General features: G+C 40.7%; 55 protein-coding genes, 3 pseudogenes and 1 riboswitch (1 of these 59 running past the window's edge). Of the genes and pseudogenes, 56 read left to right on the top strand and 2 right to left on the bottom strand.

All coding sequences use genetic code 11. The features are described from left to right. The 13 genes from ACWJAF_RS09130 to spoVAE form a co-directional block, all read left to right on the top strand. On the top strand, window positions 1-1061 hold the end of the coding sequence (locus tag ACWJAF_RS09130) for an LTA synthase family protein (protein ID WP_296093999.1). It extends 1159 nt beyond the left edge of the window; 1061 of the gene's 2220 nt are visible here — the last part of the coding sequence; its start codon lies beyond the left edge, outside the window; it ends in the stop codon at window positions 1059-1061. Further along, window positions 1048-2388, top strand: a complete 1341-nt coding sequence (locus ACWJAF_RS09125) for a bifunctional folylpolyglutamate synthase/dihydrofolate synthase (protein WP_448863406.1) — start codon at window positions 1048-1050, stop codon at window positions 2386-2388. Before ACWJAF_RS09130 ends, ACWJAF_RS09125 begins: the two co-directional genes overlap by 14 nt. Next, window positions 2381-2530 (top strand): hypothetical protein, encoded by a 150-nt coding sequence (locus ACWJAF_RS09120; protein ID WP_296032554.1) that lies wholly within the window; start codon window positions 2381-2383, stop codon window positions 2528-2530. Before ACWJAF_RS09125 ends, ACWJAF_RS09120 begins: the two co-directional genes overlap by 8 nt. A 31-nt stretch (window positions 2531-2561) precedes the next feature. Further along, entirely contained in the window at window positions 2562-3932 is a 1371-nt protein-coding gene (locus ACWJAF_RS09115) for a tetratricopeptide repeat protein (RefSeq protein WP_296032552.1), read from the top strand. A gap of 86 nt (window positions 3933-4018) precedes the next feature. Next, window positions 4019-4330, top strand: a complete 312-nt coding sequence (locus tag ACWJAF_RS09110; protein ID WP_178681636.1) for an STAS domain-containing protein — start codon at window positions 4019-4021, stop codon at window positions 4328-4330. Beyond that, window positions 4331-4789, top strand: coding sequence for an anti-sigma F factor (gene spoIIAB / locus ACWJAF_RS09105; protein WP_178681635.1), 459 nt, complete (start codon window positions 4331-4333; stop codon window positions 4787-4789). Continuing rightward, the gene (locus ACWJAF_RS09100) at window positions 4768-5493 is read left to right on the top strand and encodes a SigF/SigG family RNA polymerase sporulation sigma factor (RefSeq protein ID WP_296032547.1); all 726 of its coding nucleotides are present in this window, start codon (window positions 4768-4770) and stop codon (window positions 5491-5493) included. The genes spoIIAB and ACWJAF_RS09100 overlap by 22 nt, the downstream gene beginning before the upstream one ends. Before the next feature lie 78 nt (window positions 5494-5571). Beyond that, window positions 5572-5742, top strand: coding sequence for a hypothetical protein (locus ACWJAF_RS09095; RefSeq protein ID WP_296032546.1), 171 nt, complete (start codon window positions 5572-5574; stop codon window positions 5740-5742). Between the two features lie 20 nt (window positions 5743-5762). After that, window positions 5763-6437 carry a stage V sporulation protein AA gene (locus ACWJAF_RS09090; protein WP_448863402.1) on the top strand — a complete coding sequence of 225 codons (675 nt, stop codon included), beginning with the start codon at window positions 5763-5765 and terminating at the stop codon, window positions 6435-6437. Further along, a complete protein-coding gene (locus tag ACWJAF_RS09085; RefSeq protein ID WP_448863400.1) occupies window positions 6397-6819 on the top strand; it encodes a stage V sporulation protein AB in 423 nt (140 codons plus the stop codon). Before ACWJAF_RS09090 ends, ACWJAF_RS09085 begins: the two co-directional genes overlap by 41 nt. 127 nt (window positions 6820-6946) lie before the next feature. After that, on the top strand, window positions 6947-7405 hold the full coding sequence (locus ACWJAF_RS09080) for a SpoVA/SpoVAEb family sporulation membrane protein (protein ID WP_296032543.1): 459 nt from the start codon (window positions 6947-6949) through the stop codon (window positions 7403-7405). An 84-nt stretch (window positions 7406-7489) separates the two neighbouring features. Continuing rightward, window positions 7490-8494: a stage V sporulation protein AD gene (locus ACWJAF_RS09075; protein WP_448863398.1), complete on the top strand. Its 1005-nt coding sequence runs from the start codon at window positions 7490-7492 to the stop codon at window positions 8492-8494. 15 nt (window positions 8495-8509) lie between these two features. Further along, window positions 8510-8866, top strand: a complete 357-nt coding sequence (spoVAE, locus tag ACWJAF_RS09070; protein WP_296032538.1) for a stage V sporulation protein AE — start codon at window positions 8510-8512, stop codon at window positions 8864-8866. A 499-nt stretch (window positions 8867-9365) separates the two neighbouring features. On the opposite strand, the gene ACWJAF_RS09065 is transcribed toward spoVAE, so the two are convergent. After that, the gene (locus tag ACWJAF_RS09065) at window positions 9366-10229 is read right to left on the bottom strand and encodes a phosphoribosylaminoimidazolesuccinocarboxamide synthase (protein ID WP_296093994.1); all 864 of its coding nucleotides are present in this window, start codon (window positions 10227-10229) and stop codon (window positions 9366-9368) included. Window positions 10230-10467: 238 nt separating this feature from the next. Here ACWJAF_RS09065 and ACWJAF_RS09060 point away from each other — a divergent pair, with 238 nt between their 5' ends. The 21 genes from ACWJAF_RS09060 to ACWJAF_RS08960 all read left to right on the top strand — a co-directional run bounded on the left by ACWJAF_RS09060 (window position 10468) and on the right by ACWJAF_RS08960 (window position 35812). Further along, window positions 10468-13320: an NYN domain-containing protein gene (locus ACWJAF_RS09060; protein WP_448863396.1), complete on the top strand. Its 2853-nt coding sequence runs from the start codon at window positions 10468-10470 to the stop codon at window positions 13318-13320. Between the two features lie 155 nt (window positions 13321-13475). Further along, complete coding sequence (locus tag ACWJAF_RS09055; protein WP_448863394.1) at window positions 13476-14171, top strand: TVP38/TMEM64 family protein; 696 nt, start codon at window positions 13476-13478, stop codon at window positions 14169-14171. Window positions 14172-14257: 86 nt separating this feature from the next. Continuing rightward, the gene (locus ACWJAF_RS09050; RefSeq protein WP_195256304.1) at window positions 14258-14590 is read left to right on the top strand and encodes an arsenosugar biosynthesis-associated peroxidase-like protein; all 333 of its coding nucleotides are present in this window, start codon (window positions 14258-14260) and stop codon (window positions 14588-14590) included. A gap of 96 nt (window positions 14591-14686) precedes the next feature. Further along, a complete protein-coding gene (locus ACWJAF_RS09045) occupies window positions 14687-15556 on the top strand; it encodes a rhodanese-like domain-containing protein (RefSeq protein WP_448863392.1) in 870 nt (289 codons plus the stop codon). Between the two features lie 73 nt (window positions 15557-15629). Next, a complete protein-coding gene (locus tag ACWJAF_RS09040; protein WP_296032527.1) occupies window positions 15630-16739 on the top strand; it encodes a sulfurtransferase in 1110 nt (369 codons plus the stop codon). Between the two features lie 107 nt (window positions 16740-16846). Continuing rightward, window positions 16847-17272, top strand: coding sequence for a hypothetical protein (locus ACWJAF_RS09035; protein WP_448863390.1), 426 nt, complete (start codon window positions 16847-16849; stop codon window positions 17270-17272). Next, window positions 17262-17942 (top strand): TVP38/TMEM64 family protein, encoded by a 681-nt coding sequence (locus tag ACWJAF_RS09030; protein WP_448863388.1) that lies wholly within the window; start codon window positions 17262-17264, stop codon window positions 17940-17942. Before ACWJAF_RS09035 ends, ACWJAF_RS09030 begins: the two co-directional genes overlap by 11 nt. After that, complete coding sequence (locus tag ACWJAF_RS09025) at window positions 17932-18918, top strand: heterodisulfide reductase-related iron-sulfur binding cluster (protein ID WP_448863386.1); 987 nt, start codon at window positions 17932-17934, stop codon at window positions 18916-18918. The genes ACWJAF_RS09030 and ACWJAF_RS09025 overlap by 11 nt, the downstream gene beginning before the upstream one ends. A 104-nt stretch (window positions 18919-19022) precedes the next feature. Beyond that, the gene (locus ACWJAF_RS09020) at window positions 19023-20354 is read left to right on the top strand and encodes a TIGR04283 family arsenosugar biosynthesis glycosyltransferase (protein WP_448863415.1); all 1332 of its coding nucleotides are present in this window, start codon (window positions 19023-19025) and stop codon (window positions 20352-20354) included. A gap of 154 nt (window positions 20355-20508) precedes the next feature. Continuing rightward, window positions 20509-21531: a phosphotransferase family protein gene (locus ACWJAF_RS09015; protein WP_448863384.1), complete on the top strand. Its 1023-nt coding sequence runs from the start codon at window positions 20509-20511 to the stop codon at window positions 21529-21531. Between the two features lie 79 nt (window positions 21532-21610). Next, complete coding sequence (locus ACWJAF_RS09010) at window positions 21611-22045, top strand: C-GCAxxG-C-C family protein (protein ID WP_296093989.1); 435 nt, start codon at window positions 21611-21613, stop codon at window positions 22043-22045. Then, complete coding sequence (gene arsS / locus ACWJAF_RS09005; RefSeq protein WP_448863382.1) at window positions 22038-23003, top strand: arsenosugar biosynthesis radical SAM (seleno)protein ArsS; 966 nt, start codon at window positions 22038-22040, stop codon at window positions 23001-23003. Before ACWJAF_RS09010 ends, arsS begins: the two co-directional genes overlap by 8 nt. A 132-nt stretch (window positions 23004-23135) precedes the next feature. Beyond that, window positions 23136-24620 carry an AAA family ATPase gene (locus ACWJAF_RS09000; RefSeq protein WP_448863380.1) on the top strand — a complete coding sequence of 495 codons (1485 nt, stop codon included), beginning with the start codon at window positions 23136-23138 and terminating at the stop codon, window positions 24618-24620. After that, window positions 24620-25990, top strand: coding sequence for an MATE family efflux transporter (locus ACWJAF_RS08995; RefSeq protein WP_448863378.1), 1371 nt, complete (start codon window positions 24620-24622; stop codon window positions 25988-25990). The genes ACWJAF_RS09000 and ACWJAF_RS08995 overlap by 1 nt, the downstream gene beginning before the upstream one ends. Window positions 25991-26448: 458 nt before the next feature. After that, entirely contained in the window at window positions 26449-28503 is a 2055-nt protein-coding gene (locus ACWJAF_RS08990; RefSeq protein ID WP_448863376.1) for an ATP-binding protein, read from the top strand. Beyond that, on the top strand, window positions 28503-30695 hold the full coding sequence (locus tag ACWJAF_RS08985) for an ATP-dependent helicase (RefSeq protein WP_448863374.1): 2193 nt from the start codon (window positions 28503-28505) through the stop codon (window positions 30693-30695). The genes ACWJAF_RS08990 and ACWJAF_RS08985 overlap by 1 nt, the downstream gene beginning before the upstream one ends. A 121-nt stretch (window positions 30696-30816) precedes the next feature. Continuing rightward, entirely contained in the window at window positions 30817-32883 is a 2067-nt protein-coding gene (locus tag ACWJAF_RS08980; RefSeq protein ID WP_448863413.1) for an efflux RND transporter permease subunit, read from the top strand. Window positions 32884-33048: 165 nt separating this feature from the next. Further along, a riboswitch (PreQ1 riboswitch) is annotated at window positions 33049-33093 on the top strand. A 135-nt stretch (window positions 33094-33228) separates the two neighbouring features. Then, window positions 33229-34203, top strand: coding sequence for a nucleoside hydrolase (locus ACWJAF_RS08975; RefSeq protein WP_448863372.1), 975 nt, complete (start codon window positions 33229-33231; stop codon window positions 34201-34203). Window positions 34204-34217: 14 nt separating this feature from the next. Then, on the top strand, window positions 34218-34781 hold the full coding sequence (locus ACWJAF_RS08970; RefSeq protein ID WP_296033748.1) for an ECF transporter S component: 564 nt from the start codon (window positions 34218-34220) through the stop codon (window positions 34779-34781). Window positions 34782-34796: 15 nt separating this feature from the next. Continuing rightward, complete coding sequence (locus ACWJAF_RS08965; protein ID WP_296033746.1) at window positions 34797-35450, top strand: SDR family NAD(P)-dependent oxidoreductase; 654 nt, start codon at window positions 34797-34799, stop codon at window positions 35448-35450. A gap of 32 nt (window positions 35451-35482) precedes the next feature. Then, window positions 35483-35812, top strand: a complete 330-nt coding sequence (locus tag ACWJAF_RS08960) for a cytochrome C biogenesis protein (RefSeq protein ID WP_296033745.1) — start codon at window positions 35483-35485, stop codon at window positions 35810-35812. Window positions 35813-35866: 54 nt separating this feature from the next. Here ACWJAF_RS08960 and ACWJAF_RS08955 read toward each other — a convergent pair whose 3' ends face one another. Further along, a complete protein-coding gene (locus ACWJAF_RS08955; protein WP_448863369.1) occupies window positions 35867-36007 on the bottom strand; it encodes a helix-turn-helix domain-containing protein in 141 nt (46 codons plus the stop codon). A 13-nt stretch (window positions 36008-36020) separates the two neighbouring features. Here ACWJAF_RS08955 and ACWJAF_RS08950 point away from each other — a divergent pair. From ACWJAF_RS08950 to ACWJAF_RS08845, 22 genes and pseudogenes are all read left to right on the top strand, one after another. After that, window positions 36021-36587: pseudogene (locus tag ACWJAF_RS08950) on the top strand (MFS transporter); the annotation flags it as partial. Between the two features lie 14 nt (window positions 36588-36601). Continuing rightward, window positions 36602-36925 carry a hypothetical protein gene (locus ACWJAF_RS08945; protein WP_448863368.1) on the top strand — a complete coding sequence of 108 codons (324 nt, stop codon included), beginning with the start codon at window positions 36602-36604 and terminating at the stop codon, window positions 36923-36925. A 9-nt stretch (window positions 36926-36934) separates the two neighbouring features. Continuing rightward, window positions 36935-38110: a DUF2804 domain-containing protein gene (locus ACWJAF_RS08940; protein ID WP_448863366.1), complete on the top strand. Its 1176-nt coding sequence runs from the start codon at window positions 36935-36937 to the stop codon at window positions 38108-38110. 759 nt (window positions 38111-38869) lie between these two features. Further along, complete coding sequence (locus tag ACWJAF_RS08935) at window positions 38870-39829, top strand: hypothetical protein (RefSeq protein ID WP_448863364.1); 960 nt, start codon at window positions 38870-38872, stop codon at window positions 39827-39829. After that, window positions 39814-40047 (top strand): hypothetical protein, encoded by a 234-nt coding sequence (locus tag ACWJAF_RS08930; protein ID WP_448863362.1) that lies wholly within the window; start codon window positions 39814-39816, stop codon window positions 40045-40047. The genes ACWJAF_RS08935 and ACWJAF_RS08930 overlap by 16 nt, the downstream gene beginning before the upstream one ends. 307 nt (window positions 40048-40354) lie before the next feature. Then, a complete protein-coding gene (locus ACWJAF_RS08925; RefSeq protein ID WP_448863360.1) occupies window positions 40355-41608 on the top strand; it encodes an RNA-binding domain-containing protein in 1254 nt (417 codons plus the stop codon). 223 nt (window positions 41609-41831) lie between these two features. Continuing rightward, window positions 41832-42281, top strand: a pseudogene (locus ACWJAF_RS08920) (ATP-binding protein); the annotation flags it as partial. A gap of 45 nt (window positions 42282-42326) precedes the next feature. Then, on the top strand, window positions 42327-42794 hold the full coding sequence (locus tag ACWJAF_RS08915) for a low molecular weight protein-tyrosine-phosphatase (RefSeq protein ID WP_448863412.1): 468 nt from the start codon (window positions 42327-42329) through the stop codon (window positions 42792-42794). 389 nt (window positions 42795-43183) lie between these two features. Continuing rightward, the gene (locus ACWJAF_RS08910) at window positions 43184-44869 is read left to right on the top strand and encodes a Na/Pi cotransporter family protein (RefSeq protein WP_296094750.1); all 1686 of its coding nucleotides are present in this window, start codon (window positions 43184-43186) and stop codon (window positions 44867-44869) included. A 209-nt stretch (window positions 44870-45078) separates the two neighbouring features. Then, complete coding sequence (locus ACWJAF_RS08905; RefSeq protein ID WP_296094753.1) at window positions 45079-45510, top strand: hypothetical protein; 432 nt, start codon at window positions 45079-45081, stop codon at window positions 45508-45510. Between the two features lie 198 nt (window positions 45511-45708). Continuing rightward, window positions 45709-46314: a GntR family transcriptional regulator gene (locus ACWJAF_RS08900; RefSeq protein ID WP_448863358.1), complete on the top strand. Its 606-nt coding sequence runs from the start codon at window positions 45709-45711 to the stop codon at window positions 46312-46314. Continuing rightward, entirely contained in the window at window positions 46314-46958 is a 645-nt protein-coding gene (locus ACWJAF_RS08895) for a GntR family transcriptional regulator (RefSeq protein ID WP_448863356.1), read from the top strand. The genes ACWJAF_RS08900 and ACWJAF_RS08895 overlap by 1 nt, the downstream gene beginning before the upstream one ends. A gap of 347 nt (window positions 46959-47305) precedes the next feature. Further along, window positions 47306-49531, top strand: a complete 2226-nt coding sequence (locus tag ACWJAF_RS08890; RefSeq protein WP_448863354.1) for a DUF7604 domain-containing protein — start codon at window positions 47306-47308, stop codon at window positions 49529-49531. 19 nt (window positions 49532-49550) lie between these two features. After that, complete coding sequence (gene lepB, locus ACWJAF_RS08885) at window positions 49551-50045, top strand: signal peptidase I (RefSeq protein ID WP_296033536.1); 495 nt, start codon at window positions 49551-49553, stop codon at window positions 50043-50045. Window positions 50046-50076: 31 nt separating this feature from the next. Beyond that, window positions 50077-51171: a DUF7601 domain-containing protein gene (locus ACWJAF_RS08880; RefSeq protein WP_448863352.1), complete on the top strand. Its 1095-nt coding sequence runs from the start codon at window positions 50077-50079 to the stop codon at window positions 51169-51171. Between the two features lie 60 nt (window positions 51172-51231). Next, window positions 51232-51969, top strand: coding sequence for a class B sortase (gene srtB, locus ACWJAF_RS08875; RefSeq protein ID WP_296033534.1), 738 nt, complete (start codon window positions 51232-51234; stop codon window positions 51967-51969). A 103-nt stretch (window positions 51970-52072) separates the two neighbouring features. Next, a complete protein-coding gene (locus tag ACWJAF_RS08870) occupies window positions 52073-52744 on the top strand; it encodes a Spy0128 family protein (protein ID WP_448863350.1) in 672 nt (223 codons plus the stop codon). Between the two features lie 323 nt (window positions 52745-53067). Then, on the top strand, window positions 53068-54336 hold the full coding sequence (locus ACWJAF_RS08865) for an SLC13 family permease (RefSeq protein ID WP_448863348.1): 1269 nt from the start codon (window positions 53068-53070) through the stop codon (window positions 54334-54336). Window positions 54337-54507: 171 nt separating this feature from the next. Continuing rightward, on the top strand, window positions 54508-55407 hold the full coding sequence (gene ttdA, locus ACWJAF_RS08860; RefSeq protein WP_022416354.1) for a L(+)-tartrate dehydratase subunit alpha: 900 nt from the start codon (window positions 54508-54510) through the stop codon (window positions 55405-55407). Then, entirely contained in the window at window positions 55407-56033 is a 627-nt protein-coding gene (gene ttdB / locus ACWJAF_RS08855) for a L(+)-tartrate dehydratase subunit beta (protein WP_055282987.1), read from the top strand. Before ttdA ends, ttdB begins: the two co-directional genes overlap by 1 nt. A gap of 243 nt (window positions 56034-56276) precedes the next feature. Continuing rightward, window positions 56277-57479, top strand: coding sequence for a flagellin lysine-N-methylase (gene fliB / locus ACWJAF_RS08850; protein ID WP_448863345.1), 1203 nt, complete (start codon window positions 56277-56279; stop codon window positions 57477-57479). 122 nt (window positions 57480-57601) lie between these two features. Continuing rightward, window positions 57602-57671: pseudogene (locus ACWJAF_RS08845) on the top strand (IS200/IS605 family transposase); the annotation flags it as partial.

Here is a 57671-nt window from a genome sequence, read left to right as displayed (position 1 = left end):
TTGCATCTCTTGGATATGGAACACATGCATTACATGACAATACAGGTAATTTCTATAGCCGTGCAAATGTATTTAACAATATGGGATTTGATACATTTACCAGTAAGGAATTCATGAATGTGCTTCAGACGACGGAAAACGGATGGGCAAAGGATGAGATCCTGACACAGCATATTATGGAAGCGATGGATACGACAAAGCAGGAAGACTTTGTATTTACCGTCAGTGTACAGGGACATGGTAACTATCCGGAGACACAGCTGATCGAGAATCCGAAGATCAAAGTCGAGGGAATCGAAGATGAAGCACTGAAGAATAAGTGGGAATATTATGTCAACCAGGTCTATGAGATGGATCAGTTCGTAGGAGATCTGATTAAAGCCGTGGAAGAAAGAAATGAACCATCCGTAGTCGTATTCTACGGAGACCATCTTCCAACCATGGGACTGAAAGCGGAGGACTTAAAGAGTCGTTACTTATACAATACGAACTACGTAATGTGGGATAACATCGGACTTGAAAAACAGGATAAGAATATCCCGGCGTACCAGTTGATGTCAGAGGTACTGAACAGACTGGATATTCATTCTGGTACAGTATTCAATTATCATCAACAGAGAAAGGGAAGCAAGAATTACCTTTCAGATCTGGAACTTTTACAGTACGATATCCTGTATGGAAAACAGTATGTATACAACGGAAAACCACCGATCACAGAAGGACATATGGTGATGGGAATCAGGGATGTATCACTGAGCAGTATCGTTCCACAGCTTTCGAGCGGTTACAGTCTGTATGGTGAGAACTTTACGAAGTACAGCAGGGTGTATGTCAACGGCGAGAAGCAAAAGAGCAGTTTCCTTAATAATACCCGTATCAATCTGTCTGAGACAGAATTACAGGACGGAGATGTAATACAGGTAGGACAGGTAGGATCCAGTGATACGATCTTCCGTATGTCGGATAAATACATTTATCAGAATGGACAGCTTGTCAAACAGGAAGGTACAGCAACCGATAAGACGAAGTCTTGGGTAGGTCAGGAGTATGATGTTAATTAAAAAAGAACCAGAAGCGTTCACATATGAAGAAGCGGCAGCGTATATTGAAGAACTTCCAAAGTTCACAAGAAAACATACGCTGGAGCACACAAAATTATTTTTAAAACGATTAGGTAATCCGGCCGTGGACAGAAAAGTTGTCCACGTAGCCGGTACAAATGGAAAAGGGTCTGTATGTGCATACTTACAGGCCATTCTTATGGCAGAGGGGAAGAGAACGGGGTTCTTTACATCCCCTCATCTTGTATCTGTAAATGAGCGGATACGGGTAGATAATGTACAGATTGATAATGAGACATTTCTGGAAGTATTCCGGGAAGTACTGAAAACTGTATATGAGATGGTGGAAGACGGAATCGAGCATCCTTCGTATTTTGAGTTCTTGTTCGGGATGGGAATGAAAGCTTTTGAAAAGACGGATGTAGAATACATTGTCTTAGAGACCGGACTTGGCGGAAGACTGGATGCGACGAATGCACTTGAGAAGCCTTCGGTATCGGTGATCACATCGATCAGTCTGGATCATACCGCAATTCTAGGAGATACGATTGAAAAAATTGCCGGAGAAAAAGCAGGGATCATCAAGCCTGAAGTACCGGTATTTTTTGACGGAAGTAATGAAAAAGCTTCGGAAGTGATCCGGAAGAAAGCAAAAGAACAGGGCGCATCCTGTAGAGAAGTTACGAAAAATGCGTATGAAATTAAGGAAGTTCACCGCAAATATATTGCATTTTCCAGAAGGAGTGCGTATGATAAAGATGTTATCTTCAAGGTGCCAATCTGTGGATGCTATCAGGCGATGAATGCAGAGCTTGCACTGGAGACGGCAGAATATCTGTTGTCAGGGGAAGAGATACATATAGAAAAATGGAAAAAAGCACTGGAAGGCTTAAGATGGGAAGGCAGGATGGAGCGTGTCGCAGAACATATTACTGTGGATGGAGCGCATAATCCGGGAGCCATGGAAGCCTTTGTAGAGAGTGTGAAAGCACTGGATGAGAGTGAACGCGGAGAGATTGTATTATTATTTTCGGCGGTGTCGGATAAGAAGTATGATCAGATGATAGAATATCTGTGTAAGAATCTTGAGATAAAGGCCTGTGTCGTTACGCAGATACAGGATGAAAGAGGCGTTCCGGCAGAAGAACTTGCGGAGATATTCCGTAAATATACAGAGAAACCAGTGTACTGTAAAGAAGAATTAGAAGAAGCTGTCAAGACAGCGAAAAAGGAACGGGGAGAATCCGGGGAAATCTATTGCCTGGGATCGTTATACCTCGTTGGAATGATAAAGAAGTTACTGGCGGGAGGTGCCACAGATGCTTAATTTTGAAGAGGAATTAAAGAAATTCCAGCCAAGTCTGGAAGTAGAGGAACTGGGAGATGCAATCTATCAGGATGATCTGACAGACATGACAGATCTTTTAAGAGAAGTACTCGAACAGACAAAACAGGATGATCTACAGTAAGCTGCGGTAAAGGAAAAATAGAGGGTAGTATATGGATTATACAACAAAACTGGCGTACCAGTCGAACTACTGGTATAATGATGGACTTAAGAAAGCAAACATCCGGGATCTGACCGGAGCAATCAACTCATTGAAGAAGAGTTTGCAATATAACAGAGATAATATTGCTTCCAGAAATCTTCTGGGACTGGTCTATTACGGAAGAGGGGACGTGGTAGAAGCACTTACTGAGTGGGTACTTAGTAAGAACCTTCAGCCGAAAGAGAATATTGCCAACTATTACATTAAAAAAGTAAAAGAAAAACAAGAAGATCTTGACCGGATCAATCAGGCAATTAAAAGATACAACCAGGCATTGGATTACTGTTACCAGAAAAATGAAGACCTTGCCATGATCCAGTTAAAGAAGGCCATTGAGCTTCATCCGGCATATGTAAAGGCATACCAGCTTCTGACACTGCTTTATATTCATGGTGAACAGTATGCAGAAGCAAGAAAGAATATCCGGATCGCACACAAACTGGACAAGACAGATGATATAACCATGCGCTATATGCATGAATTGAATCAGGTACGTAAGGCAAGAAATATCAAACTGATCACGGACGACAGTGCGAATAAGAATAAAAAGAAAAAAGCAAAACAGACAGTCACATACAACATAGGAAACGAGACGATCATCCAGCCGGTAACGACCGGACTGAAAGATAATGTAGGACTTCACAGTATGATCAACATTGTACTGGGAGTAATTGTAGGAGTAGCAGTGATGGCATTTCTCATTATGCCGGCAGTATCTGCTTCCAAGGAAAGTAAGACCAATCAGCAGACAACCAAATTCAGTGACCAGATTGCAACACAGAAGTCACAGATCAGCGCATTGAAAAAAGAACTGGAGACATATAGAAATAATGCTAAGGCGGCCGAAAGTGCACAACAGTCGGCAGAAAGCGCCAAGAACAGCTATGAAGCATTGATGTCTGTAGTGAATCATTATTCAAACGGTGATATGACCAATGCGGAGATGGCAGAGCAGCTGCTTCAGATCAATGCAGATACACTGGGAGATTCTGGAAAGACAGAGTATGAATATCTGAAAGGACAGATATACCCAAGAGTATGCTCCAGCTTATATGCAACTGCAAAGAAGAATTACCAGTATGGCAATTACGATACTTCCATTACGAATCTTGAGGAAGTTCTTAAGATGGATGAAAGCTATCAGGACGGAGCAGCACTGCTCCTTCTTGCACAGTCCTATGAAAAACAGGGAGATCAGGATAAAGCCAACAGTTATTATCAGAAGATCATAGATTCATACGGTGGAACGGTATCAGCAACTGCGGCCCAGCAGGCACTGGATAATCAGAGCAGTAAAAAGAGCAAGAAGAGCAACGAGTAAAAGATTATAACAGATACAGAAGAGAAGGATATACATGAAGAAGGTGTATGTCCTTTTTTTGTTAATGAAACGGGGGAACTTATATTATGAAATATCAGGTACAGGAAAACTGTCTGACCATATTTTTACCGGGAGAGCTGGATCATCATAATGCAGAAGAGATCCGCCGGGAATCGGATCATCTGATCGAGCATAACCATATACGATATGTCATATTTGATTTTGCAGATACAAAGTTCTGTGACAGCTCCGGGATCGGGGTGATCATGGGAAGATACCGGAGGGTCTATATGTTAGGTGGAGAAGTGTGCGCAGTACATACAAGTGACAGAATCCGGAAGATTCTGACGATGTCAGGAGTTACTAAAATTATGCAGATATATGAGGAGGACAAGTAGATGGAAAATACGAATGAAATGATGCTAAGTTTTGACAGTTATTCAACGAATGAATCATTTGCAAGAGTAGCGGTAGCGGCGTTCATGACATCGCTGAATCCAACTGTAGAAGAAGTCGCAGATGTAAAGACAGCGGTGTCAGAAGCAGTGACCAATGCGATCATCCATGGATATGACAATGAAGTGGATAAAATCCGGATACACTGTAAGACCAGGGGAAATGTTCTCTATATTGAGATCATAGATCATGGAAAAGGAATGGAAGATGTAGAAAAAGCCATGGAACCATTATTCACCACAAGACCGGAGCTTGACCGTTCCGGAATGGGATTTTCATTTATGGAAGCTTTCATGGATAAGGTGGAAGTCGTATCAGGAATTGGAAAGGGAACGATTGTTAAGATGGAAAAAACAATCGGAAAAGGACGAAAGGCAGTATGGACCACACAATCGCTTTGATTCAGAGATCTCACGAAGGGGATGAAGAAGCAAGAGCACAGATTGTAGAGGAAAATGCGGGACTGGTCTGGTGTGTGGTACGCAGATTTAGCGGAAGAGGAATCGAGATGGAAGATCTCTTCCAGATAGGGAATATCGGCCTTCTAAAAGCCATTGATAAGTTCAACCTGGATTATGATGTCAGATTTTCAACATATGCAGTGCCAATGATCAGCGGAGAGATCAAAAGATTTCTAAGAGATGACGGGATGATAAAGGTCAGCAGGTCGTTAAAAGAACTGGCATATAAAGCCTGGCAGGGGCAGGAAGTGTTAAGTAAAAGACTGGGAAGAGATGCAACCGTTCAGGAACTGGCAGAGTATCTGGATGTACAGGCGGAAGAACTGACGATGGCAATGGATGCCTGTACCGATGTGGAGTCGCTGCACCGGCCAATCTATCAGAAAGAAGGACAGGAGATGGAACTTCTGGACAAACTGTCAAAAGAAAATGCAGGAGGCAATCAGGAAGAAGACCGGATTGAAAATCAGATTCTGCTAAAAGAGCTGTTAAAAAGTCTGGATAAAGAAGAGAGGCGTCTGATCTATCTGCGGTATTTTGCAGAAAAGACACAGGCGCAGATTGGAAAGGAACTTGGAATATCACAGGTACAGGTATCCAGGATGGAAAAGAGGATATTAAAAAATTTAAGATCGAATATTTAAAAAGGCGCGTCATGTATAGTCTTCTTGGGAATCAGACATACTAATTCACAAAGCTTAGCTGAAAAAGAGGGTGAAGAAGTGGAAGAAGGAAGAAGAAAAATCAGGGCGTGCCTGATTTTTGTAGTTGCAGTGGCTGTGATCATCGGCACAATCTATTATGTACATGATGTAAAGGGGAGCCGCAAGGTAAATGAAGGAACACTGATAGAAAATACAATGGAGAAGATAGTTTTAACAGGCACATCGTAATAGAAAAAGAGGTGAAAGATTTGGCAGGAACAAGTGGAACCATATATATCAAAGCAGACAGAAATACAGAGGTAAATAAAAAGTCAGTCACACTAGGAGATGTACTTAAAACAGAGTGCACCAATCCGGCGATGCTGGCGAAGATACGGACCATGCATCTTCTGACATTTCATCATACAGATAACAAAAAAAGCAACCGTACAGTAGTGTCCGTTCTGAAAGTAATCCAGAAGATCCATGAGACTTATCCGGATGTGACAGTGGAGAATCTGGGAGAAGCAGACTTTATCGTGACATATGAAGAAAAGGATGGAAAAGGTGGAATATGGCACATATTGAAGATCACAGCAGTTGTACTGACGAGTTTCTTTGGGGCTGCGTTTTCTACGATGGCATTTAACAATGATGTAGGTGTTACGAAAATGTTCGGACAGATCTATGAGCTTCTGACGGGAAAGGAATCCAATGGATTTACGGTACTGGAACTTACTTACTGTATTGGAATTGTGATAGGGATTATCGTATTTTTTAATCATTTTGGAAAGAAGCGGATATCGGTAGATCCGACTCCGATGGAGGTAGAGATGCGGTTATATGAAAATGATATTCAGACAACACTTGTAGAAACCTATGCAAGAAAGGAGAAAGAACTGGATGTGGATAAAGGATGTCATGCTGGCAATACTGGGATTTAGTGCCGGTATTACAGCGGCGGGTGGACTTTTTTCATTTATCATTGGTCTGGGAGTGGTATCGGATTTTGCGGACCGGACGCATACGGGAGAGCATGTGATGCTGTATGAAGATACAATTGCTGTGGGTGGAAGCATAGGAGCAGTAATATCCATCTATCCTATTACGATGCCGCAGGAGCTTGTAAAGTATCTGATACCGGTAGTAGGGCTTTTCAGTGGCATATTTGTAGGATGCTGGGCCATGGCACTGACGGAGATGCTGGATTTGTTCCCTATCTTTATACGAAGGATCCGGATGGTAAGAGGAACGGCTGCGGTTATTATAGGAATTGCACTTGGAAAAGGCCTGGGAGATTTATTATTCTTTTGGAAACGGTGGTAGAAGGGAGGGCGGATAAGGAAGACGGATAAAAGAAGAGAAATAAAAAGATGGATAAAGAAAGACAGATAAAAGAAGAAAAATAGAAAGATGGATAAAAAAGACAGATAAAAGAAAAGGAATAAAAAAGATGGATAAGGAAAGACAACAGAAAGCATATAAGAACTATGTCAAACAAAAGACACCCGTACACAGTCTTCCGGCCAATATGGTGAAAGCATTCGTGACGGGTGGGCTTATCTGTGTGATTGGACAGGTGATATTGAATCTGTGTGAGAACGCGGGAATGGATAAAGATATCAGTGGGGGCTGGTGTTCCATGATACTGGTACTGGCAAGTGTCCTTCTTACAGGAGCAGGAATCTATCCACAGATTGCAAAATGGGGCGGAGCCGGTGCACTGGTACCAATCACGGGATTTGCCAACTCGGTGGCGGCTCCTGCAATTGAATATAAAAAAGAAGGACAGGTGATGGGAATCGGCTGCAAGATATTCACAATAGCAGGACCGGTGATCCTGTATGGGATATTTACAAGCTGGGTGTTAGGTTTTATATATTGGATTCTTAGAATGGCTAAGATTGTATAAAAGAAGATAAATGATAAATTGCAGGAAGAAAAGAAACAGACGACATAACAGAAAGCAGGAGAAAATGGAAAGAGGACAACGGTAATGGTAAAAGGAAAACAAAGTATTGCATTTGAAACACCTCCTTATATTGAAGAAAGTGCATCTATAGTAGGAAAGAAGGAAGGCGAAGGGCCGCTTGGTACACTGTTTGACATGGTGGAGGAGGACAATCTGTTCGGGGAAAAGACATGGGAAGAAGCCGAAAGCACCATGCAAAAAGAAGCGTGTCTTCTGGCACTTGGCAAAGCACATCTGGAACCGGAAAAGATCAGATATCTGTTCGGCGGGGATCTTTTAAGACAGGGAGTTGCAACGTCTCTTGGTGTAGAAGATCTGCAGATCCCGATGTTCGGGTTATACGGGGCATGTTCCACTTCAGGCGAAGCACTGGCTCTGGCATCTATGAGTGTGGCAGCAGGATACGGAGAACGGATGCTTGCAGTAACATCGAGTCATTTTGGAAGTGCCGAAAAAGAATTCCGTTTTCCACTTGGTTATGCGAATCAGAGACCTTTGTCGGCGCACTGGACAGTAACCGGAAGTGGAGCATTTATTGTGGGAAAATCTAAGAGCCATGTGCGGATAAGTGGAGTAACAGTTGGGAAAATTGTGGATTACGGACTGAAGGATTCCCAGAACATGGGGGCATGTATGGCACCGGCGGCATGCGATACAATCATACAGAATCTGGAAGATTTTGCAAGAAAAGAAGAAGACTATGCAAGGATTATAACCGGAGATCTCGGGTATGTCGGTCAGAGTATTCTATTCGATCTGATGCGTGGCAAGGGATATGATATTAAGAAGAATCACATGGACTGTGGGATGACGATTTTCGATCAGAATCTGCAAGATACACACGCGGGTGGGAGTGGCTGTGGCTGTGCGGCTGCGACGCTTTCGGCATATATCCTTCCAAAGATCAGCAGAGGTGAATGGAAGAAAGTTTTGTTCGTTCCAACCGGAGCACTGATGTCCACCGTCAGCTATAACGAAGGGGCAAGTGTCCCGGGGATTGCACATGGAATTGTGCTGGAACATTGTTAGAGGGAGGTGGAGGATATGGATTATATGAACGCATTCTGGGTAGGCGGACTGATCTGTGCACTTGTACAGATCTTATTGGACAGGACCAAACTGATGCCTGGAAGAATCATGGTATTACTGGTGTGCAGCGGGGTGGTTCTTGGTGCACTTAAGATCTATCCGGTAATTCAGGATTATGCAGGAGCAGGGGCAAGTGTGCCGCTTCTTGGATTTGGTAATTTATTATGGAAAGGCGTTAAAGAAGCAGTAGAAAAAGAAGGATTCATCGGAATCTTCATGGGAGGGTTCAAAGCAAGTGCGGTAGGAATATCGGCAGCTCTCATCTTTGGCTATCTGGCATCACTTGTCTTCGAGCCAAAGATGAAAAAATAAAGCATTTGAATATCTTTCTCAAAGTGTGAGATGTATCTTGTAGAAAGCATTTTCAGACACACGTTAGAGCTGTGCGTCCATACCTGCAAGAGAAGCCATTGGTTTTTTGAAGAAATGATTGAATGCAGCAATCGCACGCCCTACTCCGATGACAAAGTCCCCGGTAAAAATAAGAGTGTTTCATGTAAATGTCACTTCTTTCTAAATAGAATTTCCAGAATGTCTCTGAAAGAATCAGTCATTATAGAAAATATTTTTTCAGAATCATTCTAATTAAGTATAACTAGATAAATGTAATCTGACAACCTAAAAACACCCGGCAGAGACTATCAGGAAGACAGTCCCCGCCGGGTATTATATATCGCTATCGGATTAGATTCTAAAGTATATAGACAGAGTCAATAGCAATCCTCTGCCTGGTGTACCTGCCATATATTGGCATTATCGTACACAAACTATGAGAGAACCGCAAGGAGTTGGTTCTCTGAAAACAGGAAAATTAAGCAAGTTCTTCACCTGTAATCATCTTGTAGCACTGAAGATATTTGTCGATTGTTTTCTGAACAACGTCATCTGGAAGAGTCCAGTCATTGTCTGGATTGGAAGTCAGCCAGTCACGTGCAAACTGTTTGTCAAAGGATGGCTGTCCGTGTCCTGGTTCATAACCTTCTACAGGCCAGAAACGGGAGCTGTCAGGTGTCAGCATCTCATCACCGATTACCATGTTACCATCTTCATCAAGACCGAATTCGAATTTTGTATCGGCGATGATGATACCACGGCTTAATGCATAGTCTGCACATTTTTTATAGAGTGCGATTGTACAGTCACGAAGTTTGGCTGCGTATTCTTCACCTTTTCCAGGGAAATATTTCTCAAGGTGTGCAATACTCTGCTCATAAGAAATATTTTCGTCATGATCTCCAATCTCAGCCTTTGTAGAAGGTGTATAGATTGGTTCTGGAAGCTTGTCAGATTCTTTTAAGCCTTCTGGAAGTTTGATGCCGCATACGGTACCATTTTCCTGATAACTCTTCCAGCCGCTTCCTGTGATGTAACCACGTACGATACACTCGATCGGAAGCATCTCAAGCTTTTTGCACATCATGCTGTTACCGTCGTATTCTGGTTTCTGGAAGAATTCAGGCATATCTTTTACATCAGTAGAAATCATATGGTTAGGAAGAATGTCTTTTGTCAGGTCGAACCAGAATTTAGACATCTGTGTCAGAACTGTTCCCTTTTTAGAAACAATGTTCTTAAGAATTACATCAAAACAACTGATACGATCAGTGGCAACCATAATCAGGCTGTCTCCGTTATCATAGATTTCACGGACTTTACCTTCTTTTATTGGTTTCATAACAATACCTCGCTTATTTATTATTTTTTTTAATATGTCCTCACTAATAGTCAAACAGATTTTGCAAGAAAAAACAATAGTAAATTGCAAAATTTTGAAAAAAAGTACAAAATATAAATTATGTTGTATAATAAGAATATCGTAAAAAAGAATACTGATAAGTAATGATAATAAAGACTGATAACAACAGATAATAAGCAAGAAAAAGAGTGAAATTCTGAAGAAAAGGAAAGAGATTATGAAACATATAACAATAGGAATCCTGGCACATGTGGATGCCGGGAAAACGACATTATCCGAATGCATGTTATATCTTAGCGGCAGGATCAGAAAACTTGGACGAGTGGATCATAAGGATACATTTTTTGATACATATGAACTGGAAAGAGAGAGAGGAATCACGATCTTTTCCAAACAGGCAGAACTAGAGATGGGAAATCTGGGGATAACACTTCTGGATACACCGGGGCATGTGGATTTTTCGGCAGAAATGGAACGTACCTTACAGGTGCTGGATTATGCGATCCTTGTAATTAATGGTGCAGACGGAGTGCAGGGACATACCCGTACACTCTGGGGCCTGTTGAAACGCTACCAGATACCGACGTTCTTATTCATCAATAAGATGGATCAGGTTGGAACGGATAAGGAAAAAGTACTGGATGATTTGCAGAACAGGCTGGATGAAGCATGTATTGACTTTACAGAACGATCAGAAGAATTCTTTGACAGTCTGGCCATGTGTGATGAAGAGGCGATGGAAGAATATCTGGAATCAGAGAAAGTAGAAGAAGATACGATTGCAGAGATGATCGGAAAGCGTAAGGTATATCCGTGTTATTTCGGTTCGGCATTGAAAATTGAAGGCGTGCAGGAATTCATGGATGGAATGGCCGATTATATAGAAAAGAATGAGCAGTGGACAGAAAAAGGAGAACATGGTAAGACAGAAGCTTATAGAAAGTCTGATCAGAAAACGGGAAGAAAAGATTCCGGTGCATTAAATGAAAAAGATATATCTGAGTTTGGAGCGAAAGTATATAAGATTTCAAGAGATCCTTCCGGAAGCCGTCTGACACATCTGAAAGTGACATCCGGAGTTCTGAAGGTAAAAGATATCTTAAACGGATATGCAGGAAAGAAAAGCTCTATGAATGAATCAGATATGTCAGAAGTATCAGAAAAAAGTACATTGGGGAAAGAAGCGGACAGATGGGAAGAAAAAGTCAATCAGATCCGCATCTATTCCGGTGAGAAGTACGAGATGGTACAGGAAGCAGAAGCAGGTATGATCTGTGCAGTAACAGGTCTTAATTACACTTATCCGGGTGAAGGACTTGGCATAGAAGCAGACTCAGAAGCACCGGCACTGGAGCCTGTCTTGAGTTATAAAATTGAACTCCCGGAAGGCTGTGATGTTCACAAGATGCTTGGAAACTTACGTATACTCGAAGAAGAAGATCCGATGCTGAAGATCGTATGGAATGAAGAACTTGGCGAGATTCATGCAAAACTTATGGGAGCTGTCCAGATCGAGATATTAAAGAGCCTGATCAAAGACCGGTTTGGAGTGGAAGTAGAATTTGACACTGGAAATATCGTATATAAAGAGACAATTCAGAATACGGTAGAAGGTGTGGGACATTTTGAACCACTCAGACATTATGCAGAAGTACATCTTAAGATGGAACCGGGAGAAAGAGGCAGTGGAATTGTCATCGGAACAGACTGCAGTGAAGACATACTGGATAAGAACTGGCAGCGTCTGATTCTGACACATTTATTAGAAAAAGAACACAGAGGCGTGCTGACGGGATCAGTGATTACTGATATGAAGATTACGCTGACAGCAGGAAGGGCACATCTGAAGCATACAGAAGGCGGGGATTTTCGTCAGGCAACCTACCGCGCAGTCCGTCAGGGGCTGATGCAGGCAGAAAGTCTGCTGCTGGAGCCATACTATGATTTCCAGCTGGAAGTTCCATCAGGAATGATCGGAAGGGCGCTTACGGATATCCAGAGAATGAACGGAGAAGCAGGTACACCACAGACAGAAGGGGAGATGACAACGATCGAAGGATACGCTCCGGTTGCAGCCATGCGTGATTATCAGATGGAAGTCAATGCCTACACAAGAGGACAGGGACATCTGACATGCACCTTCCGGGGATATGAACCATGCCGGAATGCAGAAGAAGTTATAGAAAATATTGCCTATGATCCGGAACGCGATACCGAGAATCCGACCGGTTCGGTATTCTGCTCACACGGCGCGGGATTCAATGTTTCCTGGGATAAAGTACCAGAATATATGCATCTGGAAAACCAGTTGGAAAAAGAGCGTGCATTAGAAGAGGCAAAAAGACAGTCCAGACAGATAGAGAGACAGGCACCAAGAGCCGCCAGAACACCGAAAGTCTATTCAAAGGCGGAAGAAAAAGAACTGGAAGAGATCTTTATCCGTACTTATGGAAAGGTAGAGAGAAAAGGCGGGCTGACACCACAGACTTATGAAAGTGAGTATGCGAAAAAACAGCGGAAAAAAGAAGAAGCCGTGCAGGAATATTTACTCGTGGACGGATATAACGTTATATTTGCGTGGGAGGAATTAAAAGAGCTGGCAAAAGTCAGTATCGAAGCAGCGAGAGATAAGCTGATGGATATCCTGTGTAATTATCAGGGATATAAGAAATGTGTCCTGATCCTGGTATTTGATGCATACAAGGTAGAAGGCTACACACTTGAAATTCAGAAATATCACAATATCCATGTTGTATATACAAAAGAAGCAGAGACTGCCGATCAGTATATTGAAAAGGTCGTGCACCACATCGGAAGAAAATACCACGTAACGGTTGTAACTTCGGATGGCGTAGAACAGGTGATCACGATGGGACAGGGCGGCACACGCATTTCCTCAAGAGATTTTCTGGAGGAGATTGAATATACGAAGAAGCTGATCGCAGAAGATAATGAGAAGCAAAGAGTTAGCGACAGGAATTACCTGTTTGATCATGCGGATGAGGAATTTGTACGGAAAATGGAAGATATACGTTTGGGACGGAAAAGTAAGCAGGTAGGGGAGCCATAAATCAGTAGAAAATTTCTGTGTTTTTTGAATAGGATATATAGAAAAAATACATAAGTGTCATTACATATCGATAAATATGATTGGACATAAAGCTTATCTATTGATAAAATAATACTAAATAATAGAAAACATTGTGAAGTGTTGAGAGGGGATATATGAAAAAAAGAAAAGAATGGGTAAAAAAGGGCATTTTGATTGTACTATTACTTCTGTGTATAGCTGCTTATCTGTGGATACCGGGAGTGCATAGTGTGATGAACCGGGTGTTTAAGATGTTTGCAAGCGGTGATTTTACCATTGTGAGAGATTTTGTTGCATCATATGGAGTATATGCAGCACTGATATCTTTCTTATTGATGATATTTCAGTCAATTGCAGCACCGCTTCCGGCATTTTTGATAACATTTGCGAATGCAAATCTATTTGGCTGGTGGAAGGGGGCAATCCTTTCATGGAGCAGTGCGATGGCTGGAGCAGCAGTATGCTTTTATATTGCAAAGATATTAGGACGTGATGTGGCAGAAAAGTTAACCAGTAAAGCAGGACTTGAGCAGATAGATACATTTTTTGAGAGATATGGAAAGAATACGATACTGATCTGCCGTCTGCTTCCGTTTGTGTCATTTGATATTGTAAGCTATGCAGCCGGACTTACATCGATGTCATTTGCTTCATTTTTTATAGCCACAGGAATCGGACAGTTACCGGCAACCATTGTCTATTCTTATGTAGGAGGTATGCTGACTGGTGGAGCGAAGTTACTGGTAACAGCTTTATTGCTTATATTTGCTCTTTCGGCATTTATCTTTATGTTGAGAAAGATATATATGGACAGACAGTCCAGAAAATAGGATATGTGCCTGGAAAACCTGCCACAGAACCGAGTGGTGAAAAATTCCGGGAATATATATAAAATTAAAAACAGGAGGATATGAACATGGAAACATATTACAATCCAGAAGACCTTGCAAAATTCGGTACAATTGGGGAAAAGGCACCAGAGTTAGCGGAAAAGTTCTTTGCATATTATAATGCAGTATTCGAAGAAGGCGCGCTGACAGCAAGAGAAAAATCACTGATCGCACTTGCAGTTGCACATACCGTACAGTGCCCATATTGTATCGATGCATATACGAATGACTGCCTGGATAAAGGTGTCAGTGAAGAACAGATGACAGAAGCCGTACATGTAGCAGCAGCAATCCGTGGTGGAGCAAGTCTTGTACATGGAGTGCAGATGAAAAATATCGTGAAAAAACTGGAGTTTTAAAAGATTTGGGAAATACAAAGACGAACAAATTTGTATAAGAAACGACAGTGTATGTATGAAAAAGATTAAAAAGAAAGATAATGAGGAAATTAAAACATGAAAAAGAAAATTGTGACATTATTACTGGTAGCTGCAATGACAGGAATAATGGTTGTCGGATGTGGATCAAAAGGGGATGATAAGACGTCCGATACTAAGACAGAGCAGACAGAAGACAAGAAAGATACTGACGAGAAAAAAGAACTGGCAGATGATGAATACCAGTATGTATCAGCCGCAGATACAGTAAAAGCAGATGGCGTTCATGTATTAGATGTCAGAGAGTGGGATAACTATGTGAAGGGAAGAGTTGCAAATTCTGAATGGTGTCCAATCTTTCCTCTGGAAGATGATTCCTTAGTAGATGAGATGACAACTTATGCAAAAGATCATCTGAATGATGGAAAAGACATCTACGTGATTTGTAACAGCGGAAAACGAGGAGCTGAAAAAGCAACAGGTGTATTAAGAGATGCGGGAATCGAATCAACTTCTATCTATACAGTAGAAGGTGGAGCAGAGGCACTCAGTAAAGAAAGTGGAGCTTTGATCACAGACCGTACGGAAGAAAATATCGATTGGAAATATGTATCAGGTAAAGATGCTGTTGACAAAATTGGAGATAAAGATGTACAATTTTTAGATGTTCGTGATGATGATACATATAAAGCTGGTCATTTAAAAGGAACACTTCAGTGCAGTCTGAAAGATTTTGATACAGAGGCTGCTCAGACAGCAATGTATAAACTGGCAACAGAGGAGATGGACAAAGACGAACCTGTATACATCCTTTGTTATAGCGGTAATAAATGCGCAAAGACAGCAATTTCAGTAATGAAAGATGCAGGATTTGATACAGACAATCTGTTCATCATTGAAAATGGTGCAAAAGATGGAGATGTATCCGGAGCATTTGTAACAGAATAAAACGAAGAAAAAGGGAGTAGGAATACCGCTCCCTTTTAGATATATTATGAAATCAAACAGGAGGACAAAAAACATGAAAAAGAAAGTACTGGCTGTATTATTAAGTACAGCAATGGTTGCATCCCTTGCAATTGGATGCGGATCAAATTCAAAATCAGATGACAGCAAATCTGATACAAAGACAGAGGCAAAAGCCGACACAAAAGAAGAGACAAAAGACGTTGAGCCGGTAGAGCAGAGGACGGTTTATGTAACGCCAGAATGGTTAAAGAGTGCACAGGATGGTAATCAGGAAGGCTACGAAGATGTAGTTGTTGCAGAAGTTGCTTATGGTGATGATGCAAAAGACTGTGATTCTTACCAGAAAGGTCATATTCCTGGAGCAATCTATGTTGGTGATGTTGAGGTAGAAGATGCTACAGGATCAGAGGAAGGAGCATATAATCTTCTTTCTGCTGATGAAATTGAGAAAAACCTTCTTTCACATGGTATTACAAAAGATACAAAGGTTGTTCTTTACGGAGGAGATATCTCTGGAACAGCACGTGTTGCTTACGCTTACATCTGGGCAGGTGTTGAAGATGTTAAAATTGTAAATGGTGGAATTGATGCATGGAAAAATGCCGGATATGAGACCGAGAAAAAGACAAATGAAGGAACAGAAGCAAAAGACTTCGGAACAACTGTACCGGCACATCCAGAATACTGGACATCTATTGAAGATGCAAAAGACAAACTTGCAAACGATGATAACTTCAAATTAGTAAGTATCAGAAGTGAAGAAGAATGGCTTGGTGAGACAAGTGGTTATAACTATATGGACAAAGCCGGCGAGCCGGACGGTGCTGTATGGGGAAAAGGTGCTAAGACAGCAGCAGACGTTGCAGATTTTACAAACGATGACGGAACAGTAAAAGATCTGGACGGATTCAAAGAAGTATGGAAAGACTGCGATTTCACATTAGATAATGATCTTGCATTCTATTGTGGAACAGGATGGAGAGCAACCGTACCATTCCTTGTACTTTATGAAAATGGATACGATAATATCTCTGTATACGATGGTGGATGGTATGAGTGGTTAATGCATGATGACTATCCGGTACAGGTTGGAGATCCTGCAAGTGCTGATTGTGTACATACAACAGTCGGAGAACTCCCTACAGGAAAAGCAGCAAAATAAAGTCGAATAAGAGTCAAAAAAAGAAATTTTTGAATGATAATAATTAAAATTACAAGCGCTGTCACTGAATACCGGTGACAGCGTTTGGCAGTTGTTAAGGAGTGACTATGAAAAAATTAGTATATATTTTACTTGATTTATTAACTGTTGTATTTATGATTGGGGCGTATGCGGTACAGTACTTTACCAGAAAAAAATTAGGTATGCTCCGATGGGTGAATTATCAGAATATGCAGATACAGAAAAATGCAGTTTATGGTATACTGAAATATATCACAGTTGTAGTTACGATTATATTTATTGTGATGATTATAGCGGGATATAAGAAGAAAAAAGCAATGATGAGAAAGCTTGATCTTGTGATGATTGTGATTATGTCACTACTAGGAATCTTTTATCTTGGAATTACAGTATTAAAGTCAATTGAAGTACTTCCAGCATATTACTTTTTAATGCCGCTTGTTGGGGCAGCGGTTCTGATGCAGATTATAAGAAATGGTATTGCAGTGGGGACAAAAAAGAATGAAAAATAAAAAAATGTGGATATTTATCGGGATTATCATCCTGATATTGATCTGTAATCATATTTTCGGATGGTCATCATACCTTGGAAATACAGAAAACCTGAAATTTTTAGAGCAGATGGTGAAGGACAATCTGATACTGGCCATTTTTATCTATACAGTGCTTACGATTATAAGTTGTGTAGTACTGGCTTTACCGGGTGTAACATTTGCAATAATTGCGGGACTGGTGTTCGGGCCGGTGCTTGGAACAATCTGCTGTTCTGTTGCTACCACACTTGGGGCGATGGTGGCATTTATTGTGGGAAGATTTTTTCTACAGGACAGTATCAGACCGGTGGCAATGAAGAATAAATATCTGAAAAAATGGCTGTTTGACGAGTCTGGAAATAACGAAATATTCATACTGATGATTACGAGGCTGGTTCCGCTGTTTCCGTATAATCTTCAGAACTTTGCATATGGAGTAACGGATATTAAGTTTTCGACATATTCTATCTGTTCTTTGATCTTTATGCTTCCGGGAACAGCCATGTATACAGTTGGAACGGCAGGACTTGCGGATAAAGAGAACCGTATCTTGTATATTGGAATTGCAGTTGTTCTGGCAGTGATCGTGATGGGACTTGGTGCATTTCTGAAAAAGCATTACGTGCAGGAGGAAAAAAGTGAAGAATAAAAATATAGTGGAGACATGTACACATTGTCATGCCTGCCAGAATCAATGTGCATTTTTGAAAAAATATGGCATTGATATCGGGGATACCGAAAAACTTAATGAGCTTGCATACCATTGCTTTTTATGCGGGAAATGTACAGAGGTATGTCCTGAGAAGATTGATGGGAGAGCATATATTCTGAACCTACGCAGAAAAAAAGTCGAAGAAGCGGATGGAAATTTTACAGAAAAAGGCTATGGAATACTCTTAAAAGAAAAGAAGGATTATATATACCGGAATTACAGGCATGCGCAGGGGGAAAGTGTCTTATTTCCGGGGTGTAATTTTCCTTCTTTTTATCCAAAGACGACAAAAAAACTGGTAAATGTGTTAAAGTCATATGGTATTGGAGTTGCATATGACTGTTGCGGAAAGCCGGTTGCAGAACTTGGTCTGGAAGCAGATGAAAAACGCATTATGAACCGGATAGACCGGGAATTAAAAACAAGAAAAATAAAAGAAGTAATCATGCTTTGTCCGAACTGCTATGCTTATCTGAAACCTCGGCTTACAGAGGTAAAGATCACAAGCATCTATGAAAAGCTGGAAGAACTGGGAATTGGAAAGAAAAATCTTACACCGGCGAAGGTATTCCTTCCATGCCCGGACAGAGAAAAAAAAGAACTGTTAAGTCAGATAGAAGCTTATGCAAGTGGTGGACTTACGCCAGTTGGAAATGTACAGTGCTGCGGGCTTGGAGGCTGTGCACCGGTTAAAGAGCCAGAGCTTGCAAAGAACATGGGAGAAGCGTTAAATGCCGGATTAAAAGATCGTGAGAGTGAAAAGATATACAGCTATTGTGCATCCTGTGCAGGCAATCTGAACCGCAACGGCTGCAGGAACGTAATCCATGTTCTGACAGAAATTATGGAGACATATGAGAAAACAGATACCGGAAAGTCCATGCTTAACCGTATAAAGACAAAGTTTATATAAGACAGTAATAGAGCGTGACATGTATCTGGCAGAAAGTATTGTTCAGACACATTGTGACGGTCAGGCAAAGAGGCCAGAAACATAAAAAGAGGAAGCAGATGAAAATGAAACGAGCAGTGATTGTATTTACAAGAGTTCCGGTTCCGGGACAGACAAAGACAAGAATGATGCCATACTTTTCACCGGTGGAATGTGCAAGACTTCATGAAAATTTTCTAAAAGACATTGCACAGGAGTGTGAAAAAGTAAATGCAGATATATTCGTATGCTATACACCACAGAGAGGAAAAGCATATCTGAAGACTATATTTAAAGGTGCAGTAGATTACATTCCGCAGACGGGGGAAGGTCTGGGAGAAAGAATGTATCAGGCAATCGAATGTGTGCTGGGAAACGGATATGATTCCTGTGTATTAATTGGAACGGACATACCGGAACTTAAGGCTTCTGATCTGGAATATGCGCTGAGACTTCTGGATGTAAATGATGTAGTCTTTGGTCCGACTGTAGATGAAGGATATTATCTTGTCGGCATGAAAAGGCCAATAAGGGAAGTATTTGAAAAAAAGACATATGGTACGGGAAATGTTCTGGAACAGACGGTAGCACCGTTAAAGGAGACGGGACTGACGGTTGGATATGTGAGAAGGCTGCAGGATATGGATGACAGGGAAGACATTACCTGTTACAGAAGCCGTATGAGAGTGCAGAAATCACTTCAGAAAACATATACTGGCCGGTATCTTTTAAAAAAGCAGAAGATTTCTGTCATTGTTCCGATATATAATGAAGAGACAACAATCGAAAAACTGCAGGAGCAATTGTTGCCGTTGCAGAAAAAATGCGAGATCATTTTCGTAGATGGTGGAAGTACAGATGCAACCATATCTATGATTGATCCTTCATTTAAAATCCTGCGTTCGCCAAAGGGGAGGGCGAATCAGATGAATCTGGGTGCCAGAGAGAGTAAAGGGGATATTCTGTTCTTCCTCCACAGCGACAGTGAACTTCCCAAAAAGCCATTGGAAGAAATCCGTGAAGTAATGAAAGATTATGAAGCAGGCTGTTTTGGTATAGCATTTCATTCCAGACAGTTCTTTATGTGGACTTGCAGAGTCATTTCCAATCACCGGATCAAAGACAGAAAAGTCATGTTTGGGGATCAGGGAATCTTTATTACCAGAGAATTATTCTTTGAGGCAGGGATGTTCCCGAATCTCCCAATTATGGAGGACTATCAGTTCTCGCTTACATTAAAGGAGATGGGAGTGAAGCTTGGAATTGCCAGACACAGAATCTATACCTCGGACCGGAGATTTCCGAAAAAGACGATACCACAGTTAAAAGTCATGTGGAAGATGAACCGGTTAAGGAAGATGTACAGAGACGGAGTGCCGATAGAAACGATATCAAAGTTATATAAAGACGTAAGATGATAACTGGCACTATAAAAAAATAAATCAGTATCAGAACAAATCATTCCTGCAATCTACATTCCTTACTTTGCGATATATTTTGTAGAAAGGTTTTTATGCATACTTTGGAATCTTTGTGTAAAATGTCAGGTATAAAAAAGGATAAAAAATAACTATGGAACGAATAAAAGGATTAAAAGAATATGTAAAAAGTAAAGACTACAGAGAGGCACTGGGACTGCCAACGGAGCAGGAAGAAGAATATAAGATGCTGGCCCAGGGAGAATATAATATCAATTATATTTTTGAACATCCAAAGACAGGACAGAAGCTATTGCTTCGTGTGAACTGCGGAAGCCAGATGCATCTGGAAGATCAGATCGGTTATGAATTCTACGCACTGCAGCTACTGAAAGATTCAGGAAGAACGCCGAAGGCATTATATGTAGACGGAAGTAAAAAACTTCTGGATCACGGAATCATGGTAATGGAATATCTTCCGGGAAAGGCACTGGATTATCATACAGATATGAAGTATGCTGCTGAATGTCTGGCAGATATCCACAGTGTCAGAATCCCGGAATCTGAAAAAGTATTGATACGTCCGGAAAATCCACTCATTGCCATACTGGAAGAGTGTGAGGAGATGGTAAAGACATATATGGATTCCCCACTTGGAAAAGATAAGACAAAACAGACAATCCGGGATTTGCTTGATCAGGCATGGAAAAAAGCGAGAAAGTCAGATATAGAATTAACGTATGCATGCTGCATTAATACAGAACTGAATTCCAGCAATTTCCTGATCGGAGGGGAAGGAAAGCCAAACTATCTGATTGACTGGGAAAAGCCGCTTTTAGGAGACCCGGCGCAGGATCTGGGACATTTCCTTGCACCGACAACAACATTTTGGAAGACAGACGTAATCCTTGGTATGGAAGAGATAGAGATATTCATAGATAATTATATCGAATGTGTAGGAGGACGTTTTGATACGACGGGACTAAAGGAACGGACGAAAACATTTGTAGAGATAACATGTTTAAGAGGCATTACATGGTGTGCTATGGCATGGGTACAGTATCAGCAGCCGGACAAACTGATTGTAAATGAATTCACGTATCGGAAGCTGGAAGCGTATCTGTCGGAGGAATTCCTTGAAAAGATAGAGAAATTTCTTGAGCATAAGAATGTATAAGCTGGAAACTGAAAAAATATCTTGGAAAAGTACAAATATAAAAGGATAAAATAAAAAAGAAGAATGAAGGAGAACAAAAATGGAAAAAGAAAAGATTGCAGAACTTTTTATGAAAGGAATTGACTGCTCGCAGGTGGTAGTCGGAGCATTTGCAGAAAATCTTGGAATCACACAGGAAGAGGCATACAAGATGGCAGCCGGATTCGGTGGGGGAATGGGAATTGGTGAAACTTGCGGGGCAGTTGTAGGTGCAATGATCGTACTTGGACTTTGCTTTGGACACTGTGATACAGAACATATGGAGCAAAAAGATGTCATGAATGCAAAAAGAGCAGAGTTTTTGACAAAATTTCAGGAAAAATATAGCGTCTGTAGCTGCAAAAGTTTATTAAAACATGATATCGCAGATCCAGAAGGTATGAAGAAAATATTGGACGAGGGACTGTTGTTTGATTTCTGTCCGGAAGTAGTAAAAGATACAATTGATATACTGAATGAGGTTTGCAATGGATGATATAATCAAGGATTTTCATGATTTGGCAGAGATTCCGCCATTTCAGGAGACGATACCGGATAAAAAATATATGGACACGGAAGAACATCTGGATGTATTACAGATGAATATCGGGCGTAAATGCAATCTGGTCTGTAAGCACTGTCATGTGGATGCGGGACCTGGAAGAACCGAAGAGATGTCAAAAGAAGTGATGGATGCCTGTCTTACATTTGCAAAAGAGCAGAACATTGCAACGATAGACATTACCGGAGGAGCACCAGAGATGAATCCGCACCTGGAATATCTGATAGAAGAAAGCAGCAAAATCTGTGATCATATCATAGTAAGAACGAATCTGGTTATTCTTCTTGAAAAAAAATATGAGCATCTTATGGAAGTATATGCAAGGAATAAAGTAGAAGTAGTGTGTTCGCTTCCGTATTACCGTGCGGCAGAGATGGATAAGGTGCGTGGAGCCGGATCGTTTGATAAAGCGATTGAAGTAATACGGTGCCTGAATGAGATGGGATATGGAAAAAATCCGGAATTAGTATTGAATATGGTCTATAATCCGGCGGGAGCTTTCTTTCCACCAGATCAGGAAGCGATGGAAAAAGAATATAAACAGAAACTATCACAGGATTTTGGCATTGTATTTAACAGTCTTTATACATTGTATAATAATCCGATGGGAAGATTCGGGGCATTCTTAAGAAGATCAGGTAATCTGAAGCGGTATATGAAGAAATTATTTGATGCATTCAATGCAGATACAGTAGAAGCTCTGATGTGCAGGACACAGCTCTCAGTTGATTATGACGGACAGCTGTATGATTGTGACTTTAATCTGGCGGCCGGACTTTCTGTAATTGGTGGACAGACGATATTTGATGTTACCGGACAGCCATATCAGATACGAAAGATACGTATGGATAAGCATTGTTATGCATGTACAGCGGGATCGGGATCCAGCTGAGGTGGTGCAACGAGTTAGGCAGGCTGTCTGACAAATATGTCTGGAAGAAGTGTGTATGTTATGGTACACTAATTCAGTATGAACAATAATTATGCATAGAAAATGCAAGAATATACAAAAAGGAGAAAACAAATGCCAGTTTTTGATTTTAATTCAACACCAGATGAAAAGAAACCAGCGGAATGTACCTATACAGTCATCCGCTCGAATGAAAATGAAGCAACAGCAGAAAAACCAATGATGGTTCTGGATAATAAAGCACGCAAATGGGATCATCATTCCTGTGGTGTATTTACCAATCCGATCAAGAGAACATCGTTCGAATTCCAGCAGGAAGATGGAACCGTAAGTGCAGATATCTTAAAGATTGATGCAAGATTTGTAAGCCTGTTAAAATGGCTGGGGGAAAATCACATCAATGTCCGTCTTTCCGGTGAAAATACAGAAGAAGGATATGCAGTATACAAGATCCGTGAGATCGCATTCGGCGGTGGAACGAAGTTATCGGCAGAAGACGGATTCCTGCAGTTTATGATCGAGCGTCTCCTTGCAAGTAATGCACCTGCAGAAGAGGCAGAGGACGAAGATGAGGATGAAGCAGGAGATGATATGAAGCTTACAAGTCTTCAGAGCATTACGGATTTCATGAATTGTGCGGGAAGAACACTTCCAGATAATATCCGCCTCTGGGCAAGACGTAACCTTGCAGTGGCCCGCTCTCATGAAGTATCACCTGAAGAAAGACGCCACGCACAGAGAGCACTTTCTATTATGATGAATGTACAGTGGAAGAGTAATTACTTCGAAGCAATCGATCCGGATGAAGCACGCAGGATCCTGGATGAAGAGCTCTATGGAATGGAACGTGTAAAACAGAGAATCATCGAGACGATTATCCAGATCAACCGTACGCATACATTGCCGGCATATGGACTTCTGTTAGTAGGACCGGCAGGAACAGGTAAGTCACAGATTGCTTATGCGGTAGCACGTATCCTGAAGCTTCCTTGGACAACTCTGGATATGAGTTCGATTAATGATCCGGAACAGTTAACCGGAAGCTCGCGTATCTATGCTAATGCAAAGACTGGTATCATCATGGATGCATTTGCCATGGCAGGAGAATCGAATCTGGTATTTATCATCAACGAGCTTGATAAAGCAGCATCCGGAAAAGGCAATGGTAACCCGGCAGATGTACTTCTGACACTTTTGGATAACCTTGGATTCACCGACAACTATATCGAGTGTATGATCCCGACAGTAGGTGTATATCCAATTGCAACAGCAAATGATAAATCACAGATCAGTGCACCGTTGATGTCACGTTTTGCGGTAATCGATATTCCGGACTATACACCGGAAGAGAAGAAAGTCATCTTCTCAAAATTCGCACTTCCGAAGGTCTTAAAGAGAATGAGCCTCAGAGAAGATGAGTGTATTATGAGCGAAGAAGGTCTGAATGAAGTAATCGAATTATATTCTAATACTTCAGGAATCCGTGATCTGGAGCAGGCAGCAGAGCATATTGCGGCAAATGCATTGTATCAGATTGAAGTAGACCATGTAAAATCTGTTACATTTGACGCTGAGATGGTAAGAAATCTGTTAAAATAATGAGTACAACGTTTTTTACAAGAGATAAGAATTTTTATAAAATATTTTTCCGTCTTATGATCGTGGTAGCACTCCAGAATCTGGTGGCATACAGTGTCAATATGCTGGATAATATTATGCTTGGAAGCTATAGCCAGAGTGCGTTATCCGGGGCTGCGACGGTGAATCAGATATTCTTTATCGTGAACCAGCTGGCGCTTTCCATCGGAAATGCACTGGTAGCGATGAGTTCCCAGTACTGGGGAAAGAAAGAGACGGGACAGATCCGGAATCTGACCGGTGTCGCACTTACGATCAGTATGATGTTTGCAGTGGTGATTGTTGTATTGTGCAGTGTGATACCGGAACAGCTGCTCCGGATTTTTACCACATCCCCGGAGATTATTGCAGAGGGAAAAGTTTATCTTGGACTTTTAAAGTGGACGTTTATCCTATTTATGATCAGTAATCTGCTGATTGCAATGCTTCGGAGTGTAGAGACGGTAAAGATATCGTTCATCATATCGGTTATATCACTCATCACGAATGGATGTATCAATTATACACTGATTTTTGGAAAGTTCGGATTTCCGGAGATGGGAATCCGGGGAGCTGCGATCGGAACACTGACGGCAAGGACGCTGGAACTTCTGATCGTAGCATGCTATATCTGGAAGATTGATAAGAAGGTCCGCTTATTTGGAGGAAAATTATTACACATTACTTTCGCACCGGAGAATAAAAAGATGTGGGGTGCATACTTAAAGGTGGCGCTTCCGATTATGTGTTCTGGAATGATCTGGGCAATCTCTGTGCCTATGCAGACTGCAATCCTTGGGCACCTGTCTTCGGATGCAATTGCGGCAAATTCGGTATCCAGTACATTTTTCCAGTATCTGAAGGTAATTGTGATTGCGATATCATCGGCATCGGCAGTAGTGGTCGGAAAAGATATCGGAGCCGGTGACATAGAACGTGTGAAATCAGACGCAAGAACATTGTCAGTGATTGATGTATGCATCGGGATTGTGCTGGCACTATTATTGTTCGTGCTGAGAAAACCACTGTTGTCTATGTACAAATTAAACGATACGGCAGCAGTTCTGGCAGATCATTTTATCATGGTCATGAGTGGGGTTATGATCGGAATGTCGTATCAGATGCCGGTATCTGTTGGAATTATCCAGGGAGCAGGAGATACAAAGTTTTCCATGTGTATGAATCTGATCTCGACATGGGGAATTGTCATGCCGCTTTCATTGCTTTCGGCGTTCGTGTGGAAATTACCGGTAGAACTGGTTGTGGTTGCGGTGCAGTCGGATCAGCTCTTTAAAGGGATTCCGGTGTTCCTGCGGTTCAGAAGTTATAAGTGGATTCATAAGCTGACTTAGATACCAGAGTATGCAAGACTTCCGGAAGACAACAAAGCGTCTGCAATAAACTGATAATTTAGTGAAATGAATGCTGATTTGACAGTGTATCTGTAAAAAATTACATAATAAAATAGATGCCGCCGGATATTCAGTTCTGGCGGCATTTTTGTGGGAAATTTCCAGTAATATTCTTGAAAGAAAATAAATATATTTAATGCGTTACAGGTAAAAAAGAGCTATAATAAATAAGAATAACGGAATTTTCCGGGAAAGTAATGGGATTTATTATGTATGCAATATCTTATATTGAGATAAACACCTGCTGCATGATCATCCTGTTATTGATTTTACACAGACATTTGCGTGGGCTGGATAAGAGTCTGGCAGCGAATACATTTCTTTCTTTTTCATATGCAGAATGTGAACTGGGAAGAAAATGGGTAAATGACAAAAGAAAACGATGAGTGTATAAAATAATGAAACGGAAGATAAATCGGAGACAGGTATACAGAAATACATTGCTTGTATTTATCGTAGCATTTCTGGTGGTACTGATTGGTGTATTTGCGCTGAACCGGAATCAGGAGAAGGCAGAAAAATTAAAAGCAGAATACACCGCAGAGACTACGATAGGAAGGGTAGAGTCACAACTGAATAAGTATCTGGCAGAGTCGGATCTGATCAAAAAGATGATTGAGTCAGGAAATAATATCGATGGTGATTCATTTGAAAAACTTTCAGAACTTATGCGAGATGAAAATGGAGTAATCGAGGCAAATGAACTTGCAAAAGATGGCATAGTGAATCAGGCATACCCATTAGAGGGAAATGAAGTAGCAATCGGTCTTGATATGCTGAAGAATCCGGCTAGAAAAAAAGAAGCAAGACAGGCAAAGAAAAGCGGCGAATATACAATCGCAGGACCATATGAACTGGTCCAGGGAGGAACCGGTGCACTGCTGTTCGAGCCGGTATATCAAAAAGATAAGGATGGTAAAAAGCAGTTCTGGGGATTTTCCATTCTCGTGCTTAACTGGGAAAAGTTTATGGAAGAGACAGAGCTTAATAAACTGGAAGATGCCGGTTATGATTATCAGATCTGGAAAAAGGATAAGTATAACGGGAAAAAGATTGTAATCGCAGAAAGCAGGAAGCAAAAGCCTTCCAACTCTCTGGAGGTAAAATGTTCGGTACCAAATGATATGTGGTATTTTGAAATTGCACCACATGAGGGGTGGATTTCATTAAGAATGATCGTATTTGGTGTGATTATATCACTGGCGCTTGGGGGACTTCTGGCAAGTGTATACTACCAGTTTGCAATGCAGCAATATAAGGATTATGTACACGAGAAAAAATTACAGAAATCCGTAAGAGAAGCAAGGGCTGCAAATGAAGCAAAGACCCGGTTCCTGTTCAATATGAGTCATGATATCCGTACTCCTATGAATGCTATCATAGGATTTGCGGAGCTTCTGGAGAAGCATCTGGATAATAAAGAACGGGCAATGGATTACGTGAAGAAAATCCGGTCTTCGAGTTCATTTTTACTGTCGATCATCAATTATGTGCTTGAGATGGCAAGAATTGAAAGTGGGAAGGCAACACTTAAGTCAGAAACAGGTAATTTTGAAGAACTGGTCAATTCACTGGGTGCAGTTTTCGAACCGGCAGTAAAAGAAAAGGGACTGGAATATCACTGCAAGCTTGATGTAAAGCATAGCAATGTGATCTGTGACCAGACAAAGATAAGGGAAATCATTCTGAATATTGTGGGAAATGCTATAAAATATACACCAGAAGGTGGAAAAGTCTCTATGAAGATAACAGAGAGTCCGTCTGAAACCAGTGAAAGAGCGCTTTATAAGCTGACCATTGAAGATAACGGAATCGGAATGAGCGAAGAATACCTGCCACATATCTTTGAAGAGTTCACAAGAGAACGGACTACAACAGAAAGTAAGATCATCGGTACAGGACTTGGACTTCCAATTGTAAAATCACTGGTAGATCTGATGCAGGGAAGCATTGAGGTAGAAAGTGAACTCGGAAAGGGAACGAAGTTTGAAGTTATTCTTCCATTAAAAATTGTAACAGAGCAGCAGATGAATGAAAAACAGGAAAAAACTGCGCAGATGATTCCGGATGCTCTGAGAGGGAAGAAGATATTACTTGCAGAAGATAATGAGCTGAATGCAGAGATTGCAATGACGATTCTGGAAGAATATGGATTTGAAGTCACAAAAACGGCAGATGGAAAAGAATGTCTGGAAGAGCTTAAGCGGATGCCGGAGCATACATACGACATTATACTGATGGATATCCAGATGCCGAATATGGATGGTTACGAAGCAACGACGCAGATCCGCGCATTAGACGGAGAACGGAGTAGAATCCCGATCGTAGCCATGACGGCAAATGCATTCGACGAAGATAAGAAAAAAGCAATCGATACAGGAATGAACGGACATGTTGCAAAGCCAATCGACATTCATGTATTGATACGTACATTGAAAGAGGTTCTTTTATAATGGAATGGAAAGAATTTGAAGCTACATTTCCAATACAACTGAACGAACAGCAAAAGGAAGCAGTACAGAGCACAGAAGGGCCGGTACTGCTTCTTGCTGTGCCGGGGTCCGGGAAGACTACCGTGCTGGTTACACGTCTGGGATATATGATCTATTGCAAAGGCATCAGACCGGAACGGATACTGACGGTTACGTATACCGTAACGGCAACAAAGGATATGAGACAGCGGTTTGCCACGCGTTTTGGGGAAGAACTTGCAGGGCGTCTGGAATTCCGTACGATCAATGGTATCTGTGCAAGAATCATCCAGTATTATGGAAGACGCATCGGTAAAACTCCGTTTGAGCTTGTAAAGGATGAAAAAGAGACGACGAAAATGCTGGTAAAGATCTGTCAGGAACATGGAATGGGATATCCGGCGGAGAGTGATCTGAAGAATGTAAGAACGCTGATTACATATATCAAAAATATGATGCTGACAGAAGAAGAGATACAGAAGCTGGAAGAAAAAGAAGAGATAAAGATAGCGGGAATTTATAAGGCATATTGTCAGCAGATGCGGAAAGTGAACCTGATGGATTATGATGATCAGATGCTGTATGCCTATAAGATGCTGCGGATGGATGGGGAGCTTCTGGCATATTTTCAGAACCTGTATCCGTATATCTGTGTGGATGAGGCACAGGATACATCGAAGATCCAGCATGCGATCATTGCACTTCTGGCTTCGAAGACGAAGAATCTTTTTATGGTCGGAGATGAGGATCAGAGTATCTATGGATTCAGGGCGGCTTATCCGGAGGCATTATTGTCATTTGAAACGCATTATCCGGGGGCGAAGGTACTTCTGATGGAAGAAAACTTCCGGTCGAATGCCAACATTGTAAAAGCTGCGGATACATTTATCCAGAAAAACACGATGCGGCATGAGAAGCATATGTATGCGGCAAGGGAGGCAAAAGAACCGGTAAAAGAGATAAGATTAAAATCAAGACGGGCGCAGTATGCGTATCTTTTAAAGATTGCAAGAGACTGCAGTGAAAAAACGGCGGTGCTATATAGGGACAATGAATGTGCGATCCCATTGATTGATCTTCTGGAACGACACAATATCCCGTACCGGATGCGCAATGCAGAGCTTACATTTTTCACCCACCGCACGGTGCTGGATATTCAGAATATTATTCGTTTTGCATTGAATCCAAAAGATACAGAACTTTTTTTACAGATATATTACCGTTTGAAAACATTTATAAAAAAGGAAGAAGCTATCCGGATCACAAAGATCAGCCGGGAAAAAGATATCCCGGTACTGGAAGCAGCTGTAAAGTATGGACAGCTTGAAAGTTATACGGCAGAGAATATAAGGACTTTAGACCGGCAGATGAAACTGATGTTAAAAGAGCCTGGAGATAAGGCCGTGAACCGGATACTGCAGCTGATGGGGTATCAGGAATATCTGAAGCACAGCGGTGCGAACGGAAGTAAGCTTGAGATTGTAAAGACGATTGGAAGGCTGGTAGAATCACCGGAGAAATTACTGGAACGTCTGGAAGAACTGAAGATGATCATCCAGGAAAAAAAGACGGACTATAATTGTCCATTTATTCTGTCTACGATCCATGCCAGCAAAGGTCTGGAATACGAGACAGTATATCTGATGGATGTAGTAGACGGAATACTGCCGGAGAAAGTACCGGGCAGTATCTATAAGGCTGAAAAAGAAGAGATAGAGACCTATGAAGAAGAACGGCGCCTTTTCTATGTAGGAGTAACAAGAGCGAAGGATCAGTTAAATGTGTTCATGATCCAGAAACCGTCGAAGTTCTGCAGTGAATTGCTTGGTAAGGCGGGAGCAAGAGAATCGGTACGGGAAGAATGGGCAGGAAGAACGGAACATGGAATCTATGGCGAAAAGCAAAAAGCTGGTTATCGAAAGAATCATAAGGTTGATTTTTATATGGATAACGGGAGCAGGAAGCCGGAAAAGAATAGGAATACAGGCAAAAATTATCAGGAACTGGCAGAAGAACTTGGAGCGGGAGTGATCGTCAGACATAAAAAGTTTGGACAGGGCGTTGTGACAGATATGGATGATGATTATGTAAGAATCCAGTTTGGAGATACGGTGAAAAGTATGGATCTTAAGATTCTGGCACGCCTTGGTGTGCTTGAAATTAAAAATGACTAATGGTCAAAAATACATTGACTGTTAGTCTTTTTTGATGTATAGTGCAGGTAGGATATAAAATGACCAACAGTCATAAAGAGCGGAACATCATATGCTCATAAAAGGAGGGGAAGTTATGAACATGGTCGCATTTGGTAAAAAAGTAGTGAAATTTAGAATTCCAATACTTATTATAAGTATTCTGCTTTTGATTCCGGCGGGGATTGGCTATGTGAATACAAGAGTTAATTATGATGTGCTGACCTATCTGCCGGAGGATATCGAGACGATGCAGGGCCAGGATATCCTGGTCAAAGACTTTGGAACCGGAGCATTCTCAATGTTTATTGTGGATGGTATGGAAGATAAGGAAGTCTCGGCACTGAAGTCTGAAATCGAAAAAGTTGATCATGTAGAGAAGGTACTGTGGTACGATTCGCTGGCAGATATCAGTATACCAAAAAACATGATCCCAAAGAAAGTCTATGATGTATTTAATTCAGACACGGGAACGATGATGGCAATCTTCTTTGATGAAGGTACCTCTTCGGACGGAACAATGGAAGCAATCGGGGAAATCCGGAAACTGGCCGGAAAGAATTGTTTCTTAAGTGGAATGTCTGCAATTGTTACAGATACTAAGAATCTGGCTGAAAAAGAGACGCCGTTATATGTGCTGATCGCGGTGATTCTGGCAGTCATTGTACTTGGACTTACGATGGATTCGTATTTTATACCGCTGTTATTCATGCTTAGTATTGGAATGGCAATCGTATATAATCTTGGAAGTAACTATTTCTTTGGAGAGATTTCGTATATTACGAAAGCCCTGGCAGCAGTTTTACAGCTGGGGGTTACACTGGATTATTCTATCTTTTTGATGCATAGTTATGAAGAACAGCAGGTACGCTATGACGGCGATAAAGAACGGGCGATGGCACATGCGATTTCCCAGACATTTTCATCGATAATTGGAAGTTCTGTTACAACTGTGGCAGGATTTATTGCACTTTGCTTTATGACATTTACACTTGGTATGGATATCGGAGTGGTTATGGTAAAAGGTGTTATCCTTGGTGTGATCGCATGCGTTACAATCCTTTCATCCATGATTCTTTGCTGTGATAAATGGATTACAAAGGCGATTCATAAGCCTATCCTTCCGAATATTGGAAAGATATCAGACAAAGTTACGAAACGGTATATGGTCTACGTGGTTATTTTCCTGGTACTTTTATTCCCGGCAATTTATGGAAATAATCATACGGCGGTATATTACAATCTGGATGAGACACTGCCAAAGGACCTTCCGAGTATCATTGCGAATGAAAAGCTGAAAGCAGATTATGATATGAATACCACACATATGATCCTGGTGGACAGTTCCGTAGAGTCTTCCGAAGTAGCCAGGATGATCAATAAGATGGACGAAGTAGACGGTGTAAAATGGGCACTTGGACTGGATGCACTGATCGGACCATCGATTCCGCAGAGTATGATCCCGGAATCTGTAACCGAGATGCTTAAGAATGATAAGTATCAGCTTCTGCTGGTTAATTCAGAATATAAAGTAGCATCCGATGAACTGAACGCACAGATCAAAGAACTGAACAAGATCCTTCACAAATATGACAAAGGCGGAATGCTAATCGGTGAAGGCCCGCTGACAGCAGATCTGATCGATATTACAGACACAGACTTCAAGACAGTCAGTATCGTGTCCATTGGAATTATATTTGTGATTATATTATTACTGTTCAAATCCATCTCGCTTCCGATTATACTGGTTGGAGTCATTGAATTTGCGATATTTGTAAATATGGGAATCCCGTATTACACAGGAACAAAGCTTCCGTTCGTTGCATCGATCGTTATCGGTACTATCCAGCTTGGTTCTACGGTAGATTATGCGATCCTTATGACGACTAGATATAAAAGAGAACGCAGCCACGGAGCAGAAAAGTATGAGGCAATCACAACTGCACACCGTGCATCCGCTCAGTCAATCATGGTAAGTGCATTGAGTTTCTTCGCAGCAACGATTGGTGTCGGACTGTATTCGAATATTGACATGATCAGTTCACTGTGTATCCTGATGGCAAGAGGTGCGATTATCAGTATGATCGTTGTTATCTTTGTATTGCCGTCGATGTTCATGGTATTTGATAAGGTGATCGTGAAGACGAGTAAGGGATTTTTACCAAAATAAGATAAAAAGCCAATTGTCAAAATGCAAAGTAGACCATGGGGACGTGAAAATATGGCTTTTTTACTGTCCCCGTTGACATCCGGTAATCAGATATACAAAGCCGGAATGGAAAGGATGGAATGATAAATATATTGTCATAATGATGCAAACATGCTAAAATATGACCTTGAACTGGTTCGAAAACCTCCCAGTATAAAAAACTAGGCAAAGTACATAAGATGTATGATTACTTTTGTTTATGGGGTTTCTATAAGCAAAAGTATTTTTTTGCCTTTTGATTTGCATTGCATTCGTAAGGAGCTGCCAGTGGCAGGTCCTGTAGAAGGTTGAGAAAGGGAAAGAAAAATGGAAAAAAGAAAAGTAATTATTGACTGTGATCCGGGCATTGATGACAGCCTGGCTATCATGCTGGCATTGCAGTCAGAAGAACTCGAGGTAGTTGGAATTACCATTGTATGCGGGAACTGTCCGGTAGAAATGGGATTCGAAAATGCGAAAAAAGTGTTGAAGCATATGGAAAGGTTAGATGTTCCTGTCTACATAGGCGCGGAAAAGCCGCTTCGCCGGGAGTATGTTAATGCACTTGATACGCATGGAGAAGACGGACTAGGTGAAAGCTTTTTACCGGAGGTAGAAGGATTTCATCAGAAGATGGGAGCAGTAGAATTCCTTGCATCCAAGCTGAAAGAAGGACACATTTCCGTAATAGCACTTGGTCCAATGACGAATCTTGTAACATTGTTTGAACAAGACAGAGTAGCATTTGATCAGATCGAAGAATTCGTATCTATGGGCGGAACATTCAAAAGCCATGGAAATTGTTCGCCGGTAGCGGAATACAATTACTGGTGTGATCCGGATGCGGCAGCGAAAGTATATGATGCAATGTACCAGAATGGAAGAAAGATTCATATGATTGGTCTGGATGTGACAAGAGAAATAGTTCTGACACCAACGATTCTGGAGTATATGTGCCGGTTGAATGCAGACAGAGGTGCATTCATCAGGAAAATCACAAAATTTTATTTTGATTTTCACTGGCAGTGGGAACACATCATTGGATGTGTGATCAATGATCCTCTCGCCGTAGCATATTTTATTGATCCTTCAATCTGCGAAGGATTTGAGTCCTTTGTCCAGATTGAGACAGAAGGAATATCACTGGGGCAGTCGGTTGTAGATTCGATGAATTTTTACCGGAAAGAGCCGAATGCAAAGGTATTAACACAGGTAGATACATATCGGTTTTTCGAAATGATGCTTTCGAGAGTACTGGAAGTAGAGCCTGAGAGTCTGGATATTTTAGAAAATATGTTATAGGGAGAAAGAAAGACATGAAAAAAACATCAACATATAGAGTATCAACATATAAAATCTGCATCGTTGCATTTGCAATATGCATTAACCTGGCAGGCGGACAGCTTGCATTGTTACTGAAGCTTCCGATTTATTTGGACAGTATCGGAACTGTATTCATTGCGTCTACGTTAGGACCGGTCTATGGAATGCTTCCAAATGTGATCAGTGGTCTGTTCATGGGAATGACGGTTGACGTGTATTCGTTATATTATGCGCCTGTTGGGATCATACTTGGTCTGGTGACAGGTCTGGTATATCGGAAATATAAGCCGAAAAAATGGTGGATATTTGTAGCGGCTCTGGTAATCACATTGCCATCGACTATTGTAAGTTCGTGCATTACAGCATTCTTATTTGGTGGTATTACCTCATCCGGGTCTACAGTTCTGGTGCAGCTTCTTTCTAAAACTCCGATTGGAATGGTAGGGGCATGTTTTGTGGTTCAGTTCTTTACGGATTATATTGACCGGGTGATCTGTCTGTTCGTAGTGAGTACGCTTACAAAGGCATTGCCGAAAAATATGATGGAGAGATTATAAAGGAGAAGGTATAAAGTGAACGTATTGATAACAGGTACAAGTTCCGGGATTGGAAAAGGATGTGCGGAATATTTTTTAAAAAACGGACATAAGGTCTATGGATTTGACCGGAATGAACCGGCGATAGAGCATCCGGATTATATACATTACCGGCTGGATATCCGCGATAAGCAGCTGTATCCAGAGCTTCCACCTATGCAAATTGTGATCAACAATGCAGGTGTGCAAAATGAAGATGATATAGACATCAACCTGAAAGGAACCATTGCAATCACAGAACATTACGGAGTACAGCCGGAGATCAGATCCGTGATCATGATCGGTTCGGCAAGCGGCCATACCGGCTCGGAATTCCCGGAGTATGCGGCAAGCAAAGGTGGAGTTCTGGCATATACCAAAAATGTTGCGATGAGAATTGCGCCATATCAGGCAACCTGCAATAGTCTGGATTTCGGCGGGGTGATGACAGAGCTAAATAAACCTGTGATGGAAGATGAAAAAATGTGGAATGCGATTATGGACCTGACTCCTTTAAAACGCTGGATGAGCGTAGAGGAAGCGGCGGAATGGATTTATTTTATGGCGGTGAAAAACAGATTCTGTACAGGACAGAATATTTTGATCGATGGATTAGAAGCAGGGAACAGCAATTTTATATGGCCGGAATAAAAGTATGATAAAAAAGAAAAGAGGGGTAAAACATGGAGTTCAAATACTGTAAATTAGAAATATTTCTCCCACCAACACATCTGGAAATCGTACAGAAAGCACTGCAGGAAGTAGATGCGGGGCACATCGGAAATTATGATTCCTGCATGTCAGTAAGTCCGGTGACAGGATACTGGCGTCCGCTTGACGGATGTGATCCGTATATCGGAACCAGTGGTGAGATCAGCTGCGAGCCGGAGCTGAAAGTGGAAGTAACGGTGTATACAGAAAATGTTGATAAGACGATTGAAGCCGTGAAGAAGGTACATCCGTATGAAGAGCCTGTGATCAATGTGATACCGCTTTGGAGGACGAGCTTTTAGGGAAACAACAGTTTGTTTCCATGCTGTTACTTTGTAATTCTGGCGGGAAGGGAGTTAGGATTGTTTTTTGGCGGCCGTCCGGAATTGTTTTGGTGTCATATGATAATAGTTTTTAAAACATTTATAAAAATGAGTTGTATTTGTAAAATGCAATTCTTCCATAATTTCTGAAATGGAAGCGGTGGATTCTAGCAATAGAGAAGCCGCTTTTTATACTGCATTAAATGCAATCTTTTATACAGCAAACGGAATTTCCTATTCCGCATTATCCGCTTTGATTACGAGAAATAAGAATGAAAGAGTCCAGCTTGGTTCGATCCGTTTTATGTTTGCCGTAGTAACAAATATTGTAATGGGATTTGCAGTAACTGGTGGGGTCGAGCACTTTGGCGGTGGTGCAGCCGGATGGCGTATGGTTGCAGTCATCTGTGGAGTGATTGGTCTTATCGTGAATACGATAAGCTGCCTGTGTGTCAAAGAATTACCGGAAGAAGAGACGGCCTCTGCCAAAGATGATACAAAGCCGGCAGATGATAAGATCAGCTTTGGAGAGTCTCTGAAACTACTTGTGGGCAACAAATATTATATTTTAATAGTAGCTATTTATATTGTATATTATTTCATGAGCAACCTTACGACAGGTTCGGCCATTTACTTTATGAAACATGTGCTGGGAAATGGTTCTTTACTTGGATTATTCTCCATGATGAAAATGTTCCCTGTGATCATTGCTTTGATTTTTACTCCTGTTTTGTTGAAAAAGACCGGAAACTTGTTACAGCAAATAAAGTGAAACAGATTAAGGCACGCAGGGTTACAAAGAATGAACGGGATGCTGCCTACATAAAAATATGGCTGGAGGATGAAAATGGAATCTTTAATCCACAGGAAAAACAGGTGCTTCATGCCCAGGTAACCGGCAATGGTGTTCTGGAAGGTTTCGGAACTGCCAATCCGTCCAGCAAAGAAGATTATTTTGCCGATACGGTGACGACTTTTGACGGAAGTGCGCTTGTAGTGGTGAGATGGAATGATAAAGGAGCAAAAGAACCGGCGGTGCTTCGTGTGTGGACGGAGGATGGATGTGAAGTGATGGTAGAGGTTGACAGGTAGAATTTAATAATGTCATTTGAAATTCAAAATGAAAATGCAGTATGCTATAATGAGATCATACGGAAAGACGTAAGAGAGGGGAAATCACGTATGTCAGCCAGAAATCACGAAGTTACAAAAAAACAGTTACTGTTAGACGCACAAGGTAATATTGCAGAGCCGGGGTGGTCGAGAAGGCAGTTACAGCAGTATTCCAGGACACAGATTAGAGCACCGAAATTCCGGATAAAAGAATGGGACTATTATCTTATAGTGGGAGATGATTGTGCTGTGGCATTTACACTTTCAGATGACGGTTATGTTGGTTTGCAGTCTGTGTCACTGCTTGATTTTGAGGGAGAACCGTGGGAACATACGGAGACGATATTAGATGCATTTCCGATGGGAAAATTTAGGATGCCGGAGAATTCGTCGGAGGGAGATATCATTTATGAGAAGAAGAATCTGAGCCTAAAGTATATGTTGGAAAATAGTACGTCAGGATTAGAAGATACAGCAGAAAAGGAACAGGATGAGAAAATTACAAAGCAGGATATAAGGACACGTCATATTACATGCCAGTTTGACAACTTTTACCAGGGCAAATCATTTTTCTGTGACATCAGGCTTCGTCAGCCGGATATGGATACCATGGTTATCGCAACACCGTGGGAAAAGAAGGGAAGATTCTATTACAATCAGAAAATCAACTGTATGCGCGCGGAAGGCTATGCAGAATATGACGGAAAGAGGTATGAATTCCATCCGGACCGGCACTTTGGAACATTGGACTGGGGACGTGGTGTGTGGACTTATGACAATACCTGGTACTGGGGATCAGGAAACTGTGATGTGAACGGGCATACATTTGGATTCAATATCGGTTATGGATTCGGCAATACAAAGGCGGCTTCGGAAAATGTGATTTTCTATGATGGAATAGCGCATAAGATTGATGATGTAGAGTTTATGATACCGGAAGATGACTATTGCAAACCATGGAAGTTCACGTCCAGTGACGACAGATTCGAGATGGATTTCCTCCCGATATTAGACCGGTCGGCGTGTCTGGATTATAAACTGATCGTGTCAGATCAGCATCAGGTATTCGGGCGGATGAGCGGAACGGCAGTGCTTGATGACGGGACAAAAGTTGAGATAAAAGATGTGCTGTGTTTTGCGGAGAAAGTACATAACCGGTATTAGAATGTGTTTGAAAAATCGTTTCCATAATCTTTAGACAGACTCTGAACTGCTGGAAAAACAGCAGGGTGCTTTTCGGTCAGAACGAGGAAAGATGTATAGTTGAATTGAAGAAAAACCATGGAAAAGGGTGTAGAAAAAACACTTTTTTCTATGGTTTTTTAGTAAGTTCTAGTATGGTATTAATAATGTCATTTGAAGTTTAATTTAGTCAAAATATATTACAATGACTAAATTGAATGAATTGACGACTAAGATAATTTATGCCAGACTAAATATAATTAAATATGTTGTACATACTAAAAATAAGTAATAAATGATAAAGGGGGAATTGAATGAGAGATTATAATTACAGGAAAAAATGTCTGTTGCATTAGGAATCAGTGTACGAACTATAAAACATCGGATAAAAGAAAACAATGAAATTCAATTTATCGGCCGGGGATCCAATGGCCACTGGGAAATACAAAAGAAGGAGAAAACATAAAATGATAAAAATACTATTCATTTGCCACGGCAATATTTAATGTATGCTGTGAAAGCCTTGATTTTGTAGAATTTCTGAGATGGAGACGAACAATTTACACCTTATTTATACCTTTGGAAGATCGAATCGAAATAGTTAAAATAGTAAAGACGTGGGATAAATCTTGCGTCTTTTTGTTGTATTATATGGATAAGTGTTTCTTGAAAAATCAAACAAAATATGATAAATTATAAATATGACATAAAAAAGGTCACATTTATAAAAAGGTGATTGATATGAAAGAATTCTTGGAAAAATCATTGCGGCAAAATGTAATAATGATAGAGAATAAAGAGTTATATAAAAAGCTTCCATTAGCATATCGTGGAAGATATAATATTTTTACAGTAGAGACGAATGGTGCATTATGGATAGCTATTCAGCCAAAAGATAATGTTGGACTTGTCTTGTTGCGGAGAGACAGAGCTTGCGTGGAAAAAATGACAGGATTAAATTGTGCAATATTTCTTGAACAGACGACATTCTATATAAGGGAAAAGATGATGGAAGAAGGAATTCCATTTGTAATAGATGGGAAGCAGGTATTTCTTCCATTTATTGGATATTTGTTGAGTAAATCAAATGAAAGAGAATTGCCACCAGTTCATTTGATTTCATTTCTGACGCAAAAAATGCTTCTTGTGGCTATTTATGAACGATGGATTGAAATGAAAGTATCTGATGTAGCGAAACAGTTGGGGGTGTCAACAAAATCTGCAAGTCGATGCTTTGATGAGTTGGAATATTTAAATATTGGCGTGTTAGGCATGAAAGGTAAATCAAGAGTCATCAATATCCCAGATGACCGAAAGCAATTATGGCAGCAAATTGAGCGTGTATTAAGAAATCCAGTGATTCGAAGATTTATACTGAGAAAAGATATGAAACTTGAAAAGAAAGCAGGTATATCTGCTTTGTGTGAGTATTCTCTTTTGTCCGATAATGCTTATCCTACCTATGCAGTAACAAAGAAAGAATTGAAAGCTAGTGGGGTGAAAGTGGAAAAACAAGCAAGTGAATTGGAAGAAATGGGTTGCGTTGTTTTGGAACTTGGATATTTTATTGATTTTTGGGGAAAAGGACTACAGGATCCTTTGAGTGTAGCACTGTCACAGACAAGAGAGGAACAAGAAGAGGAACGGGTTGAAATTTCAATTAATGAGATGTTGGAGGAATATGTATGGTCAAGGGATTAGATACATTTCGGAAGTACTTTGCAGATTATGAAGAACAGTATGTTTTAATAGGTGGCGCAGCCTGTGATATTCTGTTTGAAAGCAATGAAGTAAATTTCAGGGCTACAAGAGATCTGGATATGGTTTTGATTGTTGAAGCATTAACTCCGGAGTTTGGAGAAAAATTTTGGAAGTTTATCGTTGATGGAAAATATAGAAACAAAGCGACAAGTAGATGACGATATACATAGCTTTATTGACTTGTTGGAGCAGGAACCATTTGATCAAAATTCATTGAAAAGATATGGGCTGAAAAATGAGGATATTGTGGAGTTGTTGAAGCAAGTATTCGGATAAAAATGTGATGTGTTATACAGTTAAGTTGTAACCCATTTTTACACCTTTTGCGGACGATATTATGCGAAAATAAACCAACCCCTGGAAAAAGAATAATACACTCAAAATCAATCGTAAAAAAATACGATTGATTTTTTGCGCATTTATGCATATAATATAACCATTAAAGTTGGAAAGGGGTCGATTACTATGCGTGAAACAAGAATATTGGAATTCAAGGAAACGATTACGAATACTTTCTTGAAAACAGTTAGTGCCTTTTCGAATTACAATGGTGGAACAATTCTTTTTGGTGTTGATGATGATGGAAACGTGAAAGGTTTGCCAGATGTAAAGCAGGCTTGCCTGAATATTGAAAATAAAATCAATGACAGCATATCACCTCAACCAAACTATACGCTTGAAATACAGAATAATGACCAGATGATAAAACTTACTATAAAAAGTGGTCTTCAGAAACCGTATTTATATAAATCAAAAGCATACAAACGAAATGATACAGCAACGATAGAAGTAGATACACTGGAATTTTCAAGGCTTGTATTAGAGGGAAAAAATATTAGCTTCGAAGAATTACCTTGTAAAGATCAAGAACTATCTTTTGAAATTTTGCAGCGTAAGCTGAAAGAAAATATTCAGATTGAAACTTTTAATCAGGATACTTTAAAGACATTGAATCTGTATGACAATGTAAATGGTTTTAATAATGCAGCAGGACTTTTAGCAGATAAAAATTATTTTTCAGGAATTGATATTGTTAAGTTCGGAGAGAATATCAGCATTATTCAAAAAAGAGTAACATTTGAACATATATCGGTTTTAGAAGTATATGAAAAAGCGCTTGCTGTATTTAGAGATTATTACCAATATGAAGTAATACAAGGAGCTGACAGAAAGATAATAGAGAAAATACCGGAGGCAGCTTTCAGAGAAGCAATTGCAAATGCTTTGATTCATAGGGTATGGGATATTAATTCACACATCAGAGTTTCCCTGTTTGATGATAGAATAGAAGTAGTATCTCCTGGCGGATTGCCAGATGGAATAACAGCAGAAGAATATTTATCAGGTAAACTTTCTGTTTTAAGAAATAGAAATCTTGCAAATGTATTTTACAGACTGGGATTTGTAGAGGTATTTGGAACGGGAATTACACGAATAAAACAATTGTATGCAGAGAGTCTGATAAAACCAGATTTTGAAGTGTCAGAAAATGCTATAAAAATTGTACTGCCGATATTTGAAACAAATGTTAATTTAACTGAAGATGAAAAAGTAATTTACAAATTCTTAAGCAAGACGATGTTGAAACCAATAAGTGAAATTGCACCATATGTCCCATTTGGTAAATCTAAAACAACACAGTTACTGAAAGCTATGGGGAAAAAAGGCGTGGTTGCAATTGAAGGAAAAGGCAGAGGAACAAAATATATAATTAAGTGATTGGGGATGTCATAATACAGAATGCATGTCGATTTTCTGGCGATATTTACGATGCAGGTGAATTGATACTATGGATACGGATCTATCTTTATCTGCCAAATCACAGATGGAACGGATTAAACAAGAACGGTGGAACAGTAGAAGCTTTTGATGATGCGGAGTATTCTGCAGTGTACTTTCATTACTTGATAATGGAGAAGCATTTATTAAGAGAAATGCGAAGATGATGTGGAGAAAGACAGCCAATTCCAGGGAAGAAATGCCGGATGGATCGATGATACAGGATAGAGATCCGCTTACTGTTCCGTCTACGAGGAGAAATCCGGTCTTAGCAGATGTATTTAATCGCTTGGGATATATGGAGCGGAAGGGCAGTGGATTTGGAAAAATTATTGGTGGATATGAATTTCAGATTAATTATAATGAAACAAAAAGACCGTCTTTTCGGTCAGATAGATATCAGTTTACGGTGGTGATGCCGAATCTGAATTATAATAGAATTCAGAATGTCCCTCAGAATAACTTGAAGAATCCATTGGATATTCAAATTTTAAATATGATTAATAAGAATAATAAGATAAGCACCGAGAAAATGGCAATGACGTTGGGAATAAGTTCAAAGACGGTGAAACGTCATATTAAAGAGATGGATATGGTTCAATTTATCGGTCGGGGATCTAACGGCCATTGGGAAATACAAAAGAAGGAGAAACGTAAAATGATTAAAATTTTATTTATCTGCCACGGCAACATCTGCCGCTCAACAATGGCAGAATACGTAATGAAAGACTTAGTAAAAAAAGCAAATCTGGAGTCATCATTCTATATTGACTCAGCAGGAACGAGCAACGAAGAAGAAGGCAATCCGGTACATTACGGAACGCAGAACAAGTTAAGAGAAGAAGGTATCCCATGCGGAAACCACAGAGCACGCCAGATGACCAGAAGAGATTATGAAGAATACGATTATCTGATTGGTATGGAACAGTGGAATATCCGCAACATCAACCGCATCATACGAAAAGATCCGGAACATAAAGTACATTTATTATTAGAATATTCGAACCAGCCAAGAGACATTGCAGATCCATGGTACACCGGTAATTTTGATGCGACATATGCTGATGTGAAGGAAGGCTGTGAGGCATTTCTTCAATACCTGGTTGAGAATGAGCCGATATATTAGACAGGAAATATTTCGTGACTCCAGCGATGGTGAAAAATAATTTATATCAGTGATGGGTGCTGATCTTCCATCTGATATGTCCTTTTATGAGAGTACAGGAGAAGTATGTCATACATTATATAATGTGCACTGTACAAAAAAGAAATCATCAGATCCATGTAAAGAAAAAGAATAAATGGGAAAATATATCATATATTCAGACAACTTTGCATAAATTTGATGATTTCTTTACATTTTTACGCAAATAATTTCATAGAATTTAACGTAATATAAACTAAGAATGTGATTTTACATAGATTTAACATAGATTTGATATAGGCTGCATACACCTTAGTTACAATAAGCCCGTAACGTCGAGAGAAGGCGAATAAAGGAGAATGGAAAATATTATGAATGAGAAATTACAGATAATATTCGGGCTCTTGGGAGGGCTGGCAGTCTTTATTTATGGAATGAATATGATGAGTGAATGTCTGCAGAAAGCTGCGGGAGAAAAGATGAAAAGCATTCTCGCACTGCTGACAAAGAATCCTGTACTTGGAGTCATTGCAGGAGCGCTTACAACCGCTGTATTACAAAGTAGTAGTGCGACAACGGTTATGGCGATTGGATTTGTAAGTGCGGGTCTTATGACTTTACCACAGGCAATCTCAATCATATTTGGTGCGAATATCGGTACAACGATGACCGCACAGATTATTGCATTTAAGATCAGTGATTATATTTATATTATTATTTTTATCGGTTTTCTTATTTCGTTCATTGCGAAATCTGAAAAAGCAAAAAGTATTGGACAGACAATCTTTGCATTTGGTCTTTTGTTCCTTGGAATCGAGACAATGGGAGATGTTATGAAGCCGTTAGCATCCAGTCCGGTATTTACGAACCTGATTGGAAAAGTGGCTCATATTCCGGTACTTGGAGTGTTCGTTGGTACACTTATGACCTTAGTAGTACAAAGTAGTAGTGCGACGATTGCAGTATTACAGAACTTTGCATCACAGCCGGGACCAGATGGAGTTACCAGTATACTGGGACTTGCAGGTGCAATTCCAATCCTGTTAGGTGATAACATCGGTACTACAATTACAGCACTTCTTGCAAGTATCGGTCAGACAAAAGATGCAAAACGTACAGCCGTTGCACACTGTATCTTCAATATATCAGGATGTCTGTTATTTATCTGGTTTGTAAAACCATTTGCAGCATTGATCCAGTACATTTCCCCGAAGGGACCAGAGATACAGGTAATTTCAAGACAGATTGCAAATGCACATACAATATTTAACATTACAATGACACTTATCTGGGTCTGTCTGATCAATTTCATGGTGAAGATTGTTATGACACTGATTCCGGATGGCAAGGCAGTCGATATGGATCCTGCAAAGCCGGTATTCCTGGATGACAAGATCATCAGTCAGCCGGCAGCAGCATTACAGCTGGTAGCAAAAGAAATCCTTCGTATGAGTGAGATGGTCAAAGTTGCAGTAGGAGAGACTATCACAATCGTTAAGACAGAAGAGATTAGCCGGCTTGAAGATCTGGAAGAAAAAGGACAGCAGATAAAAACTCTGACAGAAAGCATTACGGAATATCTGGCAGCGCTGTTCTCAGCCGGTACGATGACGGAACAACAGGCATCACAGACAGCGAGTCTTATGTATGTATTAAGTGACGTTGAACGTATGGGCACACTGAGTGTAGAAGTCGCAAGATGTGTACGTGAAAAAGCAGAAAACAAATACAAATATACTCCGGAAGCAATGGATGAATTACAGAAGAGTCTCAGAACTCTTGCGAAAATGTTTGAAGATTCGATCAAGGCACTTCAGGGCGATGAATCCGTACAGATTGAAAAATTGATCAAACGGAAGGATAAGATCATGGATCTGGATCTTAAGATGAGAAAGGCTCATGTACAGCGAGTTAACAAAGGAAAATGTAAAGCAGACCTTACAGCACCATTTACCAACATTCTGCATTTGATCGACAGAATGGGAAACAGTTGTGTAAACCTTGCGGACGTGGCAACGAATGAGATTAGTCTGAATTACTTCATGACGATAAATTAGAAGAAAAAATCCTTTATATAAGATTTTGTAGTCTTGTATAAAGGATTTTTTGAATATTAAAGTATACAAGAGAAGCTGCCAGAGTCAGATTCTCTGTATTATGAATTTCCAGAAGATTCCAGAATAAAATCTGTTAATGCCAGATTAAAAATTAAAAAAAAAGAAACAATAACAGATAAAAGCAGCAACAACAAAAGGAGGGAATCATCATGGACACAGCAACCTATGAAGTATTAAAAGAATGCAGCACAGGATGTAAAATGGCACTGAACAGTATCGAGCAACTGGCAGTATATCTGAAAGATCAGGATATGCAGGATCTATTTTGCAAATACAAAGAAGAATATGAACAGATAGAAAAAGAAGCAGCAAGATTGTCGGGAGGCGAAACCGAAGAAGAAAAAATATCAGAAAAGGCAGCAGAGACATTTGCATGGTTCAGTGCGGAGATGAAATTATTACTTAACGATGATCACGCCAAGATTGCAGAGATGATGATCGATGGAGCGAACATGGGGATTAAATCCATCACAGAGAAACGGAATCGTTATCCGGAAGCAGAAAAAGAAAGCATTTCGCTGGCAAAAAAGTTTGAACGGGTATGTGAAAAAATAGTAAAAGACATGAAAAAGTATATATGAGAAAGAGCTGTACTCTACGGCTTTTTCTTGAGATTTATCAAAGATAAAGTATAGAAAAATAGAAAATAATGCTTTACAAATCTGTTGATTTTGGATACATTATTATTGGAATATAAAGATACGATACTGTAAAATTATAGCAGATTGTATAGATCGTAATAGTAAGAACAATAAATGATTCAAGATCATGGGGGAATTATGAAAGATATATCAGAAAAAAGATTAAGCGATTATATGGCGGAACAGATCGCAGATGAGATCTTGTCTGGAAGAATTCCCGGAGGAAGTCAGTTAAAACAGGAAGAACTTGCAGAAGTATTCGAAGCTTCGAGAATTCCGATCCGGGAAGCATTTCAGATTCTGGAGAACCAGGGACTGATCATCCGCCTGGCGACCAGAAGAATTACGGTAACAGAGCTTGATGATGAACAGATCATTCTGATCTACAGTATGATCTCAGAGATGACAAAAAAAGCACTGAACAGTTTAAAACACAGCGGAAGGATAGAAGAACTGAAAGGAGCACTTTCTCAGAAAGGTATAATGGGAGAAGTGCATCCGGCTCAGGCGATGTGTGAACTGGTAGAAAATGAGTACATTAAGAGACTGCTTCAGAATGCATGTGACAGTTATATCCGTTTTGCTCTGGCGACGGGACATTTTGGAGAAAAAATCAAGGAAGAGAAAGAAAAAATGACAGTGCTTTTAGAGGCAGGGGAACTGAAGAAAGTTGAAAAGTCATTAGATTCGTATTACAAACTGCTGGCAAAAGCAGTGAACAAAGAGAGAGGAATGAATAAATAATGAATGGACTGAAACCGATTAAGATGCCATCAGCAAAAGAAAAAGTGGCAGCAGAACTTCGTAAAGCAATCCTTTCAAGACAGATGCAGGAAGGAGAGATTCTTTCACTGGACAGTGTGGCATCTCAGTTAAATGTATCGGCAATGCCTGTAAGAGAGGCATTTCAGATACTGGCAAGAGACGGACTGATCCAGCTTCGTAAGAACAGAGGAGCGGTAGTTCTTGGAATTACAGAGACGTACATAAAGGAACATTATCAGTTAAGAGCAATTCTTGAGAGTTCGGCAGCAGCACTGGCGGCAGATCCGGAAGTTGACATATCAGAAATCGAATCCGTATATGAGGAGGCAGAAGAAGCTTTAAATGCCGGTGATTTCAAGCAATATACCGATCTGAACCGTGCATTCCACAGTGAAATCTGGACAGCGGCAGGAAATCAGAAGATGAAAAATATGATCTCTGAATTGTGGAATGGTTTGTCGATGGGAAGCATGGTATCCGAAGATGATTATGCCAAAGTGTCGATCAAAGAACACGGGAATATCTTAAAAGCACTCCAGGCACATGATGCGGACGCTGCAAAGAAAGCGATGTATGATCATATCATGCGAAGCCGTGATGATATGCTTACATATTACAAATAAGCTATATCAGATTAAAAAGTATGGAGAGCTATATTCCCATCTGATATAAATAATGAATCCTGCTATCTATTATCAGGAAAGAAAAACAGAATATAACATAAAATGAGACAGAAAAATATGTCCGGTCCGGTGGACTTGTGAATCAGGAAAGCACAAGGAAACCATGGAGGGACGTATTTTTTTTGTCTTTTTTTGATATTACTTAAAGTTACAATTTGCGACACCGGTAATTAGTAATATCTGGGAAAACAAGAATCTTCTGGAATAAAACAAAGCACTCCTACATAGAAATACTATGAGGGTAAAGAAAAAGCCACAATCAAAGGAGACAGAAATGGAGGAGCGTTATGGGACATACTATCAGCCGGAAGAATATAAAGAAGATTATTACAGTACTGACGGCTGCGGTCATGGTGCTGATACCCATAGGAGGAAGTATCAGGCAGGTGCAGGCCGAAGAAGAACAGGAGATAAATCCCGCAATTTCCCTGGAGCATGAAAAGACAGTGACGGAAAATGCAGACGGAACATACGATCTGAAGTTGACAGTAAAAGGAAAAACAGACAGCAGAGTATCCAAGACCCCGATGGATGTCATCTATGTGCTGGACCGGTCCAACAGTATGGAATGGCTGATGAATAAAAATGAAGAAGGGCATGGAGAACAAAAAGGTGAAAGAAAGACAGCAGCAAGTCAGGCAATTAATAATCTTACCAATACACTGGCGGCAAGTCAGGAACTGGATGTCAGGTTTGCACTGGTTACATTCAGTGGAACGAACAGAGCCCGCGATGAAAAGGCATGGGACGATGCACAGACGGTGGTGAACTGGACAGGTCAGGCATCAGATATTACAAGTAAAACTTTGCCTGATACAACCGGAGGAACGAATTATCAGGCAGGACTTAGAGAGGCTGGAGAACTGTTAAAAGGTGTAAGAAGTACAGCTAAGACGGCAGTCATATTTGTATCTGACGGAGATCCGACATATCGTTATGACAGAAACGGAATGACGATTGGAAATGGTAATAATGATGATGAAAATGGAGCGAGGGGAGCGAATCTAAATGCAGCTAAGACAGAAGCAGCGAAGCTCTATACCGATTATTTTTTCACTGTCGGAGTCGGACCACAAAGCAATTACAAGACGCTTACCAATCTGGCATCCTCGGCAGCAAATGCTAAAAATTATGGATCGTATGCAGGAACATCACTGGATGCGTTGAATAATGCATTTGATGATATCAAGGCCCAGATTACAAAACTAACCTGTACCAATGTACGGATATCAGATCCGCTAAGCGAGAATGTAGAGATGGTGACAGACACAGATGGCAAGGTATTATCTCCGCAGGTTATAGTCTTAGATGCATCCGGCAGGCAGATAGATGCCGCAAGTCTTGGCATTACAGCTTCTTATGATGCAGTCACCAGATCAGTAGCCTTAAACTTTCCGGCAGGATATGCACTGGAAGAAGATTATACCTATCAGGTTGTTGCAAAGATCCAGCCAAGTGAGGCTGCATACGAAAAATTCCGGACAGGAGGCTACACAGATATTGCAGACGAAGGAACCGGAACCTATGCCGGACAGGAAGGCTTTTATTCCAATCAAAATGAATCAGCCAGACTGGATTATGTATACAATGAAAATGCATATACAGAAATGTATCCGAAACCGGTCGTCCATGTACATCCGGGAAACTTAAAGATTTCCAAAGTAATCACGGGACTGGATGATAATCCGGAAGGTTTGCAGAGTGTAAAAGATAATCTGGTATTTACCTGTATATTGACAAAACCAGATAAGACGCAGGAGACAAAAGTGTTAAAGCTTGATGCAGACGGTCTTACCTGGGATACAGAGACCGGAGCATATGTATATCGGATGATAAATCTGACTCCGGGAACCAGTTATGAAGTCAGGGAGGATAATGCGGCATTAGAAGGTTATGACCTGGCAGCAGTTCCGGATAATTTTTCTTCATCAGGAATCATTACAAGAGATACGACATCAGAGGTGGACTTCCAGAACCGGTATACAAGAAGTGACAGATTCCTGAAGATTGAAAAGAAAGTAGAAGGTAATATGGGCGACCGGACACATCCATTTACATTTCATGTGAAGACAGAGCTGAACGGTGACGCCTATACCGGAAGCATCCGGTATACCAAATACGATGCACAGGGCAATGCACTCTCAGAAGAAGAGATGAAAGATGCAGTTACAGTGGAAAATGGAGTCTATACATTTCAGTTAAAGCATCTGGAAAGGATAGAAGTGACGATTCCATATGGTGTGGAATATACCGTTTCGGAGGATGCAGAAGACTATGATGTGCAGATTACAGGTACACCGGAAAGCGTAGAATCCGGAGAAGATACGTATACCGCTGTGATACATGAAAATACGGATCTTACATTTACGAACACAAAAGATATACCACCGGCAACAGGAATCCGGCAGACAGGCGCACCATATCTGGTAATGACGGGGAGTGCGGGAGGAATGCTTGCACTGTTTGGTGTGTTGTATGGAATCCGGAGATGGCTGGATCTGACAGAAGAATAAGAGATGATAAGGAGCATATATGAAAGAGAAAAGAGAAATCATACTTTTCTTTACCCGTTTATTGATGCTGGTAATCTTACTGGTAATTCTGTTTGGCGTGATTTTTGGAGTGGCTACAGAAAAAAATCAGGATATGTCGCCGAAGATATGTGCCGGAGATCTGATGCTTTATTACCGGCTGGAGCGCGCATTTTCTGACCGGGATGTGGTTGTATTCCGAAGAGATGGAACATTGTATACAGGTAGAATTGTGGCAAAAGAGAAGGATAAAGTAGAGATCACAAAAAAGAACGAACTGAAAATTAATGGAAGCATTGTAAATGAGAACGGGATCTATTATAAGACTCCGGCGTATCTGGATGGAATCGACTATCCGGTGACATTAAAAAAAGATCAGTATTTTGTTTTGTGTGATTTCAGGGAAGGTGCAAAAGACAGCAGGTACTTTGGTGCAATCAGTAAAAAGGAGATAAAGGGACGGGTGATCACAGTTTTAAGAAGAGCTGATTTATAAATATGAATAAAAGAGAAAGGGAAGAATGATTATGAAAAAAAGAATGGTAAAACAGGTATCCACAGCAGCAATGGCAGGAATGATGATGACGGCGACACTTAGTATGCCCGTTTTTGCAGATGAGCTTCCGAAAAACCTGACGCTTACAAAGGACATTACCAAAGAAGAAAATGTCTATGCACCGAATACGACATTTGTATTCGAAGTACGTCCAGGAGCTGCAGTGCCAGCAGGTCAGAACCAGGATGCGGTTTATGCAGGAATAGAAGGCGGGGTAACCGTTGATGATGGCATCATTGCATCGGCACCTGCAGTATCGGATATTGGAAAAACAGTAATCACAGCAGGAACAACAAATCTTAAGGTCAATGAGTCAGTATTTACACAGGGGGAAAATGCAAAACCTGGAATCTACCGTTACATCGTCAGTGAGACACCGGCAGATGCAGATGGTAATGCATATGAAGGTGTAGCATATACAAGAGAAGAAAAGTATTTTGACGTATATGTAACATATAACAGCAGCGGCCAGTTAGAGGTCAGTTCGTATGCATTTGTAAAGACGTCGGATCCAAAAGCAAAGGACGATGCAACATTTACGAACGATTACAGCAGCACACATGATACCTTACATGATCTGACTGTTAAAAAAGAAGTAACCGGTAATCAGGGAAACCGTTCCAAAGACTTTGAGTTCACAATAGAAGTAGACGGAGCAGAAGGGGAAGAATATTATGTTACATTTTCAGACCAGCGTGCACCGATCACATTGGTATCAGGAACTGCACAGACGATTACATTAAAGTCAGATCAGACAGCGAAGATCTGGGGCTTATCAGATCATGACACATATACCGTAACAGAGACTGATTATACTTCTGACGGATATACGACAACGATTGACGGTCAGGCAACTTCAGAGACAACCGGAACAATCGTGAATGGGGCAGGAAGGAAAGATGATAACGGCGACAGAAATATCACAGTAGTCAATGACAAAGACACAACTACACCAGGTGGTATCTTCTTAAATGTAGCACCTTATATGGCATTACTCGGAGCAGCAATTGCGTCAAGCCTTCTGTTTTTCAGAAGAAAACGTGTAAAAGAGAGCGATATTGATTAAGGCAGAGCGAAAGGAAATGGCTGAACTAATAATAAGATGGATTAAGGATATGAAAGAAAGATGAAAAAAGCAGCGGCGGCAGCCAGAATCGGGAATCAGATATTAAGTGTTATCGTGGCACTGCTGATTGTTCTGATGCTTTCGTATGGAATGTATTCTTTGTGGGATACGTACAGGATTTATAAGAATTCATTTGCCAGTGAGGAACTTTTAAAGTTCAGACCCACGGATGAAGGAAAGGACAATCCGACACTTTCAGATCTGAAAAAGATTAACCCGGATGTGAAAGCGTGGATACAGGTAAAAGATACCAATATTGATTATCCGGTCGTGCAGGGAAAGGATGACATGGAATATGTAAATAAAAATGTATACGGAGAATTCGAACTTTCCGGGGCAATCTTTTTATCATGTCTCAATAAAGATGATTTTTCTGATCCGTATAACCTGCTCTATGGTCATCATATGAAAAACGGAGGTATGTTTGCAGATGTGGCAGATTTTACAAATAAAAGATATTTTGACAGTCACAAAAAGGGCATCTTATATCAGCCGGATAAGACATGGAAGATTAGATTTTTCGCATGTATGAAAGTATCGGCATCGGATGCAAGGATGTATCATCCGGATGGATACCGCAGGGAAAATCTGGACGAATTACTGAAGTATATTAAGGAACATGCGGTACAGTACAGAGACCTGGATGTAACCGGAGAGGATTCACTGATCGCACTTTCTACCTGTTCTGAGGCCGAGACAAATGGAAGAGTTATCCTGCTCGGGGTATTTGAAAAATAACAAATTTGGAATGCGAAGCATTGGCAAAATTATGTTACAGTTTGCCGGGTGTGTGGATAGTAACGAAAACGCAGAATGTGAAAAGGAGGTGTCGGAAAAAGCAGTGAAAACATTAGAATATGGATGGCAGTACAAAATCAGGGCGGTCCTGATATTTATAACCGCGTGGTTTGTGTTATGCGTAGATCCGGTGCATGCAGCGGGAACATCGGATCTGACAGGAGAGGCGCGTGCGGCAGAACAGGCATGTACCGTGAATCTGTCAGTATCTGTAAGGAATGCAAGTGGAATTGTCGTGATCGAATCTGGAGAAGAAGGAACTCCGATGCCGGAGCAGACAGAATTACAGATAGGAATGAACGAGACGAAAGCAATCGGAGAGATCCGATATGACACACCGGAAGATTATCATTACCGGATCTATCAGAAGCCGGGGCAGCAGGAAAATGTGGCTTATGATCCGGGCGTCTATGACGTGACCGTCCGTGTGGTCAGAATGGAAGACGGAACATTAACAGCAGACGTATGGTGCCGGAACGAAGGAGAAGAAGAAAAGACGGACAAAATCATATTTACCAATACCATTATGAATGAAACGATCGAAAGAGAACCGGTGAATACACCGGAAATAAAAAAATCAGGCATCATTACTACGAATCATAAAACGGTAAAAACCGGGGATATGGCACCAATCGGGATGCTGGTCGCTTTATCCGGACTGTCTGCAGGCACGATGACGGCGATAGCGGGATGGAAAAAGAAAAGAGAAGAATAAAATCAAATGGGGACGGGGGTTTTTTTTAAAACCCCGTCCCCATTTGCAGTAATCCAAAACCGGGAAAATACGCACAAAGTATACAATGAACGTACCCTCTTGTGATTTTGAACAAAAGTAGATAAACACTTTTATAACATATGCCAAAATGTCAAAAAGCCTATTGACATTTTTCTCAGTAAGGAGTATTTTATAATCAAGATTTGGATACAAAATCAAACATCAGATATCAAATATCAAATATCAGACAAGGAAACGAATGTATGAAAATGAAATTTGTATCAGAGTAAATCGAACGAAATAATTACAAGGAGGTAATGAAGATGAGTCAGATAACAATTACATTACTGTTTCTGGCATTCGCAATCATCATGTTCATGCTTGAAAAGATTCCACTTGGGGTAACATCGATGATTGTCTGTGTAGGACTGGTAGTCACAGGGGTTTTGGACTGGCAGATTGCATTCTCGGGATTCATCGACAGCAATGTAATCTTGTTTGTTGCAATGTTCATTGTCGGTGGGGCACTTTTTGAGACGGGGATGGCCAACAAAATTGGAGGAGTGGTTACACATTTCGCCAAGACAGAGAAGCAGCTGATTATTGCGATCATGGTGATCGTCGGAGTGATGAGCGGTTTCCTTTCCAACACAGGAACGGCCGCAATCCTGATTCCGGTAGTCATCGGTATCGCTGCAAAGTCAGGATATTCAAGATCAAGACTGTTAATGCCACTGGTATTTGCAGCAGCCATGGGAGGTAACCTTTCACTGATCGGTGCTCCTGGTAACATGATCGCACAGTCATCCATGGAGAAGATCGGACTGAAATTCGGATTCTTTGATTATGCGAAAGTAGGACTTCCGATTTTGATCGTAGGAATTATTTTCTTCGCACTGTTTGGATACAAATTCCTGCCGGATAAAGTGGACACAAGCAGTGAAGGAATTTTTGATGAGACAAAAGATTTCAGTAATGTTCCAAAGTGGAAACAGAACCTTTCACTGATCATCCTGTTATTAACACTTCTTGGAATGATCTTTGAAGAACAGATCGGTATCAAGTTATGTGTCGTAGGATGTGTGGGAGCACTTGCACTGATCGTAACAGGAGTTATCAGTGAAAAAGACGCACTGCTTTCCATCGATCTGAAGACGATCTTCTTATTCGGAGGTACACTTTCCCTTGCGTCTGCACTGGAAGCAACAGGTGCCGGAGAATTGATAGCTGATAAAGTAATCGGAATGCTGGGAGACAACCCTTCACCATACATATTAACATTTGTAATCTTCATGCTCTGCTGTGTCATGACAAACTTTATGTCAAATACTGCAACTACAGCACTGATGGCTCCGATCGGAGTATCCATCGCACAGGGCATGGGTGCAGATCCAAGTGCCGTACTGATGGCATGTGTAATCGGAGGCTCCTGTGCATTTGCAACACCAATCGGAATGCCGGCCAATACCATGGTAGTAACGGCAGGAGGATATACGTTCAAGGATTATGCGAAAGCAGGTATTCCAATGATCGTAGTAGCAACCATAGTAAGTATGATCTTGCTTCCAATCTTCTATCCATTCTTCCCATAAGCTAAGAAGGAAGTATTTGACCTCTAATCTCCATAAAAATGGAAGATGCAAGCAGACATACCTCTCATGACAGTATGTGATAAATTTTTCGCTGTATTTCATCACAATACTGTCGTGGGAATATAGATAGGAACCAATAATTTTTAATAGAATTTCAAGGAGGATATGAAAATGTCTAAAGAACAACAGGTAACACAACTTACAGATTATATGGCAAAATTTATTGCACATATCGCAAAGAAACTGCCGGATGATGTCATTGAGAAATTAACAGAGCTGCGTGAGAAAGAAGACAGCCCGCTTTCAAAGGTAATTTATGATACCATGTTCAAGAACCAGGAACTCGCTGTAAAACTGAACAGACCAAGCTGCCAGGATACAGGTGTATTACAGTTCTGGGTAAAATGCGGAACAAAATTCCCACTCATTGATGAGCTGGAAGGTCTTCTTAAGGATGCCGTTGTAAAAGCAACATTTGAAGCACCTCTCCGTCACAACAGTGTAGAGACATTTGACGAGTACAACACAGGAAAGAACGTAGGAAAAGGAACACCTACAGTATTCTGGGACATCGTTCCAAATTCAGACAAATGTGAAATCTATACATACATGGCAGGAGGCGGATGTACTCTTCCTGGAAAAGCTATGGTTCTGATGCCAGGTGAAGGATACGAAGGAGTAACAAAATTCGTTATGGACGTTATGACAACATACGGACTGAATGCCTGCCCACCGCTTCTCGTTGGTGTAGGTGTGGCAACATCAGTTGAGACAGCAGCACTTCTTTCTAAGAAAGCACTGATGCGTCCAATCGGATCACACAATGAGAACGAAAGAGCGGCCAAGATGGAAACGCTTCTCGAAGACGGAATCAATGCAATCGGCCTTGGACCACAGGGTATGGGCGGAAAATATTCTGTAATGGGCGTTAACATTGAGAACACAGCTCGTCACCCATCTACAATCGGTGTAGCTGTTAACGTAGGATGCTGGAGCCACAGAAGAGGACACATTGTATTTGATAAGGACCTGAACTACACAATCACAACACATACGGGGGTAGAATTATAATGGTAGAAGTAAAGAACGGTAAAAAAATCTTAACAACACCTATTTCAGCAGAAGATTTAAAAGATATTAAGATCGGCGACATCGTATATCTGAACGGAAGCATGACAACATGCCGTGACGTTGCACACCGCCGTCTGGTAGAAGAAGGAAGAGAGCTTCCTGTAGATGTAAGAAATAACGCAATCTTCCACGCGGGACCAATCATCCGTCCACTGGAAAATGACAAATTCGAAATGGTATCTGTAGGACCAACAACAAGTATGAGAATGGAAAAATTCGAGTATGAATTCGTAAAAGAAACTGGTGTACGTGTGATCATCGGTAAAGGTGGTATGAAGGAAAACACAGAGCGTGCATGTAAAGAATTCGGAGCAATCCACTGCGTATTCCCAGCAGGAAACGCTGTAGTAGCTGCTACAGAAGTAGAAGAAATTGTAAGAGCTGAGTGGAGAGACCTCGGAATGCCAGAGACACTTTGGAACTGCCGCGTAAAAGAATTCGGACCACTGATCGTTTCTATCGATGCAAACGGAGACAACCTCTTTGAAGAAAGAAAGGTTGAATACAATAAGAAGAAAGATGCTGCTACAGAAGAAATCTGCAAGCATGTAAGCTTTATTAAATAATTAAACTACAGTAAATCCTAAACAACCCTTCAAATTAATGTAAGTTTATGCAGTTATCCCCCGGGCTTTTCCTCCTAAAGAGCCCGGGGGATTTTCTTTGGGGACGGGGGATTTAAAAAAAAACTCCGTCCCAAATTGAAAATGTCCTGTCCCAAATTGAAAAAGCCCTGTCCCCTGGCAAAAATTATGTGGTATAATGCTCAAAGTTAAATTGATTTTGCATAAAAACTGGAGGAAGAATCAATGTTATATACAATCCCGGATTATTACCATGAATTTTCCTGTATTGCAGGAGAATGCGAAGATACTTGCTGTGCCGGATGGCAGATCGTAGCAGACGAAGCGGCATTGAAAAAATACAAAAAAGTGACCGGATCATTCAGGAAAAGATTAAGACGCTCCATTAACTGGAAAGAAGGAACATTTAAGCAGGACAAGAATAAGCGCTGCACCTTTTTAAATGATGAGAATCTCTGTGATATGTACACGGCACTGGGGGAGAAAAGCCTGTGCAGAACCTGCAAGATGTATCCAAGACATATAGAAGAATTTGAAGATGTCAGAGAGATGACGCTTTCGGTATCCTGTCCGGAGGTGGCAAGGATTCTGCTTGGGAAAAAGGAACCGGTGCGCTTTCTGACTTATGAAAGCAATAAGGAAGAAGAATATGACGATTTTGATCCGTTCCTGTATTCTAAACTTGTGGATGCAAGAACGGTGATGATAGATATCCTTCAGGACAGAAGTAAGAAACTGGCGCTGCGTGTCGGACTGGTGCTGGCAATCGCGCATGATCTGCAGGTACGTATCAAGAGAGACGATATCTTTTCGATCGATGATGTATTTGAAAAATATCAGACAGAGAATGCCATTCAGTTTGTAGAAGCAAAGTTAGCCAAAGAAGAGGACTATGCATTTATTATGAAAATGTTCCAGAACCAGTATCTGATGGAACGGTTACGGGATGACTGGGAACCGCATCTTCTGGAAGCAGAGCAGATCTTATATGGAGAATCCGGATGTTATACATGTGATAAAAAGCATCCGTGGGCGTATACAGAAAGTCGTGAGAAGACGAAAGCAGAAACAGATAAGAAAAAATATATGAAGAACAGGCAGGAATTTCATTCATGGCTGAAAGAACAGATGCCGGACTATGAGATTCAGTGTGAGCAGCTTCTGGTATATTTTATCAGTACATATTTCTGCGGTGCAGTCTATGACGGAGAGGCGTATGTGAAAGTGCAGATGGCGGTAGTCAGTGTACTTTTAATCCATGAACTTCTAATGGCGCAGTGGCTGAAGAATGAGAAGACATTGGAGATGGAAGATATCGTTGATACAGTATACCGTTATTCCAGAGAACTGGAGCATTCGGATCCGAACCTGAATCTGATGGAGAAACTGATGCGAAGAGATATAGTGCCGTGGTTTAACAAAAGTTAGCAAGAATTCTCCTTCCTCTACAGGTGGGAGATGAATTGCAGAAAAAGAATGCAGAACACTTGTTCTGCATCGTGAAGTATGGTATACTATAATCAGTCGAAAGAATAGAAAGGACTGATTATATGGATAAAATGGATCATAATGCACATTCAGTATATTTGATGTATTATCATCTGATCATGGTTGTAAAAT

It is taken from the genome of Dorea sp. (genome assembly GCF_977044405.1).
This window is presented reverse-complemented; position numbering and strand designations above follow the sequence as displayed.

Coding starts and splice junctions, on each gene's coding strand:
- ACWJAF_RS09125 (WP_448863406.1), top strand. CDS start 1,048: ATGATGTTAATTAAAAAAGAACCAGAAGCGTTCACATATGAAGAAGCG.
- ACWJAF_RS09120 (WP_296032554.1), top strand. CDS start 2,381: ATGCTTAATTTTGAAGAGGAATTAAAGAAATTCCAGCCAAGTCTGGAA.
- ACWJAF_RS09115 (WP_296032552.1), top strand. CDS start 2,562: ATGGATTATACAACAAAACTGGCGTACCAGTCGAACTACTGGTATAAT.
- ACWJAF_RS09110 (WP_178681636.1), top strand. CDS start 4,019: ATGAAATATCAGGTACAGGAAAACTGTCTGACCATATTTTTACCGGGA.
- spoIIAB (WP_178681635.1), top strand. CDS start 4,331: ATGGAAAATACGAATGAAATGATGCTAAGTTTTGACAGTTATTCAACG.
- ACWJAF_RS09100 (WP_296032547.1), top strand. CDS start 4,768: ATGGACCACACAATCGCTTTGATTCAGAGATCTCACGAAGGGGATGAA.
- ACWJAF_RS09085 (WP_448863400.1), top strand. CDS start 6,397: ATGTGGATAAAGGATGTCATGCTGGCAATACTGGGATTTAGTGCCGGT.
- ACWJAF_RS09080 (WP_296032543.1), top strand. CDS start 6,947: ATGGATAAGGAAAGACAACAGAAAGCATATAAGAACTATGTCAAACAA.
- ACWJAF_RS09075 (WP_448863398.1), top strand. CDS start 7,490: ATGGTAAAAGGAAAACAAAGTATTGCATTTGAAACACCTCCTTATATT.
- spoVAE (WP_296032538.1), top strand. CDS start 8,510: ATGGATTATATGAACGCATTCTGGGTAGGCGGACTGATCTGTGCACTT.
- ACWJAF_RS09065 (WP_296093994.1), bottom strand. CDS start 10,229: ATGAAACCAATAAAAGAAGGTAAAGTCCGTGAAATCTATGATAACGGA.
- ACWJAF_RS09060 (WP_448863396.1), top strand. CDS start 10,468: ATGAAACATATAACAATAGGAATCCTGGCACATGTGGATGCCGGGAAA.
- ACWJAF_RS09055 (WP_448863394.1), top strand. CDS start 13,476: ATGAAAAAAAGAAAAGAATGGGTAAAAAAGGGCATTTTGATTGTACTA.
- ACWJAF_RS09050 (WP_195256304.1), top strand. CDS start 14,258: ATGGAAACATATTACAATCCAGAAGACCTTGCAAAATTCGGTACAATT.
- ACWJAF_RS09045 (WP_448863392.1), top strand. CDS start 14,687: ATGAAAAAGAAAATTGTGACATTATTACTGGTAGCTGCAATGACAGGA.
- ACWJAF_RS09040 (WP_296032527.1), top strand. CDS start 15,630: ATGAAAAAGAAAGTACTGGCTGTATTATTAAGTACAGCAATGGTTGCA.
- ACWJAF_RS09035 (WP_448863390.1), top strand. CDS start 16,847: ATGAAAAAATTAGTATATATTTTACTTGATTTATTAACTGTTGTATTT.
- ACWJAF_RS09030 (WP_448863388.1), top strand. CDS start 17,262: ATGAAAAATAAAAAAATGTGGATATTTATCGGGATTATCATCCTGATA.
- ACWJAF_RS09020 (WP_448863415.1), top strand. CDS start 19,023: ATGAAACGAGCAGTGATTGTATTTACAAGAGTTCCGGTTCCGGGACAG.
- ACWJAF_RS09015 (WP_448863384.1), top strand. CDS start 20,509: ATGGAACGAATAAAAGGATTAAAAGAATATGTAAAAAGTAAAGACTAC.
- ACWJAF_RS09010 (WP_296093989.1), top strand. CDS start 21,611: ATGGAAAAAGAAAAGATTGCAGAACTTTTTATGAAAGGAATTGACTGC.
- arsS (WP_448863382.1), top strand. CDS start 22,038: ATGGATGATATAATCAAGGATTTTCATGATTTGGCAGAGATTCCGCCA.
- ACWJAF_RS09000 (WP_448863380.1), top strand. CDS start 23,136: ATGCCAGTTTTTGATTTTAATTCAACACCAGATGAAAAGAAACCAGCG.
- ACWJAF_RS08995 (WP_448863378.1), top strand. CDS start 24,620: ATGAGTACAACGTTTTTTACAAGAGATAAGAATTTTTATAAAATATTT.
- ACWJAF_RS08990 (WP_448863376.1), top strand. CDS start 26,449: ATGAAACGGAAGATAAATCGGAGACAGGTATACAGAAATACATTGCTT.
- ACWJAF_RS08985 (WP_448863374.1), top strand. CDS start 28,503: ATGGAATGGAAAGAATTTGAAGCTACATTTCCAATACAACTGAACGAA.
- ACWJAF_RS08980 (WP_448863413.1), top strand. CDS start 30,817: ATGGTCGCATTTGGTAAAAAAGTAGTGAAATTTAGAATTCCAATACTT.
- ACWJAF_RS08975 (WP_448863372.1), top strand. CDS start 33,229: ATGGAAAAAAGAAAAGTAATTATTGACTGTGATCCGGGCATTGATGAC.
- ACWJAF_RS08970 (WP_296033748.1), top strand. CDS start 34,218: ATGAAAAAAACATCAACATATAGAGTATCAACATATAAAATCTGCATC.
- ACWJAF_RS08960 (WP_296033745.1), top strand. CDS start 35,483: ATGGAGTTCAAATACTGTAAATTAGAAATATTTCTCCCACCAACACAT.
- ACWJAF_RS08940 (WP_448863366.1), top strand. CDS start 36,935: ATGTCATTTGAAATTCAAAATGAAAATGCAGTATGCTATAATGAGATC.
- ACWJAF_RS08935 (WP_448863364.1), top strand. CDS start 38,870: ATGAAAGAATTCTTGGAAAAATCATTGCGGCAAAATGTAATAATGATA.
- ACWJAF_RS08930 (WP_448863362.1), top strand. CDS start 39,814: ATGGTCAAGGGATTAGATACATTTCGGAAGTACTTTGCAGATTATGAA.
- ACWJAF_RS08925 (WP_448863360.1), top strand. CDS start 40,355: ATGCGTGAAACAAGAATATTGGAATTCAAGGAAACGATTACGAATACT.
- ACWJAF_RS08915 (WP_448863412.1), top strand. CDS start 42,327: ATGATTAAAATTTTATTTATCTGCCACGGCAACATCTGCCGCTCAACA.
- ACWJAF_RS08910 (WP_296094750.1), top strand. CDS start 43,184: ATGAATGAGAAATTACAGATAATATTCGGGCTCTTGGGAGGGCTGGCA.
- ACWJAF_RS08905 (WP_296094753.1), top strand. CDS start 45,079: ATGGACACAGCAACCTATGAAGTATTAAAAGAATGCAGCACAGGATGT.
- ACWJAF_RS08900 (WP_448863358.1), top strand. CDS start 45,709: ATGAAAGATATATCAGAAAAAAGATTAAGCGATTATATGGCGGAACAG.
- ACWJAF_RS08895 (WP_448863356.1), top strand. CDS start 46,314: ATGAATGGACTGAAACCGATTAAGATGCCATCAGCAAAAGAAAAAGTG.
- ACWJAF_RS08890 (WP_448863354.1), top strand. CDS start 47,306: ATGGGACATACTATCAGCCGGAAGAATATAAAGAAGATTATTACAGTA.
- lepB (WP_296033536.1), top strand. CDS start 49,551: ATGAAAGAGAAAAGAGAAATCATACTTTTCTTTACCCGTTTATTGATG.
- ACWJAF_RS08880 (WP_448863352.1), top strand. CDS start 50,077: ATGAAAAAAAGAATGGTAAAACAGGTATCCACAGCAGCAATGGCAGGA.
- srtB (WP_296033534.1), top strand. CDS start 51,232: ATGAAAAAAGCAGCGGCGGCAGCCAGAATCGGGAATCAGATATTAAGT.
- ACWJAF_RS08865 (WP_448863348.1), top strand. CDS start 53,068: ATGAGTCAGATAACAATTACATTACTGTTTCTGGCATTCGCAATCATC.
- ttdA (WP_022416354.1), top strand. CDS start 54,508: ATGTCTAAAGAACAACAGGTAACACAACTTACAGATTATATGGCAAAA.
- ttdB (WP_055282987.1), top strand. CDS start 55,407: ATGGTAGAAGTAAAGAACGGTAAAAAAATCTTAACAACACCTATTTCA.
- fliB (WP_448863345.1), top strand. CDS start 56,277: ATGTTATATACAATCCCGGATTATTACCATGAATTTTCCTGTATTGCA.